Annotated in this window: 50 protein-coding genes and 1 pseudogene (2 of these 51 running past the window's edge); 29 read left to right on the top strand and 22 right to left on the bottom strand. The window is 72.6% G+C overall.

Annotated elements, in window-relative coordinates:
• The 3 genes from ACFZA0_RS23715 to ACFZA0_RS23725 form a co-directional block, all read left to right on the top strand.
• Positions 1–794: the 3' portion of an ABC transporter permease subunit gene (locus ACFZA0_RS23715; protein WP_391020385.1), read on the top strand. The gene continues 211 nt to the left of window position 1, outside the view; 794 of the gene's 1,005 nt are visible here — the last part of the coding sequence; its start codon lies off the left edge, out of view; the stop codon is at positions 792–794.
• The gene (locus ACFZA0_RS23720) at positions 787–1,659 is read left to right on the top strand and encodes an ABC transporter permease subunit (protein WP_391020387.1); all 873 of its coding nucleotides are present in this window, start codon (positions 787–789) and stop codon (positions 1,657–1,659) included. The genes ACFZA0_RS23715 and ACFZA0_RS23720 overlap by 8 nt, the downstream gene beginning before the upstream one ends.
• 101 nt (positions 1,660–1,760) lie before the next feature.
• Positions 1,761–3,125 carry a GH1 family beta-glucosidase gene (locus tag ACFZA0_RS23725; protein WP_391020389.1) on the top strand — a complete coding sequence of 455 codons (1,365 nt, stop codon included), beginning with the start codon at positions 1,761–1,763 and terminating at the stop codon, positions 3,123–3,125.
• 292 nt (positions 3,126–3,417) lie between these two features.
• On the opposite strand, the gene ACFZA0_RS23730 is transcribed toward ACFZA0_RS23725, so the two are convergent.
• Both ACFZA0_RS23730 and ACFZA0_RS23735 read right to left on the bottom strand, forming a co-directional pair.
• The gene (locus ACFZA0_RS23730; protein ID WP_391020391.1) at positions 3,418–3,810 is read right to left on the bottom strand and encodes an SCO5389 family protein; all 393 of its coding nucleotides are present in this window, start codon (positions 3,808–3,810) and stop codon (positions 3,418–3,420) included.
• 41 nt (positions 3,811–3,851) lie between these two features.
• Positions 3,852–4,808, bottom strand: a complete 957-nt coding sequence (locus ACFZA0_RS23735) for an ATP-binding protein (protein WP_391020393.1) — start codon at positions 4,806–4,808, stop codon at positions 3,852–3,854.
• 329 nt (positions 4,809–5,137) lie between these two features.
• Between ACFZA0_RS23735 and ACFZA0_RS23740 the strand changes: the two genes are divergently transcribed.
• Positions 5,138–5,821: a TetR family transcriptional regulator gene (locus ACFZA0_RS23740; RefSeq protein WP_391020394.1), complete on the top strand. Its 684-nt coding sequence runs from the start codon at positions 5,138–5,140 to the stop codon at positions 5,819–5,821.
• A 56-nt stretch (positions 5,822–5,877) separates the two neighbouring features.
• Here the strand turns inward: ACFZA0_RS23740 and ACFZA0_RS23745 are convergent, their stop codons facing one another.
• Entirely contained in the window at positions 5,878–6,654 is a 777-nt protein-coding gene (locus tag ACFZA0_RS23745) for a CDP-alcohol phosphatidyltransferase family protein (RefSeq protein ID WP_391020396.1), read from the bottom strand.
• A gap of 331 nt (positions 6,655–6,985) precedes the next feature.
• On the opposite strand from ACFZA0_RS23745, the gene ACFZA0_RS23750 reads away from it, so the two are divergent.
• The 4 genes and pseudogenes from ACFZA0_RS23750 to ACFZA0_RS23765 form a co-directional block, all read left to right on the top strand.
• Positions 6,986–7,384 (top strand): 6-carboxytetrahydropterin synthase, encoded by a 399-nt coding sequence (locus ACFZA0_RS23750; protein ID WP_391020398.1) that lies wholly within the window; start codon positions 6,986–6,988, stop codon positions 7,382–7,384.
• A gap of 71 nt (positions 7,385–7,455) precedes the next feature.
• On the top strand, positions 7,456–8,619 hold the full coding sequence (locus ACFZA0_RS23755; protein ID WP_391020829.1) for a glycosyltransferase: 1,164 nt from the start codon (positions 7,456–7,458) through the stop codon (positions 8,617–8,619).
• Entirely contained in the window at positions 8,616–9,701 is a 1,086-nt protein-coding gene (locus ACFZA0_RS23760) for a class I SAM-dependent methyltransferase (protein WP_391020400.1), read from the top strand. The genes ACFZA0_RS23755 and ACFZA0_RS23760 overlap by 4 nt, the downstream gene beginning before the upstream one ends.
• Positions 9,702–9,943: 242 nt before the next feature.
• Positions 9,944–10,672 (top strand): annotated as a pseudogene (locus ACFZA0_RS23765) (YbhN family protein); the annotation flags it as partial.
• 173 nt (positions 10,673–10,845) lie between these two features.
• On the opposite strand, the gene ACFZA0_RS23770 reads toward ACFZA0_RS23765, so the two are convergent.
• On the bottom strand, positions 10,846–11,673 hold the full coding sequence (locus ACFZA0_RS23770) for a creatininase family protein (protein WP_391020402.1): 828 nt from the start codon (positions 11,671–11,673) through the stop codon (positions 10,846–10,848).
• A gap of 37 nt (positions 11,674–11,710) precedes the next feature.
• On the opposite strand from ACFZA0_RS23770, the gene ribA reads away from it, so the two are divergent.
• Complete coding sequence (ribA, locus tag ACFZA0_RS23775; protein WP_391020404.1) at positions 11,711–12,370, top strand: GTP cyclohydrolase II; 660 nt, start codon at positions 11,711–11,713, stop codon at positions 12,368–12,370.
• An 18-nt stretch (positions 12,371–12,388) separates the two neighbouring features.
• On the opposite strand, the gene ACFZA0_RS23780 is transcribed toward ribA, so the two are convergent.
• Positions 12,389–13,615, bottom strand: coding sequence for a serine hydrolase (locus tag ACFZA0_RS23780; protein ID WP_391020406.1), 1,227 nt, complete (start codon positions 13,613–13,615; stop codon positions 12,389–12,391).
• 269 nt (positions 13,616–13,884) lie between these two features.
• Here ACFZA0_RS23780 and ACFZA0_RS23785 point away from each other — a divergent pair, with 269 nt between their 5' ends.
• Positions 13,885–14,352 carry a TIGR03618 family F420-dependent PPOX class oxidoreductase gene (locus ACFZA0_RS23785; RefSeq protein ID WP_391020408.1) on the top strand — a complete coding sequence of 156 codons (468 nt, stop codon included), beginning with the start codon at positions 13,885–13,887 and terminating at the stop codon, positions 14,350–14,352.
• A 41-nt stretch (positions 14,353–14,393) separates the two neighbouring features.
• Here ACFZA0_RS23785 and ACFZA0_RS23790 read toward each other — a convergent pair whose 3' ends face one another.
• Positions 14,394–14,759 (bottom strand): DoxX family protein, encoded by a 366-nt coding sequence (locus tag ACFZA0_RS23790; protein WP_391020410.1) that lies wholly within the window; start codon positions 14,757–14,759, stop codon positions 14,394–14,396.
• Between the two features lie 111 nt (positions 14,760–14,870).
• Between ACFZA0_RS23790 and ACFZA0_RS23795 the strand changes: the two genes are divergently transcribed.
• Positions 14,871–15,248, top strand: coding sequence for a winged helix-turn-helix transcriptional regulator (locus ACFZA0_RS23795; protein ID WP_391020411.1), 378 nt, complete (start codon positions 14,871–14,873; stop codon positions 15,246–15,248).
• 101 nt (positions 15,249–15,349) lie between these two features.
• Here ACFZA0_RS23795 and ACFZA0_RS23800 read toward each other — a convergent pair whose 3' ends face one another.
• Genes ACFZA0_RS23800 through tkt form a run of 7 tightly spaced genes read right to left on the bottom strand, consistent with a single transcriptional unit; the run spans position 15,350 to position 24,341 of the window.
• Positions 15,350–15,943: a histidine phosphatase family protein gene (locus ACFZA0_RS23800; RefSeq protein WP_391020413.1), complete on the bottom strand. Its 594-nt coding sequence runs from the start codon at positions 15,941–15,943 to the stop codon at positions 15,350–15,352.
• 7 nt (positions 15,944–15,950) lie between these two features.
• Positions 15,951–16,826 carry a phosphogluconate dehydrogenase (NAD(+)-dependent, decarboxylating) gene (gene gnd, locus ACFZA0_RS23805; protein WP_391020831.1) on the bottom strand — a complete coding sequence of 292 codons (876 nt, stop codon included), beginning with the start codon at positions 16,824–16,826 and terminating at the stop codon, positions 15,951–15,953.
• A gap of 15 nt (positions 16,827–16,841) precedes the next feature.
• Positions 16,842–18,488 carry a glucose-6-phosphate isomerase gene (gene pgi / locus ACFZA0_RS23810; RefSeq protein ID WP_391020415.1) on the bottom strand — a complete coding sequence of 549 codons (1,647 nt, stop codon included), beginning with the start codon at positions 18,486–18,488 and terminating at the stop codon, positions 16,842–16,844.
• A complete protein-coding gene (gene opcA / locus ACFZA0_RS23815; RefSeq protein ID WP_391020417.1) occupies positions 18,481–19,413 on the bottom strand; it encodes a glucose-6-phosphate dehydrogenase assembly protein OpcA in 933 nt (310 codons plus the stop codon). The genes pgi and opcA overlap by 8 nt, the downstream gene beginning before the upstream one ends.
• A complete protein-coding gene (zwf, locus tag ACFZA0_RS23820) occupies positions 19,410–21,104 on the bottom strand; it encodes a glucose-6-phosphate dehydrogenase (RefSeq protein ID WP_391020419.1) in 1,695 nt (564 codons plus the stop codon). Before zwf ends, opcA begins: the two co-directional genes overlap by 4 nt.
• Positions 21,101–22,246 (bottom strand): transaldolase, encoded by a 1,146-nt coding sequence (gene tal / locus ACFZA0_RS23825; RefSeq protein WP_391020421.1) that lies wholly within the window; start codon positions 22,244–22,246, stop codon positions 21,101–21,103. The genes zwf and tal overlap by 4 nt, the downstream gene beginning before the upstream one ends.
• A 19-nt stretch (positions 22,247–22,265) precedes the next feature.
• Complete coding sequence (gene tkt / locus ACFZA0_RS23830; RefSeq protein ID WP_391020423.1) at positions 22,266–24,341, bottom strand: transketolase; 2,076 nt, start codon at positions 24,339–24,341, stop codon at positions 22,266–22,268.
• A gap of 258 nt (positions 24,342–24,599) precedes the next feature.
• Between tkt and ACFZA0_RS23835 the strand changes: the two genes are divergently transcribed.
• Complete coding sequence (locus ACFZA0_RS23835; RefSeq protein WP_391020425.1) at positions 24,600–25,514, top strand: helix-turn-helix domain-containing protein; 915 nt, start codon at positions 24,600–24,602, stop codon at positions 25,512–25,514.
• Positions 25,515–25,573: 59 nt separating this feature from the next.
• Here ACFZA0_RS23835 and ACFZA0_RS23840 read toward each other — a convergent pair whose 3' ends face one another.
• Positions 25,574–26,812: an Ig-like domain-containing protein gene (locus ACFZA0_RS23840; protein ID WP_391020426.1), complete on the bottom strand. Its 1,239-nt coding sequence runs from the start codon at positions 26,810–26,812 to the stop codon at positions 25,574–25,576.
• A 410-nt stretch (positions 26,813–27,222) separates the two neighbouring features.
• Between ACFZA0_RS23840 and ACFZA0_RS23845 the strand changes: the two genes are divergently transcribed.
• From ACFZA0_RS23845 to ACFZA0_RS23855, 3 genes are all read left to right on the top strand, one after another.
• Positions 27,223–29,910 carry an FAD/NAD(P)-binding protein gene (locus tag ACFZA0_RS23845; protein ID WP_391020428.1) on the top strand — a complete coding sequence of 896 codons (2,688 nt, stop codon included), beginning with the start codon at positions 27,223–27,225 and terminating at the stop codon, positions 29,908–29,910.
• 316 nt (positions 29,911–30,226) lie between these two features.
• Positions 30,227–31,567, top strand: coding sequence for a 6-phospho-beta-glucosidase (locus ACFZA0_RS23850; protein WP_391020430.1), 1,341 nt, complete (start codon positions 30,227–30,229; stop codon positions 31,565–31,567).
• Between the two features lie 196 nt (positions 31,568–31,763).
• Positions 31,764–32,651 carry a sulfotransferase gene (locus ACFZA0_RS23855; RefSeq protein ID WP_391020432.1) on the top strand — a complete coding sequence of 296 codons (888 nt, stop codon included), beginning with the start codon at positions 31,764–31,766 and terminating at the stop codon, positions 32,649–32,651.
• Positions 32,652–32,717: 66 nt separating this feature from the next.
• Here ACFZA0_RS23855 and ACFZA0_RS23860 read toward each other — a convergent pair whose 3' ends face one another.
• Positions 32,718–34,406, bottom strand: a complete 1,689-nt coding sequence (locus ACFZA0_RS23860) for a carbohydrate binding domain-containing protein (protein ID WP_391020434.1) — start codon at positions 34,404–34,406, stop codon at positions 32,718–32,720.
• A 207-nt stretch (positions 34,407–34,613) separates the two neighbouring features.
• Complete coding sequence (locus ACFZA0_RS23865; protein WP_391020436.1) at positions 34,614–35,798, bottom strand: ATP-grasp domain-containing protein; 1,185 nt, start codon at positions 35,796–35,798, stop codon at positions 34,614–34,616.
• Between the two features lie 379 nt (positions 35,799–36,177).
• On the opposite strand from ACFZA0_RS23865, the gene ACFZA0_RS23870 reads away from it, so the two are divergent.
• Both ACFZA0_RS23870 and ACFZA0_RS23875 read left to right on the top strand, forming a co-directional pair.
• Positions 36,178–37,086 (top strand): metallophosphoesterase, encoded by a 909-nt coding sequence (locus ACFZA0_RS23870; protein ID WP_391020833.1) that lies wholly within the window; start codon positions 36,178–36,180, stop codon positions 37,084–37,086.
• Complete coding sequence (locus ACFZA0_RS23875) at positions 37,034–37,723, top strand: 4'-phosphopantetheinyl transferase superfamily protein (RefSeq protein ID WP_391020438.1); 690 nt, start codon at positions 37,034–37,036, stop codon at positions 37,721–37,723. Before ACFZA0_RS23870 ends, ACFZA0_RS23875 begins: the two co-directional genes overlap by 53 nt.
• Before the next feature lie 13 nt (positions 37,724–37,736).
• Here the strand turns inward: ACFZA0_RS23875 and ACFZA0_RS23880 are convergent, their stop codons facing one another.
• Entirely contained in the window at positions 37,737–37,967 is a 231-nt protein-coding gene (locus tag ACFZA0_RS23880; protein ID WP_391020440.1) for a hypothetical protein, read from the bottom strand.
• Between the two features lie 231 nt (positions 37,968–38,198).
• On the opposite strand from ACFZA0_RS23880, the gene ACFZA0_RS23885 reads away from it, so the two are divergent.
• Positions 38,199–39,242 (top strand): alpha/beta fold hydrolase, encoded by a 1,044-nt coding sequence (locus ACFZA0_RS23885; RefSeq protein ID WP_391020442.1) that lies wholly within the window; start codon positions 38,199–38,201, stop codon positions 39,240–39,242.
• 38 nt (positions 39,243–39,280) lie between these two features.
• Here ACFZA0_RS23885 and ACFZA0_RS23890 read toward each other — a convergent pair whose 3' ends face one another.
• Positions 39,281–39,940 (bottom strand): helix-turn-helix domain-containing protein, encoded by a 660-nt coding sequence (locus ACFZA0_RS23890; RefSeq protein ID WP_391020444.1) that lies wholly within the window; start codon positions 39,938–39,940, stop codon positions 39,281–39,283.
• Between the two features lie 225 nt (positions 39,941–40,165).
• On the opposite strand from ACFZA0_RS23890, the gene ACFZA0_RS23895 reads away from it, so the two are divergent.
• A complete protein-coding gene (locus ACFZA0_RS23895; protein WP_391020446.1) occupies positions 40,166–40,837 on the top strand; it encodes a hypothetical protein in 672 nt (223 codons plus the stop codon).
• 64 nt (positions 40,838–40,901) lie between these two features.
• Here the strand turns inward: ACFZA0_RS23895 and ACFZA0_RS23900 are convergent, their stop codons facing one another.
• Together ACFZA0_RS23900 and ACFZA0_RS23905 are read right to left on the bottom strand one after the other, a co-directional pair.
• A complete protein-coding gene (locus tag ACFZA0_RS23900; RefSeq protein WP_391020448.1) occupies positions 40,902–41,702 on the bottom strand; it encodes a cache domain-containing protein in 801 nt (266 codons plus the stop codon).
• 70 nt (positions 41,703–41,772) lie between these two features.
• Positions 41,773–42,513, bottom strand: coding sequence for a GntR family transcriptional regulator (locus ACFZA0_RS23905; protein ID WP_391020450.1), 741 nt, complete (start codon positions 42,511–42,513; stop codon positions 41,773–41,775).
• 117 nt (positions 42,514–42,630) lie between these two features.
• On the opposite strand from ACFZA0_RS23905, the gene ACFZA0_RS23910 reads away from it, so the two are divergent.
• From ACFZA0_RS23910 to ACFZA0_RS23955, 10 genes are all read left to right on the top strand, one after another.
• Entirely contained in the window at positions 42,631–43,668 is a 1,038-nt protein-coding gene (locus ACFZA0_RS23910; protein ID WP_391020452.1) for an ATP-binding cassette domain-containing protein, read from the top strand.
• Positions 43,669–43,691: 23 nt separating this feature from the next.
• The gene (locus ACFZA0_RS23915) at positions 43,692–44,894 is read left to right on the top strand and encodes an extracellular solute-binding protein (protein WP_391020453.1); all 1,203 of its coding nucleotides are present in this window, start codon (positions 43,692–43,694) and stop codon (positions 44,892–44,894) included.
• A gap of 3 nt (positions 44,895–44,897) precedes the next feature.
• Positions 44,898–45,788, top strand: a complete 891-nt coding sequence (locus ACFZA0_RS23920; protein ID WP_391020455.1) for an ABC transporter permease subunit — start codon at positions 44,898–44,900, stop codon at positions 45,786–45,788.
• Positions 45,789–45,798: 10 nt separating this feature from the next.
• The gene (locus tag ACFZA0_RS23925; protein WP_391020457.1) at positions 45,799–46,614 is read left to right on the top strand and encodes an ABC transporter permease subunit; all 816 of its coding nucleotides are present in this window, start codon (positions 45,799–45,801) and stop codon (positions 46,612–46,614) included.
• 110 nt (positions 46,615–46,724) lie between these two features.
• Positions 46,725–47,723 carry a substrate-binding domain-containing protein gene (locus tag ACFZA0_RS23930; RefSeq protein WP_391020459.1) on the top strand — a complete coding sequence of 333 codons (999 nt, stop codon included), beginning with the start codon at positions 46,725–46,727 and terminating at the stop codon, positions 47,721–47,723.
• Positions 47,724–47,873: 150 nt separating this feature from the next.
• A complete protein-coding gene (locus tag ACFZA0_RS23935) occupies positions 47,874–49,223 on the top strand; it encodes an extracellular solute-binding protein (RefSeq protein WP_391020461.1) in 1,350 nt (449 codons plus the stop codon).
• A gap of 26 nt (positions 49,224–49,249) precedes the next feature.
• Entirely contained in the window at positions 49,250–50,206 is a 957-nt protein-coding gene (locus ACFZA0_RS23940; protein ID WP_391020463.1) for an ABC transporter permease subunit, read from the top strand.
• Positions 50,203–51,078, top strand: coding sequence for an ABC transporter permease subunit (locus tag ACFZA0_RS23945; protein ID WP_391020465.1), 876 nt, complete (start codon positions 50,203–50,205; stop codon positions 51,076–51,078). The genes ACFZA0_RS23940 and ACFZA0_RS23945 overlap by 4 nt, the downstream gene beginning before the upstream one ends.
• An 86-nt stretch (positions 51,079–51,164) precedes the next feature.
• Positions 51,165–52,808, top strand: a complete 1,644-nt coding sequence (locus tag ACFZA0_RS23950) for an alpha-amylase family glycosyl hydrolase (RefSeq protein ID WP_391020467.1) — start codon at positions 51,165–51,167, stop codon at positions 52,806–52,808.
• A 214-nt stretch (positions 52,809–53,022) separates the two neighbouring features.
• A complete protein-coding gene (locus ACFZA0_RS23955; RefSeq protein ID WP_391020469.1) occupies positions 53,023–55,206 on the top strand; it encodes a discoidin domain-containing protein in 2,184 nt (727 codons plus the stop codon).
• Here ACFZA0_RS23955 and ACFZA0_RS23960 read toward each other — a convergent pair.
• Together ACFZA0_RS23960 and ACFZA0_RS23965 are read right to left on the bottom strand one after the other, a co-directional pair.
• Positions 55,178–56,074, bottom strand: coding sequence for an ATP-binding cassette domain-containing protein (locus tag ACFZA0_RS23960; RefSeq protein ID WP_391020471.1), 897 nt, complete (start codon positions 56,072–56,074; stop codon positions 55,178–55,180). The two genes, ACFZA0_RS23955 and ACFZA0_RS23960, sit on opposite strands and share 29 nt — an antisense overlap.
• 35 nt (positions 56,075–56,109) lie before the next feature.
• On the bottom strand, positions 56,110–56,871 hold the 3' portion of the coding sequence (locus tag ACFZA0_RS23965) for an ABC transporter permease subunit (protein WP_391020475.1). The gene runs 15 nt beyond the window's last position; only the last 762 of its 777 coding nucleotides appear in the window; its start codon lies beyond the right edge, outside the window; its stop codon occupies positions 56,110–56,112.

Below are 56,871 nucleotides of genomic sequence, written 5' to 3' on the forward strand. Positions count from 1 at the left end.
CCCAGTTCTACATCCGCGACTGGGGCACTGCCCCCTGGAGCGGGTTCGACAACTACCGCGTCTCCGTGGACTTCTCCGCGCCCGTCGGCGACGCGCTGCTCCACTCCTTCTTCGTCACCGTCGAGTTCACGCTGCTGTCGGTCGGCCTGTGCTGGCTGATCGGCACGGCCGCCGCCGTCTTCATGCAGGACGCCTTCCGCGGCCGCGGCCTGCTGCGCGCCCTGTTCCTGGTGCCGTACGCGCTGCCGGTCTACGCGGCCGTCATCACCTGGGTGTTCATGTTCCAGCACGACAACGGCCTGGTGAACCACGTCCTGCACGACCAGCTGCACCTCACCGACAAGCCCTCGTTCTGGCTCATCGGCGACAACAGCTTCTGGGCCCTGCTGATCGTCTCCGTGTGGAAGGGCTGGCCGTTCGCCTTCCTCATCGTGATGGCCGGCCTCCAGAACATCCCCGGCGAGCTGTACGAGGCCGCCGCCCTCGACGGCGCCGGCCGCTGGCAGCAGATCCGCCGGATCACCCTGCCGTCGCTGCGCCCCGTCAACCAGGTACTGGTCCTGGTGCTGTTCCTGTGGACGTTCAACGACTTCAACACGCCGTACGTGCTGTTCGGCAAGTCGGCGCCGGCGGCGGCCGACCTGATCTCGGTGCACATCTACCAGGCGTCCTTCGTCACCTGGAACTTCGGCACCGGCTCCGCCATGTCCGTCCTGCTGCTGCTCTTCCTGCTCGTCGTGACGGGCGTCTACCTCCTGATCACCACCCGAGGAAGGAAGACGTCCGATGTCTAGCACCGCGCGGGCGCCCCGCTCGCCGATGGCCCCGTCGCAGTCCTTCCTGTGGTCGCGCCGGGTCTTCCTGACCCTGCTCACCGGGTTCGTGCTCGTCCCGGTGTACGTCATGATCTCCAGCTCGCTGAAGCCGCTGGCGGACGTGACGGGCAAGTTCCGCTGGATTCCGAGCGGCCTGACGATCCGTCCGTACATCGACATCTGGTCGACCGTCCCGCTCGCCAAGTACTTCGGGAACTCCCTGATCGTGGCCGGCTCGGCGACCGTCCTGTCGGTCGTCATCGCGGTCTTCTCCGCGTACGCCGTCAGCCGCTACGAGTTCCGCGGCAAGCGCGTGTTCACGGTCACCGTCCTGTCCACCCAGATGTTCCCGGGCATCCTGTTCCTGCTCCCGCTGTTCCTGCTCTACGTCAACATCGGCAACGCCACCGGCATCGCCCTGTTCGGCTCCCGCGGCGGCCTGATCCTCACCTATCTGACGTTCTCGCTGCCGTTCTCCATCTGGATGCTCATCGGCTACTTCGACTCGGTGCCCCGCGAACTCGACGAGGCGGCACTGGTGGACGGCTGCGGCCCGCTCGGCGCGCTGTTCCGCGTCGTGGTGCCCGCCGCGATCCCCGGCATCGTCGCCGTCGCCGTCTACGCGTTCATGACGGCGTGGGGCGAGGTGCTGTTCGCCTCCGTGATGACCAACGACTCCACCCGCACACTCGCCGTCGGCCTCCAGGGCTACTCGACGCTCAACGACGTGTACTGGAACCAGATCATGGCCGCCTCGCTCGTGGTCAGCGTGCCCGTCGTCGCCGGGTTCCTGCTCCTCCAGCGCTACCTGGTCGCCGGTCTGACCGCCGGAGCGGTGAAGTGACCGCCTTCGGCCCCGCCTGGACCGGCCCCGGCGACGCCACGGGCGACGCCGGCCCGGTCACGGGCCCCGGTGCCCGACCCGCCCCCCTTGAAAGGACTTCCGTGTCCCACCCCATCGACCTGGCCGCACTGCCGCACGACTTCCTGTGGGGCACGGCCACATCGGCTTACCAGATCGAGGGAGCCGTGGCGGAGGACGGCCGCTCACCGTCGATCTGGGACACGTTCTCGCACACCCCCGGAAAGATCGACGGCGACGACCACGGCGACGTCGCGTGCGACCACTACCACCGCTGGCGCGAGGACGTCGCGCTCATGAAGCGGCTCGGCACCAACGCCTACCGGCTGTCGGTGGCCTGGCCGCGCGTCCTGCCCGGCGGCGACGGACCGGTCAACGCCAAGGGCCTCGCGTTCTACGACGAGTTGACCGACGCGCTCCTCGAAGCCGGCATCACCCCGTCCGTGACGCTGTACCACTGGGACCTGCCGCAGGTGCTCCAGGACCGCGGCGGCTGGCCCGAGCGGGCGACCGCCGAGCACTTCGCCTCGTACGCGGCCGTCGTGGCCGAGCGTCTCGGTGACCGCGTCACCCACTGGACGACCCTCAACGAGCCGCTGTGCTCGGCGTGGATCGGTCACCTGGAGGGCAAGATGGCCCCCGGCCTGACCGACCTGACGGCCGCCGTCCGCGCCTCCTACCACCTGCTCCTGGGCCACGGCCTGGCGTCCGAGGCGATCCGCGCCGCGGTGCCGGGCGCCCAGGTCGGCATCGTCAACAACCTCTCCACCGTGTACGCCGCCAGCGAGAGCCCCGAGGACGTGGCCGCCGCCCGGCGCATGGACGGACACACCAACCGCTGGTGGCTCGACCCGGTGCACGGCCGCGGCTTCCCCGAGGACATGCGCGAGCTGTACGGCGTCGAACTCCCCGAGCGCGACGGCGACCTGAAGAAGATCGGCGCCCCGCTGGACTGGCTGGGCCTGAACTACTACTTCCCGCAGACCGTCGCCGACGACCCCGCGGGACCCGCGCCCCACGTGCGTGACGTGGCCCGTTCCGGCGTCCCGCGCACCGGCATGGACTGGGAGGTCGACGCCAGCGGCATCGAGACCCTGCTGCTGCGCCTGACCGAGGAGTACGGCGCCCGCCGCCTGTACGTCACCGAGAACGGCTCCTCCTACCCGGACGTGGTCCGGGCCGACGGCACCGTGGACGACCCGGAGCGCCAGGACTACCTGGAGCGCCACCTCGCCGCGTGCGCCTCGGCCGCCCGCAAGGGCGCCCCGCTGGCCGGGTACTTCGCCTGGTCGCTGCTCGACAACTTCGAGTGGGCGTACGGCTACGACAAGCGCTTCGGCCTCGTCCACGTCGACTACGCGACGCAGGCCCGCACCATCAAGGGCAGCGGGCACCGCTACGCGGACATCGTCCGGGCCCACCGGGAGCAGCACCGCCGGGCCGCCTGAGCGACTGCGGCGGTTCCCCGAGTCCCGGGTGGGGCGCAGGACATGGCGGTGGGGGGGGGGGCCCGGGGGCCCCCCCCCCCCCCCGGGCCGGGGGGGGCCCCCCCGGCGGGGCCCCCCCCGCGCGGGGGGGGCGCCCCCCCCCCGGGGGGGGGCCCCCGGCCGGGGGGGGGGGGGGGCCCCCGGGCCCCCCCCCCCACCGCCATGTCCGGTCGCGCGCCCGGATGTTCGGCACCGCGCCGGCGGGGGTGGTCAGGGGCGCGGTGCCCCGGCCGCCCGCCCGCTCGTCCCCGGCTCAGCAGTCCCGCAGCTCCGCCGACTGGTTCAGCACCTGGGCGCGCGTGGACGTGAAGCGCGCGTACCGCTCGCCGCCCCGGTCCTGCGGGCGGAACGCCGCCACCCGGTGGCAGTTCTGGAAGGCGAGGGCCACCCCGAAGTGCCGTTCGAGACTGCCCCGGACGGCGTCGCTCGCGAGCGCGCGCAGCAACTGCCCGCGCTCGGCCTCCGACGCCGGAGGGGTCTGGTTGTCGGTGAACTCCGCGGTGCCGGAGTTGAGTTCGGCCGTGAGCGAGGAGACGAGGTTCCAGGCGTACGGGAGCGAGTCGCGGACCGTGGCGACGAAGTCCGCCTCGCGGATGTCGCCCCGCTCGGCCTCGGCGAGGAGCTGGGGAGAGACGTCGAGAGACATGAAGTGCCCTTCTGCGGTGGGGTTTCGTGGGTCCGTCCGGATCAGGACGGAGAGGGGCCCGGCACGAAGTCCGGGTCGATCTGGAGCGCCAGGTCGAGGCCGGTCGCCTCGTCGCCCCAGGCGCGGGCGTTGCGCAGGTGGAACTCGACGGCGTGGCGGTGCAGCGCCGCCCAGTCCTTGGGCCGGGCGTCGACGGCGTCGCGCAGCACGGTGAGCGCGTGCCGGTTGTGCGGCTCCAGGCCGTCGAACCCGGCGGCGGCGCGGCCCTGTTCGGCGGACCGGACCCAGGGGGAGTGGACCAGGTGGGTCAGCAGGTCGTCGCCCACCTCCTCCTTGAGGAAGAGCAGGTCGTCCTCGCCGGACACCTTGTTGCCGACCACGGCCAGCGGGATGCCGAACTCCCGTGCGTGGTCGCGGTACTGGCGGTAGACGGAGACGCCCTTGCGGGTCGGTTCCGCGACCAGGAACGTCATGTCGAACCGGGCGAACAGCCCGGAGGCGAACGCGTCCGCGCCGGCCGTCATGTCGACGACCGCGTACTCGCCCTCGCCGTCGAGCAGATGGCCGAGGTACAGCTCCACCGCGCCGAGCTTGGAGTGGTAGCAGGACACCCCGAGGTCGCTCTCGTCGAACTCCCCGGTGACCATCAGCGGCACGTCGCCCGCCCGGCCGACGTGCCGCGCGTGCAGTTCGTCGTCCCCGAGCAGGCGGACCAGCCGTGATCCGGTGCCGGGCGGGGTGGTCTTCACCATCGCGGAGGCGGAGGGGACGCGCGGGTTCGTGCCGCGCAGGAAGTCCTTGATCCCGGCAAGGTCCGGGGCCAGGGGAGGTGCGGCGTTGGTGCCCGTGTGCGCGGGGTCGAGTGCCTCGGCGAGGTGCTGGTTGATGTCACCGTCGATCGCGAGCACGGGAGCGCCGCTGTGCGCGAGCCACCGGGAGAAGAGGGCGGACAGGGTGGTCTTGCCACTCCCGCCCTTGCCGACGAACGCGACGCGCACTAGCGGACACCCCTCTTGTTGAAAATGAATGTCATGTGGCTACATTCGGGGGTGGCCGGTGGGGCTGTCAAGTTCGGCGCGGCCCGGGGGTGTCGCGGCCCGCTCGGCCCGGGGTGGTGTCAACGTGCCTGCTGAGAAGGGGAGTTGGGGGAGGTGCCGGGTCGGGGTCGTGATGGTGCGGTGCGAGGGGGTGTGCGAGGTGCGGTGGTTGTCGCGGGGCGGCTGTCGCGCCGTCGGGGAAGTTCTGGCACGCTTCGGTGCGGCGCGGGGCCGGGCGTGGACGGCTCACAAATGTCCCGTTGGGACAATTGCGGGTGTAGTCTGAAGGGATGAACGGCAACGAGGCCACCCCCGTCACCGGCGCGGTGGAGGACCGCAGGCGGCGCAGGTCGCGGATGACCCGGCAGGCGCTCGCGCAGGCCGCGGTCGAACTGATCCTGGAGCACGGCCTCGCGGCGGTCGGGGTGGACGCCATCGCCGACCGCGCGGACGTCACCCGGCGCACCTTCAGCCGCCACTTCTCCGGCAAGGAGGACGCGGCCCTCGACTTCACCCGGGCCGACGGCGACCGCATCAACGCGGCCCTGCGCGAACGCCCCGCCGACGAACCGCTCCTGGTCAGCTACCGCGCCGCCGTGAGGTCCTGGCTCACCGACGCCGAACGGCCCGCGTGGCACGGCAGGCCCGAACCGCGCGCGCTGCTCGCCCTCGTGGACGAGGAACCCGCGCTGTTCGCCGCCTACGAGCGGATCAAGGCGGACGCCCAGGCGGAGTCCGTCCGCATCCTGGCCGAACGGCTGGGCACCGACCCGGCGAAGGACCCCCGGCCGGGCATCGTCGTCGAGGCGGGGGCGGGTGCCCTCAGCACCGTGCTGCGGCTGTGGGCGCGCGGTGCGGACGGCGGGCCGGAGGACCTGGCTGCGAAGGTGGACCGCGCCTTCGACGTGCTGCTGGAGGAGGCGGTCCTGGGCAGCCGCCGCGGAACACACCCGCCGGCGCCGGGAAAACCGTGAACCCGGCGGCGGCCGACGCCACTTGACCGCACCCCCGGCGCCGGGCCGGGGCCGGGTCAGCCCACCGGTTCGTACTCCGGCACCGGGAGCGGGACCGCCGTCCGCGCGGACGCGACGTGTGCGCGCGACCTCAGCCACAACCACCGCACGTCCCGCCCGAAGGACCACACCAGCAGTGTCAACGCGACGGCGGCCACCGGGGAGTTGAGCGGTCCTGGCAGCAACTGCGAACCCGCCAGCAGCAACAGCACACCCTGGAGCGCCGCGACCGTCTTGCGGGCGGTGCTGGGCGGCAGCGGGGCGTTGAGCCAGGGGAACACCCGCGCGGCGGCGACGAACAGGTACCGCATGGCCCCGATCAGCACCACCCACGCCCCCTGCTGGGCCGCGACGTACACACTCAGGACCAGGATGAGGAACGCGTCGACCTCCATGTCGAACCGCGCCCCCACCGCCGACGCCGTGCCCGTGCGCCGCGCCACCTTGCCGTCCACCCCGTCCAGGACCAGCGCCACCGCCGTCAGGCCCACCAGCAGGGAGACCGGCGGCGCGCTCTCGAAGGAGTCCGCCACCAGCGCCGTGACCCCGCCCACCAGCGTCGCCCGGCCGAGCGTGACCCGGTTGGCGGGCCCGAACGACCGCAGCGGCGAGCGGTCCAGCGCCCGCGAGAGCACCGCCCAGCCGCCCACCGTGAAGACCAGTCCGGTCAGCCAGCCCGCGGGGCCGAGGCCGTACGCCGATCCGAGCAGGGCGAGCAGCAGCATCTGCGCCCCCGCCCCCACCGCGGTCTCGTGGCGGACCGGCCTCACGCCGTGAGTGTTGTTCAGGGCCACCGTGCATCCTCCGGCCGTGTGACTGAGTCGATCACCGCCGCGGACTGTGCGCGGCCTGTGCACACCTCGGTACGTGGACAACCGGTCAACCGTTCAGGCCCGTTGAACACGTGGTGGCCGGGGGGTGGACACGGGGCCGGCGAACGGGCCGCCTCGAACGGGGTGTTGCGGGGGAGGGGCGGACAGGGGGTCGGCGGCTGTCCCCAAGTAGGCCGAACACGCCCCTGCACAAGGGCCGATGAACGCGGCAGGGTGAGCAGCCGTACTACTCGGCACCCCCCGGCGGTCGTCCGCCGGGGCCTCGGACGTACCGCACCTGGAGGGTCATCCGTTGTTCAGCATCACCGTCCGCGACCACATCATGATCGCCCACAGTTTCCGCGGCGACGTCTTCGGCCCGGCCCAGCGGCTGCACGGAGCCACGTTCCTGGTGGACGCCACGTTCCGGCGCGAGGAGCTCGACGAGGACGGAATCGTCGTCGACATCGGCCTCGCGACACGTGAACTCGGCGCAGTGGTCAGCGAATTGAACTACCGCAACCTGGACAACGAGCCCGACTTCGCGGGCGTCAACACCTCCACCGAGTACCTCGCCCGCGTCGTCGCCGACCGGCTCGCCGCACGGATCGGGCAGGGCGCCCTCGGGGAGGGCGCCCGTGAACTCGCGGGACTCACGGTCACCCTGCACGAGTCGCACGTCGCCTGGGCGAGTTACGAGCGTTCCCTGTGACGGGCGGCGCGACCGTGGACCGCGCGCCGGGCGCGGGCCCCGGACAGGCCGGCGGGCACGGCGGCGACCGCATTCCCTCCCAGGGCGGCCGGCCCACCGCGCGGCAGGGCCCCGCGGGCGACGGCGGCATCGTCCCGATGTCGCTGCGCTCGGTCCACTTCGTCGTCCCCGGCGGCGTCGACGACCCCGCGGCGCCGAGCGGCGGCAACGCCTACGACCGCCGCGTCACCCTCGACCTGCCCGGCTTCGGCTGGCGGGTCCGGCGGCACGCGGTCCCCGGCGACTGGCCCCGCCCCTCCGCCGCCGACCGGGCAGAACTCGCGCGCACACTGCGGGAGTTGCCGGACGGAACCGTCGTCCTGCTCGACGGCCTCGTCGCCTGCGGCGTGCCCGAGGCCGTCGTCCCCGAGGCGCGCCGGCTGCGTCTCGCGGTCCTCGTCCATCTGCCGCTCGGCGACGAGACGGGCCTGGAGCCCTCCGTGGCCGCCGCGCTGGACGCCGCCGAACGCGCCGTGCTGCGCGCGGTCCCCGCGGTGATCGCCACCAGCGACTGGGCCGTGCGCCGGCTGGTCTCCCACCACGGCCTCGCCCCGGACCGCGTCCACGTCGCCAAGCCCGGCGCCGACATCGCCCCTCTCGCGTCCGGCACCGACGGGGTCTCGCGGCTGCTGTGCGTGGCGGCGGTCACCCCCCGCAAGGGCCAGCACCGGCTGGTGGAGGCCCTGGCCGCCGTCACCGACCTGCCGTGGAGCTGCGTGTGCGTCGGCGGCCTCCAGCAGGACCCCGGGTACGTCGAACGGCTGCGCGCCCGGATCCGCGCCCACGGCCTCCAGGACCGGCTGCACCTCGCCGGTCCGCGGGCCGGCGCCGATCTGGACGCCAGTTACGCCACCGCCGACCTGATGGTCCTCACCTCCTACGCGGAGACCTACGGCATGGCGGTCACCGAGGCGCTCGCGCGCGGCATCCCGGTCCTCGCCACCGACGTCGGCGGAGTGCCGGAGGCGGTGGGCAGGGCACCGGACGGCGGAGTGCCCGGCATCCTCGTGCCGCCGGAGGACCCCGCCGCGCTCGCCGCCGAACTGCGCGGCTGGTTCGGCGAGGCGGACGTACGGCGCCGCCTCAAGTCGGCGGCGCGCGGCCGCCGTTCCGCACTCGACGGCTGGGCGACGACCGCCCGGAGCCTGGCCCACGTGCTGGGCCGGCTGGCGAGCGACCCCGGGAGGACGCCATGAGCGACACGGAGACCGCGGCGGACGCCCCCGCGGCGCGGCAGGTGATCCCCGGCGCGGGACCCACCGGTGGGCCCGAGGGCGGCGCCGGCGGAGTGGGGGCGCCCGACGCGGACCCGCACGCCCCGGCCGCCGGCGACGCGTCACCCGGTCACGACGACACCGACCGGACGGCCGCCCGGGACCGCTACCGCGCCGCCGCCCGGGACCGGGACACTCTCCGGCTGCGCGAGGACGACCCGGCGGCGGCCGACGACGTGCCCCGCTACGCACCGGAGTGGCTGGAACTGCGCGAGGGCGCCGACGCCGCCGCGCGGTCGGCCGAACTCCCGCGCGCCGCCCTGCCCCCGGGCGGCCGGGACGTGCTCGTCGTGCACGACCTGGGCTGCGGCACCGGCTCGATGGGCCGCTGGCTCGCGCCCCTGCTGCCCGGACCGCAGCACTGGATCCTGCACGACCGCGATCCCTACCTGCTGCACTTCGCGGCGGCCGGCTCGCCGCGCACCGCCGCCGACGGCAGCCGGGTCACCGTCGAGACGCGGCGCGCCGACGTCGCGCGACTGACCCCGGACGCCTTCGCCGGCGCGACGCTGGTGACGGCGTCGGCACTGCTGGACGTCCTGACCCGGGACGAGGTCGACCGGCTCGCCGCCGCGTGCGCCGAGGCGGCCTGCCCGGCCCTGCTGACCCTCACGGTCGCCGGGCGCGTGGAACTCGGCCCCGCCGACCCGCTCGACGCCGAGATCGAGGACGCCTTCAACGCCCACCAGCGCCGCACCGGGCTGCTCGGTCCGGACGCCGTCACCGCGGCGTGCGAGGCGTTCGACCGGCACGGCGCGACCGTACGGGTGCGGCCGAGCCCCTGGCGCCTCGGCCCGGGGGAACGGCGGCTGACCCGGGCCTGGCTCGGCGGCCGCGTCGCGGCCGCGGTGGAGCAGCGGCCGGACCTCGCCGACCGCGCGGAGGCGTACCTGGCCCGGCGCCTCGAAGCCTGCGACGCGGGCGGGCTGACGGCCGTCGTGCACCACGCCGACCTGCTGGCGGTGCCCGGCGCGACGGGGCCCGGCGTGGGGGACGGGACGTGAGCGGGCCCGTGACCGGACGCCCCGGCCTCCTGCCCGCCGCGCCGTCCGCGACCGCACCGCCGCCGGACGCGGCACCGACCCCGGGGACGGACGGCGGCCACCGTCCGTCCCCGGACCCCGCCGCCGGTCCGCGCGGAGTCGTCCGGCGGCTCAACTCGCCCGCCGTGCGCTCCCGTTGCGGCACCGTGGCGGGACTCGCGATCCTCGCCGCGCTGCTGTGGCGGCTCGGCACCGGCGTCTTCGTGGACGGGGTGCGCCGGATCGACGGCCCCTCCCTGGCCGTCGCGCTCGTCGTCGGTCTCGCCACCACGGTGCTCAGCGCGTGGCGCTGGTCGACGGTCGCCCGGGGCCTGCGCGTCCGGCTCCCGCTCGGCGCCGCCGTCGCCGACTACTACCGCGCCCTGTTCCTGAACGCCGCGCTGCCCGGCGGTGTGCTCGGCGACGTGCACCGCGCGGTGCGGCACGGGAAGGACGCCGGGAACCTGGGCGGTGCCGTGCGCGCCGTGGTCCTCGAACGGGCCGCCGGGCAGGCCGTGCTGGCGGTCGTCGGGGGCGCGGTGCTGGTGGGCCTGCCGTCCCCCGTGGCGCACGAGGTCCGGCACGTCGCCGTCCCCGCGGTGTGCCTCGCGGCGCTGGCGGCCGCGGTCGTCCTCGCCCGGCGCGGGAGCCGCCCTCCCGTCACGCGGCGCGGCCGGGCCCTGCGGTCGGCCCTGGCGGAGGCCCGCGCGGGGCTGCTGTCACGCGGGGCGTGGCCGGCCGTGCTGCTCTCGTCGGTGCTCGTGCTCGCCGGGCACCTCGCCGTGTTCGTGGTCGCCGCCCGTGCGGCCGGCTGCTCCGCGTCCACGGCCGTCCTGCTGCCGCTTGCCGTGCTCGCCCTGGTCGCGATGGGCCTGCCGCTGAACGTGGGCGGCTGGGGCCCCCGGGAGGGCGTCACCGCCTGGGCGTTCGGCGCCGCCGGTCTCGGCGCCGAGACCGGGCTCGCGGTCGCGGTCGCGTACGGGGTGCTGAGCCTGGTGGCGAGCCTGCCCGGTGCCGCGGTGCTGGTGGTCCGCGGGCGCCGGCGCCGGGACGCCGGCACGCCGACCGCCGTGTCCTGTACGGGTGTTGTGGCCGGACGGGCGGCCGGCGGGGGGCGCCGCGGGCGCTACGGCCGGCGCCCGCTGCCGTCGGTGGGTACGGGCGCGCGGCCGGCCGTCGCCTCCCGCGCGTGCGGCACCGCCGGGTCCGCGGTCACCAGGGCGAAGTACGCGCCGAACGAGTCGACGAGGCTCGCCAGCAGCGCCCGCCCCTTCTCGGCGGTGCCCAGGGACGGGCGCCCCACCACTCCCGACCCGGTGTAGCCGGCCATCCCCACCGTGAGCAGATGGCGCCGGTCGTCCGCGACGAGGTCCGCGGCGGCGTGGCCGGGTCGCACCGCCTCGGGACGGGCGTGCAGCAGAATGGAGGTCTCTATTTCCCCGGCGTGCATGTCCGTCAGCAGTGAGGTCTCCACACCCGCCCGCGTCCGCGCCGTCTCCCAGTCCTCCGGGGCCGGGAAGAGCGCGATGCGCCCGCCGCGCGAGGAGGACTCCTGAACGACGTTGCCCAGTACGTAGTTTCCGCCGTGGCCGTTGACCAGGATCAGCGCCTCGACACCGGAGCGGCGGAGCGAGTCCGCGATGTCAGAGACCACCGAGTGAAGGGTGACGGAGGAGATGCTGACGGTCCCCGGCCAGCCAGCGTGCTCGTGCGAGCAGGAGATCGTCACCGGGGGGAGGAGGTGCACCGGGTACGCGGCCGCTATCTCGGCCGCCAGCGCGCACGCCACCAGTGTGTCCGTCGTCAACGGCAGGAAGGGGCCGTGCTGTTCGAAGCTGCCCACGGGAAGCACCGCCACCTGTCGCGGCACCCCCTGCGCGCGGGCGCGGACGTCCTCGGTGGTGTCCGCCGGCAGCAGGCCGTCCGCGGCCGGCCGCTTCTGTGAACCGCTCATCGTTTCCCGGCCTTCCGTCTCTGCTTAGGACCAGATCATGACAGAAAACCTTGGCATGTCCGGAGAGAAGTCAGCACGGCCGCTCGGCGTGGAACGCCTCGCGGAATCCCCGCTGCCCACGGTGTACGGCCAGTTCCGCGCCGTCGGTTACCTGGACCACGAGCGGGGCGACGAGCAAGTGGCCCTGGTGCACGGGGACATCGGCACCCACGGCGTGCTGACGCGGCTGCACTCCGAGTGCCTGACCGGGGACGCGTTCGGCTCGCGGCACTGCGAGTGCGGCGACCAGCTCGCCTCCTCGCTGCGCGCCGTGGTCGCCGAGGGGCGCGGCGTGGTCGTGTACCTGCGAGGCCACGAGGGCCGGGGGATCGGTCTGGTGGCGAAGCTGCGGGCCATGGCGCTCCAGGCGGAGGGCCTGGACACCGTGGAGGCGAACCTGGCCCTCGGGCTGCCGGTCGACGCCCGCGACTACGGGGCCGCGGCCGGCATCCTCCGGGACCTCGGGGTGGTGTCCGTGCGGCTGATGTCCAACAACCCGCGAAAGCGCGAGGCGTTGATCCGGCACGGGATAGAAGTGGCCGAGCAGGTACCGCTGTTGATAGCGCCGAGCGAGAACAACATCACGTACCTGCGCACCAAGCGGGAGCGCATGGACCACTACCTGCCCCACCTGGACGCGATCGCCCACCCCTCCTGACGGGCCGCCGCGGCGGCGTCAGCCGGTGACCGCCTCGTGCACCAGCCGCTTCAGCTCGGGATACACGGTGTGCGAACTCCTCGGCCGCACCTGGGTCATGAACTGCACGGTCAGGTCGCGGGACGGGTCCACCCAGAACGTGGTGGTGGCCACCCCGCTCCAGCCGTACGTGCCCAGGCCGGCCGGGGCACCGGTGCGGGCGGGGTCGACGACGACGGAGAGCCCGAGCCCGAAGCCGACGCCCGCCTTGCCCGGCTCGTCGTGCGCGGGGGTGCCGAACGCGCGCATGTCGGCGCCGCCGGGCAGCTGGTTGGTGGTCATCCGGTCGACGGTGGCCGCCGACAGCAGCCGGACACCGTCGAGTTCGCCGCCGCGGCGCAGCATCTCCATGAACCGGTGCACGTCGTGGGCGCTCGCCACCAGGCCGCCGCTGCCCGACAGGAACCGGGGGCGGCCCCGCAGCGGCAGCCCGGAGGTGGGGGCGATGCCGCCGTCGTCGGTCTCCGCGTACAACTCCGCGAGCCGTTCGGCCTGTTCGTCCGTGACGTGGAAGCAGGTGTCGGTCATGCCGAGGGGTTCGAAGATCCGGCGCGCGTAGAACTCGTCGAGGGGCTGCCCGGACACCACCTCGACGAGGTGGCCCAGGACGTTGCTGGCGACCGAGTAGTTCCAGCGCGTGCCCGGCTCGAACTGGAGCGGCATCTTCCCGTACACGTCCATCGTCGCGGCCAGGTCCGCGCCGGGCAGCACCGAGGACTCGATGCCCGCCTCCCGGTACAGGGCGTCGACCGGATGGGCCCGGTAGAAGCCGAAGGTCAGGCCCGCGGTGTGGGTCAGCAGGTGCCGGACCAGGACGGGGCCGTCGGCCGGGCGGGTCCTGGTGTCCGAGCCCGAACCGCCCACGTACACCTGCGGATCGGCGAACGCCGGGACGTACCGGGCGACCGGGTCGTCGAGCGAGAGCGAGCCCTCCTCGACCAGCATCATCACCGCGACCGCGGTGACCGGCTTGGTCATGGAGTAGATCCGCCACAGGGTGTCGGACTCCACCGGCAGTCCCGCCGCGACGTCCCGCCGCCCCGAGGCCGTGACGTGGACGACGCTGCCACCGCGGGCCACGGCCACGAGGAAGCCGGGCAGCCGTCCCTCCTCGACCTGACGGGCGAAGTGCCGGTCCAGCCGAGCCAGCGCCTCCGGGTCCAGCCCGGCGGCGTCCGGGTCGGCCTCTTGCCGCAGTAGTGCCATCGGTCTTCTCCGGTTCGGTTGCACGAGATCACTCCGGCATACCCCCGACCGGGGCGTCTAAGACCCCCGGGACGGCGTCCGGTCGGTCACGGCGCACGAGTGCCCCCGTGGCCCACAACCGGCGTACGCCGTACGGCAGTCGGCCCCGGCGGCGAACCGCGAGGTCCGGGGCGCGAGGGCCGGGCGGTGGGGGTGCGCGGGGTGGGCCGTACGGGTGGGGGCGCCGTTCGCGGGGAATGCGCCTTCGGTCACGGGCCGTTGACCGCAGCATGACCAACGAAGCTCAGGACACCCGTCAGGACACCCCTCGCGACGCGCTGCTCGCTCTCCTCGCGGAGGGCGACTCGGCGGTTCTCGTCACCCTCAAGCGGGACGGCCGGCCCCAGCTGTCCAACGTCAACTACGCCTTCGACGCCGCGGAGGGCGTCGTGCGGGTGTCGATCACGGACGACCGCGCGAAGACCCGCAACCTGCGACGCGACCCGCGCGCCTCGTTCCACGTCACCACGCCCGACCGCTGGGCCTACACGGTCGTGGAGGGCACCGCCGACCTCACCCCGGTGGCGGCGGACCCGCACGACGGGACCGTGGAGGAACTCGTGCGTCTGTACCGCGACGTCCAGGGCGAACACCCCGACTGGGACGACTACCGCGCGGCCATGGTCCGCGACCGGCGCCTCGTGCTGCGGCTGCCGGTCGAGCACGTCTACGGCATCCCGCGGGCCGACCGGAGCTGACCGCCCGGGGCCGGCGGGCACGGGCCGTCGCGGCGGGGGACTCAGAGCCAGGACGTGGCCAGCCACACCGCCGCCGCGGCGGCCGCCAGCAGCGCGACGTTGAGACCGATCAGCCGCGCCTCGCCCCGGGACAGGTGCAGTGCGATCCCGCCGACCTGCACGAGCACCAGGCCCGCGGCCGCCGCGAGGGCGAGACCCACCGCGATGCCCGTCAGCGGCGGCAGGACGAGGCCGAGCGCGCCGAGCACCTCCAGCGCGCCGACGGCCCTGACCAGCGGCAGCGGAACCTGGTCGACCCAGCCCATCATGGGCCGGAGCCGGTCCGGGCCGCGCAGGAGCTTGAGACCGCCGGAGTAGACGTAGAGCAGGGCGAGAAGCGCTGCGACGATCCAGTACGCGACATGCATGGGAGTGCCCCCGGGGCGGTTTCGGAAAGTGAGTGCGCTCATCATGGGGGAGGGCCGAGGGGCCCGCAAAAGGCACACGGATGTGCGTGAGGCACAGGAAGCGGGGTCGCCATGGCGCGGTTCGGACGCGGCTGCGTGGTCCGCGGGGACGGCGGACGCGCCGTCCGCCCGGTGCTGGACCGGATCTGCGACAAGTGGACGCTGCTCGTCGTGGCCACGCTCGACGAGGGGCGGCTGCGCTTCACCGAGCTGCACAGGAGCGTCCCCGGCATCTCGCAGCGCATGCTGACCCTGACCCTGCGGAACCTGGAGAAGGACGGCCTGGTGTCCAGGACCGCCCACGCCGAGGTCCCGCCACGCGTCGAGTACGCGCTCACCGACCTGGGCCGGAGCCTGCTGCCGCCGGCCCTCGCCCTGGCGGAGTGGGCCGCCGAGCACGGCGAGCGGATCCGGCAGAGCAGGACCGCGTACGCCGACCGCTCCACGTGAGGCGGTCCAACGGCCCGGCCGCACGGGGGAATTGACGCGACCGGCCGGTGCCGCCGCCGGCAAGCGGCGGCACCGGCCGGTCTGTCCTGCGTGGACGGCTGTTACGGCCGCGCGTTCCACTCGGCGATCACCGGGCGGTCGTGCTCCGTCGACAGGCGGCTGACCGTGCCGGTGGAGAGCTGGAACAGCCGGCCCTCCGCGGGCGCCAGGCCCAGCCTGCGGGCCGTGAGGACTCGCAGGAAGTGCGCGTGCGCCACCAGGACCACGTCGCCGGGCCAGCAGGCGAGTGCCGCGTCGGCCCGGGACAGCACCCGGTCGGCACGCTCCCCGATCTGCTCCGGCGACTCGCCGGGGTGACCGTCGGGGCCGGGCGGCACGCCGTCCGTCCACAGGTCCCAGTCGGGGCGGGTGCGGTGGATCTCACGGGTGGTGACGCCCTCGTAGGCGCCGTAGTCCCACTCGTGGAGGTCGGGATCGGTCACGACCCCGGCCAGGCCCGCGAGTTCGGCCGTGCGGACGGCCCGGTCCAGCGGGCTGGCGAGCACCCGGGCATAGGTGTGCCCGGACAGGAGGGGAGCAAGCGACTTCGCCTGCTCCTCCCCGTGCGTGGTGAGGGGCAGGTCGGTCCAGCTGGTGTGCTGTCCCGACAGGCTCCACTCCGTCTCGCCGTGGCGGACCAGCAGAAGATCCCCCACGGCGCGCCTACTTCGACTCGACGGCGTGGCCGCCGAACTGGTTGCGCAGCGCCGCGATCATCTTCATCTGCGGCGAGTCGTCCTGGCGGGACGCGAACCGCGCGAACAGCGAGGCGGTGATCGCCGGCAGCGGCACCGCGTTGTCGATGGCGGCCTCGACGGTCCAGCGGCCCTCGCCGGAGTCCTGCGCGAAGCCCTTGAGCTTCTCCAGGTGCTCGTCGTCGTCGAGGGCGTTGACCGCGAGGTCGAGCAGCCAGGAACGGATGACCGTGCCCTCCTGCCAGGAGCGGAAGACCTCGCGCACGTCGGTGACCGAGTCGACCTTCTCCAGCAGCTCCCAGCCCTCGGCGTAGGCCTGCATCATGGCGTACTCGATGCCGTTGTGGACCATCTTGGAGAAATGGCCGGCGCCGACCTTGCCGGCGTGCACGAAGCCGAAGTCGCCCTCGGGCTTGAGCGCGTCGAAGACGGGCTGCACCTTCGCGACGTCCTCGGTCTCGCCGCCGACCATCAGCGCGTAGCCGTTCTTCAGGCCGTGGACACCGCCGGAGACACCGGCGTCGACGAAGCCGATGCCCTTGGCCTTCAGCTCCTCGGCGTGCTTCTCGTCGTCCGTCCAGCGGGAGTTGCCGCCGTCGACGACCGTGTCGCCCTCCTCCAGGAGGTCGCCCAGCTCGTCGATGACGGACTGCGTGGGCTTGCCGGCGGGGACCATCACCCACACCGTGCGCGGGGCGTCGAGGGCCTGCACGAGTTCGGCCAGGCTGCCGACGTCGGTGACGTCCGCGTTGCGGTCGTACCCGACGACGGTGTGGCCGGCGCGGCGGATGCGCTCGCGCATGTTGCCGCCCATCTTGCCGAGGCCGATGAGACCAAGTTGCACTGCGGTCATGTCAGTTCACTTCCCGAGCTTGCGGTAGGCGGCCACCAGGGCCGCGGTGGAGGCGTCGAGGCCGGGCACGTCGGCGCCCTCGGTGAGGGCGGGTTCGACGCGCCTCGCGAGGACCTTGCCGAGTTCGACGCCCCACTGGTCGAAGGAGTCGATGTTCCACACGGCGCCCTGGACGAACACCTTGTGCTCGTAGAGCGCGATGAGCTGGCCGAGGACGGACGGCGTCAGCTCCTTCGCCAGGATCGTCGTGGTGGGGTGGTTGCCGTGGAAGGTGCGGTGCGCGACCTGCTCCTCGGCGACGCCCTCCGCCCGTACCTCCTCGGCGGTCTTGCCGAAGGCCAGCGCCTGCCCCTGCGCGAACAGGTTCGCCATCAACAGGTCGTGCTGGGCCTTGAGTTCGTCGCTCAGCTCGGCGACCGGACGGGCGAACCCGATCAGGTCGGCGGGGATGAGCTTCGTGCCCTGGTGGATCAACTGGTAGTACGCGTGCTGCCCGTTGGTGCCGGGCGTGCCCCAGACCACCGGTCCCGTCTGCCAGTTGACCGGGTTGCCCTCGCGGTCCACCGACTTGCCGTTGGACTCCATGTCCAGCTGCTGGAGATAGGCGGTGAACTTGGACAGGTAGTGCGAGTACGGCAGCACCGCGTGCGACTGCGCGTCGAAGAAGTTGCCGTACCAGACGCCCAGCAGGCCCATCAGAAGAGGGGCGTTGGCCTCGGCGGGAGCGGTGCGGAAGTGCTCGTCGACGAGGTGGAAGCCGTCGAGCAGTTCGCGGAAGCGGTCCGGGCCGATCGCGATCATCAGCGACAGGCCGATCGCCGAGTCGAACGAGTAGCGCCCGCCGACCCAGTCCCAGAACTCGAACATGTTGTCCGGGTCGATGCCGAAGTCGGTGACCTTCTCGCCGTTCGTCGACAGCGCCACGAAGTGCTTGGCGACAGCCTCCTGGCCCGACTTGAGGCCGGAGAGCAGCCACTCGCGCGCCGAGGTGGCGTTGGTGATCGTCTCGATCGTGGTGAACGTCTTGGACGCCACGATGAACAGCGTCTCCGCCGGGTCCAGGTCGCGCGTCGCCTCGTGCAGGTCGGCGCCGTCGACGTTGGACACGAACCGCACGGTCAGCCCGCGGTCGGTGAAGCTGCGCAGCGCCTCGTAGGCCATCGCGGGACCGAGGTCGGAGCCGCCGATGCCGATGTTGACGACGTTGCGGATGCGGCTGCCGGTGTGGCCGGTCCACTCGCCGGAGCGGACCCGACCGGCGAAGTCGGCCATCTTGTCGAGGACGGCGTGCACGCCCGGCACGACGTTCTCGCCGTCGACCTCGACCACGGAGCCGGCCGGCGCGCGCAGCGCCGTGTGCAGCACCGCGCGGTTCTCGGTCACGTTGATCCGGTCACCGCGGAACATGGCGTCCCGCAGCCCGAACACGTCGGTGGCGGCGGCCAGTTCCTGGAGCAGCGCCAGCGTCTCGTCGGTGACGAGGTGCTTGGAGTAGTCGATCAGGAGGTCGCCGACCTGGACGGTGTACCGCCGCGCGCGGTCCTCGTCCGCGGCGAACAGCTCGCGCAGGTTCGGGTTGAGCAGGGCGCCGGCGCGGTGGTCCTTGAGCGCCGTCCATTCGGGACGGCGGTCCGGCCGGGGGGTGTCAGACACTGGTGTTCTCCTTGGTGCCCTCGCCCCGCAGGGCGACGGCGTACATCTCGTCGGCGTCGAGGCGGCGCAGCTCCTCGGCGATCAGCTCGGACGTCGGGCGCACCTTCAGCGCGAGGGTGCGCGGCGGCTGGCCGGGCAGGGACAGCGTGGCGAGCGGCCCGTCGGGACGGTCGATGACGATCTCGCCGTTGCCGGTGCCGAGCCGCACCGCGGTGACCACCGGGCCGTTGCTGACGACGCGGTCGACCTGGACGGCGAGGCGGGCCTCCAGCCAGCGCGCGAGCAGCTCGGCGCTCGGGTTGTCGGCCTCGCTCTCGACGGCGGCGGAGACCACCTTGGCGCGGGCCTGGTCCAGGGCCGCGGCCAGCATGGAGCGCCACGGCGTCAGCCGCGTCCACGCGAGGTCGGTGTCGCCGGGCGCGTAGTGGTGCGCCCGGGTCTCCAGCGCGGAGAGCGACGTCTCGACCGCGTACATGTCGGTGATCCTGCGCTGCGCGAGGGCGCCCAGCGGGTCCTTGGACGGGTTGTCCGGCGCGTCCACCGGCCACCACACGACGACGGGGGCGTCGGGCAGCAGCAGCGGCAGGACCACGGAGTCGGCGTGGTCGGTGACCTCGCCGTACATGCGCAGGATGACGGTCTCGCCGGTGCCGGCCTCCGAGCCCACCCGCACCTCGGCGTCGAGCCGGGAGTGCGTGCGGTCGCGGACCGTGCGGGCGTGCCGCTTGATGACGACCAGGGTGCGCGAGGGGTGCTCGTGCGAGGCCTCCTCGGCCGCCTTGATCGAGTCGTAGGCGTTCTCCTCGTCCGTGACGATCACCATCGTCAGGACCATGCCCACCGCAGGGGTTCCGATCGCTCGGCGCCCCTGCACGAGCGCCTTGTTGACCTTGCTTGCCGTGGTGTCGGTCAGGTCGATCTTCATGGCCTGCGCCAGCTCCGTCCGTCTCGTGCGAGCATCTCGTCGGCTTCCTCGGGTCCCCAACTGCCCGAGGCGTACTGGGCGGGCTTGCCGTGCGTGGCCCAGTACTCCTCGATCGGGTCCAGGATCTTCCAGGACTCTTCCACTTCCTGGTGACGGGGGAACAGGTTGGCGTCGCCCAGCAGCACGTCGAGGATGAGCCGCTCGTACGCCTCGGGGCTCGACTCGGTGAAGGACTCGCCGTAGGCGAAGTCCATCGACACGTCGCGGATCTCCATCGACGTGCCGGGCACCTTCGAGCCGAACCGGACCGTCATGCCCTCGTCGGGCTGGACGCGGATGACGATCGCGTTCTGGCCCAGCTCCTCCGTCGCCGTGCTGTCGAACGGCGAGTGCGGGGCGCGCTGGAAGACGACCGCGATCTCCGTGACCCGGCGGCCGAGCCGCTTGCCGGTGCGCAGGTAGAACGGGACGCCCGCCCAGCGGCGGTTGTCGACGTTCAGCGCCACCGCGGCGTAGGTGTCGGTGGTCGAGGACGGGTCGATGCCGTCCTCCTGGAGGTAGCCGCTGACCTTCTCGCCGCCCTGCCAGCCGGACGCGTACTGGCCGCGCACGGTGTGCTCGCCCAGGTTCGCCGGCAGCCGCACCGACTTCAGCACCTTCAGCTTCTCGGTGAGCAGCGACTCCGCGTCGAACGCGGCGGGCTCCTCCATCGCGGTCAGCGCCATGAGCTGGAGCAGGTGGTTCTGGATGACGTCGCGGGCGGCGCCGATGCCGTCGTAGTAGCCGGCCCGGCCGCCGATGCCGATGTCCTCGGCCATCGTGATCTGCACGTGGTCGACGAACGACCGGTTCCAGATCGGCTCGTACATCTGGTTGGCGAAACGGAGCGCCAGCAGGTTCTGGACGGTCTCCTTGCCGAGGTAGTGGTCGATGCGGAAGACCTGGTCCGGCTCGAACACGTCGTGCACCAGGGCGTTCAGCTCCCGGGCACTGGCGAGGTCGTGGCCGAACGGCTTCTCGATGACCGCGCGCCGCCAGGACCCCTCGGGCGCGTCCGCGAGGCCGTGCTTCTTGAGCTGCTGGACGACCTTGGGGAAGAACTTCGGCGGCACCGACAGGTAGAAGGCGTAGTTGCCGCTGGTGCCGCGGGAGCTGTCCAGCTCGTCGACGGCCTCGCGGAGCTGCTTGAACGCGGTGTCGTCGTCGAAGTCACCGGGGATGAAGCGCATGCCCTCGGCGAGCTGCTGCCAGACCTCCTCGCGGAACGGCGTACGGGAGTGCTCGCGCACCGCGTCGTGCACCGTCTGCGCGAAGTCCTGGTCCTCCCAGTCGCGGCGGGCGAAGCCCACCAGGGAGAAGCCCGGCGGCAGCAGACCGCGGTTGGCGAGGTCGTAGACCGCCGGCATCAGCTTCTTGCGCGACAGGTCACCGGTCACGCCGAAGATCACCAGGCCGGAGGGGCCCGCGATGCGGGGCAGCCGCCGGTCGCGCGCGTCGCGCAGCGGGTTCTCCCAGTCGGCGGGCGTGTCCACGGCGGCGGGGGTACCGCCGACGGGGCCGTCCGCCGGGTCCGCGCCCGGCGCGGTCGCCGGTTCGGCGGCGCGCGAGGTCCCCTCGGCCGACGCGGCCGCGGTGCCCTCCTTGCCGCCGGGTACCCCGGCGGGTTCCGTCTCGGGAAGCTCCTTGCTCATTCCCCGTCAACTCCCTTGCTGTCGAGGGACTTGGTGACGGCGTCCAGCAGCTCCTGCCAGGCCGCCTCGAACTTGGCGACGCCCTCGTCCTCCAGCTTGCCCACGACCTCGTCGTAGGAGATGCCGAGCCGCTCGACCGCTTCGAGGTCGGCGCGGGCCTGCGGGTAGCCGCCGGTGACCGAGTCGCCGTGGATGTCGCCGTGGTCCGCGGTGGCGTCGAGGGTGCCTTCCGGCATGGTGTTGACCGTGCCCGGCGCGACCAGCTCGTCCACGTACAGGGTGTCCTTGTAGGCGGGGTCCTTCACACCGGTCGACGCCCACAGCGGACGCTGCTTGTTGGCGCCGGCACCGGCCAGGGCGAGCCAGCGCTCACCGGCGAAGACCTTCTCGTACGCCTCGTAGGCGAGCCGCGCGTTGGCGAGCGCGGCGCGGCCCTTGAGGGCGAGGGCCTCGTCGGTGCCCAGCAGGGTCAGGCGCTTGTCGATCTCGCTGTCGACGCGGGAGACGAAGAACGACGCCACCGAGTGGATCGTCGACAGGTCCAGGCCCCGCTCCCGGGCCTTCTCCAGGCCCGCGAGGTAGGCGTCCATGACCTCGCCGTAGCGCTCCAGGGAGAAGATCAGCGTCACGTTGACGCTGATGCCCAGGCCGATGACCTCGGTGATGGCGGGCAGGCCGGCCCTGGTCGCCGGGATCTTGATCATGACGTTGGGACGGTCGACCAGCCAGGAGAGCTGCTTGGCCTCGGCGATCGTCGCCCGCGTCTCGTTGGCGAGGCGCGGGTCGACCTCGATCGAGACCCGGCCGTCGCGGCCGCCGGTCGCGTCGTGCACGGGGCGCAGGATGTCGGCCGCGGAGCGTACGTCGGCCGTCGTCATCATGCGCACGGCCTCCTCGACCGTGACGCCGCGCGCCGCGAGGTCCGCGAGCTGCTCCTCGTAACCCTCGCCCGAGCCGATCGCGGCCTGGAAGATGGAGGGGTTGGTGGTCACGCCGACCACGTTCTTGTTCGCGATCAGCCCGGCGAGGTTGCCGGAGGTGATCCGCTTGCGCGACAGGTCGTCCAGCCAGATGGAGACGCCCTCGTCGGACAGGCGCTTGAGTGCTCCCGCGGTGGCGGATGCTTCGGTCACAGTGATCATCTTCTTTCTGGCGGTTCGATCAACCGCGCGCGGCGGCCAGGGATTCCCGGGCGGCGGCGGCGACGTTCTCGGGGGTGAAGCCGAACTCGGTGAACAGGGTCTTGGCGTCGGCGGAGGCGCCGAAGTGTTCGAGGGAGACCACGCGCCCGGCGTCGCCCACGTACCGGTACCAGGTAAGACCGATACCGGCCTCCACCGCCACACGGGCCTTCACGGACGGCGGCAGGACACGCTCGCGGTACTCGCGCGGCTGCTCCTGGAACCACTCGACGGACGGCATCGACACCACGCGGGTGGCGGTGCCCTCGGCCTCCAGCAGCTCCCGGGCGGCCACGGCGAGCCGCACCTCGGAGCCGGTGGCGATCAGGACGACCTCGGGGGTGCCGGTGGACGCCTCGTGCAGCACGTACCCGCCCTTGGCGGCGTCGGCGTTGACCGGCAGGGTCGGCAGGCCCTGGCGGGACAGCGCGAGGCCGTGCGGGGCCGGGTTCGTGGCGTGCCGCTTGAGGATCTCGGCCCAGGCCACGGCGGTCTCGTTGGCGTCCGCGGGGCGGACGACGTTGAGGCCGGGGATGGCGCGCAGCGAGGCCAGGTGCTCGACCGGCTGGTGCGTCGGGCCGTCCTCGCCGAGGCCGATCGAGTCGTGCGTCCAGACGTAGGTGACGGGGAGCTGCATCAGCGCGGACAGCCGCACGGCGTTGCGCATGTAGTCGGAGAACACCAGGAAGGTGCCGCCGTAGACACGGGTGTTGCCGTGCAGGGCGATGCCGTTCATCTCGGCGGCCATCGAGTGCTCGCGGATGCCGAAGTGCACGGTGCGCCCGTACGGGGACGCCTCGGGCAGCGGGTTACCGACCGGCAGGAACGAGCTGGTCTTGTCGATGGTGGTGTTGTTGGAGCCGGCGAGGTCGGCGGAGCCGCCCCACAGCTCGGGCAGCACCGGGCCGAGCGCCTGGAGCACCTTGCCGGAGGCCGCGCGGGTGGCGACCGAGGTGCCCTCCTCGAAGACGGGCAGGGCGTCCTGCCAGCCGTCGGGGAGCTGCCCGGCGACGATCCGGTCGAACAGCGCGGCGCGGTCGGTGTTCACCCCGCGCCAGCGCTCGATCTCCTTGTCCCAGGCCGCGTGCGCCTCGGCGCCGCGGTCGAGGGCGGCGCGGGTGTGGGCGAGGACGTCGTCGGCGACCTCGAAGGTCTTCTCCGGGTCGAAGCCGAGGACGCGCTTGGTGGCGGCCACCTCGTCCGCGCCGAGGGCCGAGCCGTGGGCGGCCTCGGTGTTCTGCGCGGTGGGGGCGGGCCAGGCGATGATCGTGCGCATCGCGATGATCGAGGGCCGGTCCGTCTCGTCCCTGGCCGCGCGCAGCGCCGCGTGCAGGGCGTGCACGTCGACGTCGCCGTTCTCGGCGGGCTCGATGCGCTGGGTGTGCCAGCCGTACGCGGCGTACCGGCCCAGGACGTCCTCGGAGAACGCGGTCGCGGTGTCGCCCTCGATGGAGATGTGGTTGTCGTCGTAGACGAAGACGAGGTTGCCGAGCCTCTGGTGGCCGGCCAGCGACGACGCCTCGGCGGAGATGCCCTCCTCCAGGTCGCCGTCGGAGACGATCGCCCAGATCGTGTGGTCGAACGGCGACTCGCCCTCGGGGGCCTCCGGGTCGAACAGGCCGCGCTCGTAGCGGGCGGCCATCGCCATGCCCACGGCGTTGGCGACACCCTGGCCGAGCGGACCGGTGGTCGTCTCGACGCCCGCGGTGTGCCCGTACTCGGGGTGGCCGGGGGTCTTCGAGCCGTGGGTGCGGAACGCCTTCAGGTCGTCCAGCTCCAGCTCGTACCCGGCGAGGTAGAGCTGCGTGTACAGCGTCAGGGAGGTGTGCCCGGGGGACAGGACGAAGCGGTCACGGCCCGTCCACTCGGGGTCGGCGGGGTCGTGCCGCATCACCTTCTGAAAGATCGTGTAGGCGGCCGGGGCCAGGCTCATGGCCGTGCCGGGGTGGCCGTTGCCGACCTGCTGCACGGCATCGGCCGCCAGGAGGCGGGCGGTGTCGACGGCACGCCGGTCCAGTTCGGTCCACTCGAAGCTGTCGGAGGTCTGCGTGCTCATCTTCAAGAAGTCCTCGATCGAGACGTAGTGGCTGGTCGGACGGCTTCAAGTCTAAAAGTCTGACTTTTCGCGGGGAAGGTGCGGGTGTGCCAGCCTGTGGTGAAAGTGGGACACCGGCGTCATGATCGAACCGGCGCGAGAACGACATGGCGGGACACAACCACCACCCCGCGGCAGGGATCATTGCCGTGCGGCCCGCGCGGGCCGGGGCGCCGCACGGCGCCGGTGACGGTCGAGGACAGGGGCACGGGCAAAGGCATGGGCAGGGGTACGGACACGCGGGGGGCCGCGGAGCGGCCCGGCGGCACGGGCGACGGCATCAGGACCTTCCCCTTCCCGGCGGACCTGAGCGTGGGCGGGGTCGGCATCCAGGTGGGACCGCTGGGCGCCGGGCGCACCTGGCACACCGACGCGCCCCTCTACCGCGTCCACCGCATCGACTACCACGTCGTCCTGCTCCTCGACGAGGGCCCGGTGCGGCACATGGTCGACTTCGCCGAGTACGAGGCGAAGGCCGGCGACCTGCTGTGGATCCGACCCGGACAGGTCCACCGTTTCTCACGCACCACCGGGTACCACGGGACGGCCCTGACCATGCAGCCCGGCTTCCTGCCGCGCGCGACGGTCGAGGCGGCAGGGCTCTACCGGTACGACCTGCCGCCCCTGCTGCACCCCGACGAGGCCCAGCTCGCCGGCCTGCGCGCGGCCCTCGCGCAGCTGCGCCGGGAGTACGAGGACGCCACCACCCTGCCGCTGAGCCTGCACACGGCGGTGCTGCGGCACTGCCTGACCGCGTTCCTGCTGCGCCTCGCGCATCTCGCGGCCAGCTCCGAGGAGGCCGCGCGGCAGCGCGCGGACACGACGTTCACCCGCTTCCGGGACGCCGTCGAGCGGGGCTTCGCCGCCAACCACAGCGTCAGCGCTTACGCCGACGGCCTCGGCGTCTCGCGGCGCACGCTGGTGCGGGCGGTCCGGTCCGCGACCGGGGAGACGCCGAAGGGATTCATCGACAAACGGGTCGTCCTGGAGGCCAAGCGGCTGCTCGCCCACACCGACCTGCCGATCGGCCGGGTCGGCGCGGCGGTCGGCTTCCCGGACGCGGCGAACTTCTCCAAGTACTTCCAGCAGCACACGGATGCGACCCCCGCGGTGTTCCGCTCGGAGCTGCGCTGAAAGGAACCTGACGGTACGTCAACAGGAGTCCGGCACGGCCCTGTTGGCGGCGTCGGGCGTCAGAGGGCGCTGCCCGCCCGCCAGTCGGACCACGAGAGGTTCCAGCCGTTGAGGCCGTTGTCCGGCTCCACGGTCTTCTCGCCCGAGTTCTTCACGATCACCACGTCGCCGAGCATCGAGCTCTCGTAGAACTTGTAGCCGTCCACGGACTTGTCGTCCGCGCCCTTCGCGTCGTGCAGGCCGACGCAGCCGTGGCTGGTGTTCTGGCTGCCGAACACCGCGGTCGACGCCCAGTAGTTGCCGTGCACGAAGGTGCCCGAGGTGGTCAGCCGCTGGGCGTGCGGGACGTCCGCGATGTCGTACTCGTCGCCGAGCCCGACCGTCGAGGACTCCATCCGCGTCTGCTTGAACCGCTCGCTGATCACCATGATCCCGGACCAGGTGGCGTGGTCCGGCTCGCCGCCGCTGACCGGGTAGCTGGCCAGCGTCGCGCCGTCCCGCTGGACGGTCATCTTCTTCGCGGAGAGGTCGACCGTGCTGATCTGCTCGCGCCCGATGTGGAAGGTCACGTCCTTGGACTGCACGCCGTACACGCCGTCCGCGCCCTCGACGTCCTTCAGCCGCAGGCTCAGCGTGATCGTCGTCCCGGACGCCCAGTACGTCTCCGGACGGAAGTCGAGACGGGTGTCGCTGAACCAGTGGCCCACCACGTCGACCGCGGGGGACGCCGTCACGGTGATGGCCTTCTCCACGGCGGCCCGGTCGGACACCGCCTTCGTGAAGTTGATCGAGACGGGCATGCCGACGCCGGACGTCGAGTTCGCCTCCGGGGTGAAGTACCCGACGAAGGTCTCGCCCGGGGACTTCGTGGTGAACGTCGCGCTCAGCGCGGTCCCGCCCTCGGGGGTCGCCGCGACCGTGTACTTCGTGCCCGAGTAGGGGTTCTTGGCGGACGTCCACGTGGTGCGGGCGGCGTCGAGCGTCCCCGCGAGGGTCGAGCCGTCGTTGCCCGTGACCTTGACCGAGGCGAGGGTGCCGTCCGTCACGGTGACCTTCACGGGGGCGGAGAAGTCCGCCTTCCTGGTGCCGTTGGCCGGCGTGACCGTGATGGCGGGCTTCTTCGCCGCCGCCCGCGCCGGGGCGGTGGTGGCCGCCCCGCCCTCCGACGCGTCCGCGGAACTGCCGCAGCCGGTCAGGACGGCGGCGGCCGGGACCGCCCCGATGACACCGAGGATCCCGCGCCGGGACCACCCCCGCGCCTTCGGCTCGGACCCGTTCGATATGTGCGACACGCCCACGGCAGGCCTTCCTCCGCATGGTCGCGTCCGGTGGGACTGGGCGCGACGAAATCACCAGTGCCCGTGCATCCTGCGACATTTCCCTGGGTTGATTCTTTGAATGGGACGGGTGCCGTCTGAGATTCCCGTGAGGACTCGGGGCGCCCGCGGACGGTCCCGCCCTGCCCGGCCGGAGGCGCCGCGCGCACTCCGCGAGCCGCCGCGAACGCCCGGCCCGGCCGGATCGTCGCAGGTCGAGACGTTTTGTGAACAGATCATGAACAGCGCGGCGCGGGACTGAGTATCCGCTGAGATCTTCTCCGCGGGCTGGCTTTCCGATCATCTCGATAGGAATAGTGAGGAAGGAAAAGGAGGGCGGAGCTCCGTTTCACCGTTCGTGGCCCCGCCGCCGAGAACCGCCGGAGGTATTCGTGACCGAAGTCCGCAAGCGGCACACCGTGGCCATCGTCGGGGCGGGCGCAGCCGGTGCGCTCACCGCGGTCCAGCTCTGCGAGACGGCGGCCCGCCGCCGGACACCGCTCGACATCGTCCTGGTCGATCCCGCGCCCGAGGCCGGCCGTGGCACCGCCTACGCGACCCGCGACCCGCGCCACCGCCTCAACGTCCCCGCCGGCGGCATGAGCGCCTACCCCGACGACCCGGGCCACTTCACCCGCTGGCTGTGCCGGCACGGCGAACCCACCGTCACCGCCGCCGACTTCGCCACCCGCTACCGCTACGGCGCCTACCTCGCCGACACCCTCGCGCAGGCCGTCGTCCGCGCCCACGGCACCGTCGCGGTACGCCGCCTGCGCACCCGCGCCGAGAGCTGTACCGGCACCCCCGACGGCCGAGTTGAGCTCCAACTCGCCGACGGGGGACACCTGTTCGCCGACAGTGCCGTGCTCGCCACCGGCCCGGCGGCCGGCCCCTCCGGCTGGGCGCCGCCCGCACTGCGCGCGGCGGACCGCTTCGTCGCCTCGCCCTGGACACCCGGCGCGCTCGACGGCCCGCTCTCCGACGCCGACGACGTGCTCCTCGTCGGCACCGGACTGACCTCCGTCGACCTCGCCCTCACCCTCGACCGGCCCGGCCGCACCGTGCACGCCGTCTCCCGCAACGGCCTGCTCCCGCAGCCCCACGCGCTGCGCCCCGCCGCCACCATGTCCGCCCCGGCCGGCCTCGCCGACGCCTCCCTCGGGGGACTGCGCCGCGCGGTCTACGGGCACATCAGCCGGGCCGTGCGCACCCGCGGCGACTGGCGCCCCGCCCTCGACAGCCTGCGCCCGCACACCGCCCGCCTGTGGCGCAGCCTCACCCCCGACGAGCGCGCCGACTTCCTCGCGCACGAGGGCGCCCTGTGGAACTCCCACCGTCACCGCATGGCCCCCGCCACCGCCGAGACGCTGTCCCGCGCCCGCACCGCCCGCCGGCTGCGCGTGCACACCGGCAGCGTCGCCGACGCCTCCGCCGGCGCCGACGCGCTGACCGTCACGCTCACCAACGGCCGTACGCTGCGCGTCGGTTGGGTGCTGGACTGCACCGGGCCCGGACGGCTCTCCGACGACCCGCTGTGGCGTTCGCTGCTCGACTCCGGCGCCGCCGCCCCCGGCCCCCTCGGCATGGGCGTCGCCACCCGCGACGGCCGGCTCGTCGCCGCCGACGGGACCTCCCCGCTGCCCCTGCACACGCTCGGCTCCCCGCGCCGCGGCGAACTGTGGGAGAGCACCGCGATCCCCGAGATACGCGGCCAGGCCGCCCGCCTCGCCCTCGACCTGCTCGATTCCCTGTCCACCTCGGCGCACCGCGCCCGTGCCACCCGCCGCGCCCGCCGCCGCCCCCTCGACGCCCAGGGCCTCGCGCTGTCCACCCACGCCGAGGCCGCCGCCGCGTTCCGCTCCGGCGTCGACCGCGTCCTGAAGGTCCGCGGCGGCGCCGAGGACGCCCTCGCCCGCGCGGTCTCGCTCGACCCGGGCTTCGCCCTCGGCCACGCCGCCCTCGCCCTGCTCGGCCACGAGTGCGGCGCCGACGTCGACGTGCCCCGTGCCCTCGCCGACGCCCAGCGCAGCGCCCGCGAACGCGGCGACGAACGCGAACGCTCCTTCGTCGAGGTCGTCACCCGCCGCGTGCACGGCGACGACGGCGACGCCGCCCTCGTACGGCACGTCGAGACGCACCCCGCAGACGCCCTCGCGCTCGCCGCCGCCGTGCCCACCATCGCCTTCTCCGGGCTCAACGACCTCGACGACGACTTCGCGCTGCGCCTGGTCGAGCACACCTCGCCCGCCTACGACGGCCACTGGTTCCACACCTCGCTCCTCGCCTTCCTGCGCCAGGAGCAGGGCAGGCTGCACGAGGCCGGTGAACTCGCGCACCGCGCGCTCGCCGCCGAGCCCGCCTCCGGGCACGCCGTGCACGCCCTCGCCCACGTCCACTACGAGTCCGGCGCGCACGAGGCCGGCCGCGACTGGCTCGACGGCTGGGTCGCCGGGCAGGGCCGCGGCGCCGTGCACCGCGCCCACTTCTCCTGGCACGTGGCGCTGCACGAACTCGCCCTCGACGACCCGGCGGCCGTGCGCAGGCGCTGGTTCGCGCAGCTCGCCCCCGGCCGGGTCACCGGCGTGCGCGCGCTCGTCGACTCGGGGTCGATGCTCTGGCGGGCCCGCATCAGCGACAGCTGGCAGGGCGACCTCCCCGCCGCCGACGTCCTGGACTCCGTCGCCCGCGACGTCGTCGAACGGCCGGCCACCGCGTTCACCGCGATGCACTCCGCGGTCGCCCTCGCCGCCGTCGGCGACCTGCCCGCGCTGCGCCGGCTGCGCGACCACGCGGCGGGCGCCGACGAGACGCAGCGCGAGATCATCGTCCCGCTGTGCGAGGCGTTCGCCGCCCTCGTCGAACAGCGCTTCCACGACGCGGCACGCGGCCTCGACGCCCTGCTGCCCGTCCTGCGCCGGGTCGGCGGCAGCGCCGCGCAGCGCGAGGTCGTCGAGGAGACCCTGCTGTACGCCCTGGTGTCGGCCGGCCGCTGCGAGGCGGCCCGGCGGCTGCTCGACGCGCGCCTGGACCGCAGGCAGGCCCCCCGGGACCGGCGCATCCGGGCGGCGCTCCCGGCGTAGGCGCCGCCGCGACGACCTGCCCCGCCGCCGCCGGATCGGCGTCGGCGGGGTTGGGGCGGCCTCCGGCCGGGAAGTCCCCTACGGGCGGCCGGGACCGCGTTCTTCCACCTGACAGGGAGGGTCGCGTTCCGCTCCGCCCGCCGTGGCGGCCACCGGCAGCCGTCCGAGGTACGAACACCCGAGGCCCGTCCTCCCGTCGCGGAGGGCGGGCCTCCCGTGCGTCGCCCGCCCGCCGTCGCCCGGGGCGTGCGGCACGGGCCGCGCGATCCCGGGTACGGTCGGGGCCGAAAGACCGGTCGCGTGTGGAGGTACGGGCGTGAAGCTGACGATTCTGGGCGGCGGCGGGTTCCGCGTCCCCCTCGTGTACGGGGCGCTGCTCGCCGACCGCGGCGAGGGCCGGGTCACCCGTGTCGTGCTGCACGACCTCGACGCCGGCCGGATGTCCGCGGTCGCCCGCGTTCTCGCCGAACAGGCCGCGGACGTGCCCGACGCGCCCGAGGTGAGCGTCACCACCGACCTCGACGAGGCCGTGCGGGGCGCCGACTTCGTGTTCTCCGCGATCCGGGTCGGCGGCCTCGCCGGACGCGCCGCCGACGAGCGCGTCGCCCTGGCGGAGGGCGTCCTGGGCCAGGAGACGGTGGGCGCGGGCGGCATCGCCTACGGCCTGCGCACCGTGCCCGTGGCCGTCGACATCGCCCGCCGCGTCGCCCGGCTCGCCCCGGACGCCTGGGTCATCAACTTCACCAACCCCGCGGGCCTGGTCACCGAGGCCATGTCGCGCACGCTCGGCGACCGCGTCATCGGGATCTGCGACTCGCCGGTGGGCCTGGGGCGCCGGGTGGCCCGAGCGCTCGGTGCGGACGCGGGCGCCGACACGTTCGTCGACTACGTCGGCCTCAACCACCTCGGCTGGGTGCGCGGCCTGCGCGTCGACGGCCGCGACGAACTGCCCCGGCTGCTCGCCGACCGGGCGCTGCTCGGCTCCTTCGAGGAGGGCCGGCTGTTCGGCGCCGACTGGCTCCAGTCGCTCGGCGCGATCCCCAACGAGTACCTGCACTACTACTACTTCAACCGCGAGACGGTCCGCGCCTACCAGGACGCCGAGCTGACCCGGGGCGCCTTCCTGCACCGGCAGCAGGACCGCTTCTACGCCCGCGCCGGGAACCCCGGCGTCTCCGCGCTCAAGGCGTGGGACGAGACCCGGGCCGAGCGCGAGGCGACGTACATGTCGGAGAACCGGGACACCGCGGGCGCCGGGGAGCGCGAGGAGGAGGACCTGTCGGGCGGCTACGAGAAGGTCGCCCTCGCGCTGATGCGGGCCGTCGCGCGCGACGAGCGCACCACCCTGATCCTCAACGTCCCCAACCGCGGCACCGTCGCGGCACTGGACGCGGACGCCGTCGTCGAGGTGCCGTGCACGGTCGACGCGCACGGCGCGCGCCCCGTCGCGGTCGGCCCGCTGCCCGCGCACGCCACCGGGCTGGTCGTCTCGGTCAAGGCGGTGGAGCGCGAGGTGCTCGCCGCCGCGGCGTCCGGCTCCCGCGCCACCGCCGTCAAGGCCTTCGCCCTGCACCCCCTGGTCGACTCGGTGAACGTCGCCCGGCGGCTCGTGGACGGTTACCGGGCGGCCCACCCGCAGCTCGCCTACCTCGGATGACGGCCGCCTCCATGAGAAACGGCGCCCGAGAATTAAGAGAAGGGTAAACGCGCTGGTCGGAGCACTCGACCTCGCCGTGGGACAGCCCCGCTTCGCCTGCCGGACACCTTCGGTTCGCCTGCCGCCCCTGAGATGCGCGGAGGGGGGAGCGAGGTCACGAGTGAGGCGCGCGAACAGCGCCGGAGAAGAGTGCGACGTGAGGGATCCGCGTATGTCGGCGGTCGGCCGGGGTCTGAAGCGCCGGGGACGGCTGATGATCCGGGCGGTGAGCCCGCCCCGCCGGGACCGCACCGTGTCCGCCGCGCCGGCCGGGGACGCCGCGGGGTTCACCGCGCCGCCCGCTCCCCGTCTGGTGGACTCGCCCGTCTTCGTGCTCTCGTCGGTGCGCTCCGGCTCCACGCTGCTGCGGGTCCTGCTCAACAGCCACAGCCGGGTCCGCGCACCCCACGAGATGCATCTGCGCACCGTGCACGTGCGGTTGTCGCGCAGCTTCACCCCCGACGCGATGCGTGCGCTGGACCTCGACCGGGCGGAACTCGAACACGTCCTCTGGGACCGCATCCTGCACGTCGAGCTCCAGCGCAGCGGCAAGGACGTCATCGTCGACAAGACACCGCCGAACACCCTCATCTGGCCGCGCCTGCAACGATGTTGGCCCAACGCCCGCTACATCGTCCTGCTGCGCCACCCCGGCGCGGTGATCGAGTCCCTGACCAGCCGGCGCACCGACCCCGACCACGAGGCGATCCGCGCGGAGGTCCTCGCGTACAGCGAGAAGTTGGAGGAGGCCCGGCTCGGCCTCCCCGGCGCCCACGTGGTGAGGTACGAGGACCTGACGGCCGAACCGGAGCTGCGCACAAGGGAGTTGTGCGCCTACCTCGGGGTGCCCTGGGAGAGCGGCATGCTCGACTACGGCGACCGCGACCACGGTGTGTTCCGTCCGCAGCTCGGCGACTGGAGCAGCACGATCAAGTCGGGCCGCGTCCAGCGCGCCCGCATCGCCGACCCGGCCGCCGAACTGCCGCCCCGCCTCGCCGCGATCGCGCGGGCGTGGGGGTACCCGGTAGCGGCACCCCCACGCTGAACCCGCCTGCCGGGCGGACCCGGTGGGCCTTCGTACGGCCGGCCCGCCGGGTCCTCCGGTGTCGCGCTAGCCGGTGAACCCGGCCGTGATGGACGTGAACTGCCAGTCGCTCTGGGCGATTCCGGAGCAGTTCTCCACCACGCCGCCGCCGGCGCACCCGCGGTCGCGGTTGACCGACCAGAAGGCCAGGCGCGCGATGTGGTGGCTGTTGCTCCAGTCGCGGATCTGCGTCCAGATGGCCGGCGTCGTCGTCTCCTGCTGGTCGCTGACACCGTTCATGCCGGAGATCCCGATGTGCGCGTACGCCGTGGCGTCGTCCCAGCCGAAGGTCGACTTGAGCTTCGCCTTCAGGCCCTCGGCCGCGTTCACGGTGTTGCCGTACATGTCGGAGCCGCCGCCGAAGTCGAACGGCATGATCGTGAAGACGTCGATGTCGGCGCCCAGCGACTGCGCCTGCTCGATGAGGCGGTTGCCGTAGTAGGTCGGGCCGGTGGTCGAGGTGCCGAAGGTGACGATGGTCTTGAGACCGGGGTTGTTCGCCTTGACGGTCTTGAGGGCCGTCAGGATCCGGGCCTGCACGGCCTCGTTCTCGAACTCGTCCGTGTTCTCGATGTCCATGTCGATCGCCTTGAGCGAGTAGGCGGAGATCACCTTCTGCAGTGCGCCCGCCAGCGCGCTCGCCGTGGAGCAGTTGGCACCGAGCTTGCTGCCCTGCCAGCCGCCGAAGGACGGTACGACGTCACCGCCCGCCGCGCGGATCTGGTTGATGACCGTCTGGTCCGTGCCGCCGGTCAGCGGCCTGCTGCCGTCCCAGGCGGGGTTGCAGCCGCCCTGGTCGAGCATGAACGCCATGGTGTACCACTTGACGCCGGTCGCGTTCATCACCGTGGTCGCGCTCGGCGGGCTGCCCCAGCCGAGGTAGAGGTAGGGCGCGGCCTGCTTGAACGAGGTGGTCCCGCCGCTGCCCGCACTGGTGGTGACGGCAAGGGAGTTGGAGGCCGCCGAGACGTTGCCGGCCGCGTCGCGCGCCTTCACGGTGAACGTGTAGGCGGTGCCGGCCGACAGCCCGCTGACCGTGGCGCTCGTCCCGGACACGCTGAGCACCTTCGAGGAACCGCTGTAGACGTCGTACGCGGCGACGCCCACGTTGTCGCTCGACGCGCCCCACGACAGCGAGACGCTGGAGGAGGTCTTGGCGGTGGAGGTCAGACCGGTGGGGGCGGTGGGCGCCTGGGTGTCCGTGGTGCCGCCGCCACCGGGCCCGTCGAGGCTGATGTCGTCGGCGTAGTAGGTGCCCTGCGCGTACCAGCCGTGCACGTAGATCGTCGCGCTGGTCTGCGTGGCGCCGGTGGTGAAGGACACGCTGAGCTGGCTGTACGCGGACGGCGACGAAGTCCACGTCGACGCACCGCCGTTGACGCCGAGGTACACGTAGGTCCCGCGCACCCAGCCGGTGAGGGCGTACGTGGTGTTCGGCTGGACGGCCACGGTCTGGGTGCACTGGGCGTTGTCGCTCGCGCTCACCGCGCCGGCGAGGGCCTTGCCGCCGCCGTGCACGGGGGTGGAGACGATCGAGCCCAGGTTGCCGGAGCACGACCAGGGGGAGAGGCCGCCGGTCTCGAACCCGGGGTTGGTGAGCACGTTGGCGGCCTGGGCGGTGCCGGGCAGCGCGACCGCGCCGCCCAGGGCGAGGGCGGCCGTGGCGAGCAGGCCGAGAAGACGACGTCTGGAACGTCCGAACAGTGTGTGGCGCACGCGGGCTCCCTGGAGAATGGGGGGCGGGAGGACAGAGGTGCAGTGCAGTACGGTGCGCCACCAAGTTGGTATGGACCAATCGCGCTGTCAAGATGCCCCGCACGGATTGGTCCAGACCGGTGCGGGGGAGCGGGGCGGCGGGCGCCCGCGCCAAAGCCCCTCGCGATCAGGTGAGTTGGCCCCCGCCGCAGCGGCAGGGGCCGGGTGTCAGTACGCCGGAGTGGACGCCCCCGCGCCGCTGTCCGCGGCGGCGAGCCCCGAACGGTGGGCCTGCGCCTGCGGCGTCATGCCCTCGGCCGGTGCCTCCACCGGGGCGGGAACCGCCGGCAGCAACGGCTCCGGCTCCTCCGTGCGCTGCTGCGGCACCGAGACCGGCCGCAGCGGACGCGGTCCCGACACGACTGCGTAGTCCTGCCCGAGGAACGGCGGCACGATCTCGCCCGTCTCCTCGCCCAGCGCCAACTGCACGGCCGCCCAAGGGGCGTTGATCCCGCACTGGGAGAGCTGGTGGAGTCCGCCGGCCGGCCGGGTGTTGACGTCGAGGAGCACCGGCCGCTCCCCGTACATCCGGAACTGGATGTTCGACAGGTAGTGCAGGCCGAATCCCTCGGCGATCCGCCGGGCCGGTTCCAGCCACTGCTCGTGCAGCGTGAAGCCGCGGCGGCGGCCGTTCTTGGTGCGGCCCACCGCGAGCCGGACCAGGTTGTCGGGTCCGGTGAGGCAGTCCACCGACACCTCGGGCTCGGTCAGCCGCGGCATCACCAGCAGGTCGACGGGCTCCTCCGCCCGGTCCAACGCGTCCACGACGAGGTCGAGTTGCACGTACGGCGTCGGGAAACCGGCGAGCTGCGCCACCGAGAAGGGCGTGCGGGTCACCACCCGGAACCCCACCCCGCCGGCCCCGGACGCGGGCTTGAAGCACGCCCTGTGCCCGTCCGCCTCCAACTCCTCGACGGCGGCCACGAGTTCACCGGACGTGCGGGCCCGGAACCACGGCGGCACGGGCACACCTATCGCCCGGACCGCCTCGTACGCGGTCGCCTTGTCCTCGAAGACCGCGACGGCCTCCGGCGTCGGCGCGAGCAGCGCGGTCCCGGCCGCCCGGAAGTCGGCGCGGTGCGCGACGATCGCCGCCTGGTGCAGCCGGGGCACGAACACGTCGATGCCGCGCCGCACGCACTGGTCGAGCGCGTACTCGACGTACGCGGCGGGGGAGAGGCCCTCGGGCTCCAGGTCCGCGGTGTCGGCCGCGGCGAGCACGGGCGAGTCGGGGTCGGCGTGCGTGGCATGGATCTCGACGGCACGGTCGCTGGGATTTCTCCGCAGCTGGTCCATGAAGAACACGTTCTCCGCGTACGTGCGGTTGAGCCAGACGCGTACGCGAGAGACCATGCAGGCCGCCTTCCGGGTTCGCGGGCACGACGGATCGGGCCGTGCCCGGCCAGGGGGAATGGAGGGACACCGAACCGCCCCTGCGCTACGGCGGGTTGAGCGGTGGTGTTGCGGCGATCATACGGCCGCCGAAGCCCGCGGCGTGCAACGCGCGTGTTACGGAATTCCGGACCCGGCGCGCTCCCCGCGCGGGCCCGTCGCGGGCGCCCGCGCAGGTGCGGCACCGGTCGCGCGCCCCCCGCCCGCCCCCGCGCGCACCTCCGGTACCGGAGCGTGCCACCGGGAAGCACTTGTCCGCCGGCCGCGGTCTGTGCTGTCGTGGTCACGATCTCGGACGCGCCGGGCGGCCGGGGGCCGACGGGGAAAGGGGAACGCGGTGGTGGAGCCGTCGGGCGACGGGGCGGCACAACTGCTCGCCATCAGCGACCTGCACGTCGGCCACGACGAGAACCGGGCCCTCGTGGAGGCGATGCGCCCCTCCTCCGAGGGGGACTGGCTGATCGTCGCCGGGGACGTCGCCGAGACCGTCGAGGACGTCCGCTGGGCGCTCGCCACCCTCACCGACCGCTTCCGCCGGGTGATCTGGACACCGGGCAACCACGAACTGTGGGCCCACCCGAGCGACCCGGTCACGCTGCGCGGCGTCGCCCGCTACGAGCACATGGTCGCGCTGTGCCGCGCGCTCGGCGTCACCACGCCCGAGGACCCGTACCCGGTGTGGACCGGCCCCGGCGGACCCGTCGCGGTGGCACCGCTGTTCCTCGGCTACGACTACTCGTTCCTGCCGCCCGGCTGCGCCACGAAGGAGCAGGGCCTGGCCTACGCCCGCGGCACCGGCGTCGTCTGCACCGACGAGTACGTGCTGCACCCCGACCCCTACCCGACCCGCGAGGCGTGGTGCCGGGCGCGGGTCGCCGCCACCGAGCGCCGGCTCGGCGAACTGCCCGACGACATGCCCGTGGTGCTCGCCAACCACTACCCGCTGCACCGGCACCCCACCGACGTGCTGTGGTACCCGGAGTTCGCCATGTGGTGCGGCACCACGCTCACCGACGACTGGCACCGCCGCTTTCCCGTGGCGGCCGTGGTCTACGGACACCTGCACATCCCGCGGACCACCCACCACGAGGGCGTCCGCTTCGAGGAGGTGTCGGTGGGCTACCCCCGAGAGTGGCGCAAGCGTTCGGAACCCCCGGGCCGGCCGCGCCGCATTCTGCCGATGGAGGTCGGACCAGGTGATCGAGGAGCTGCTCCCGGGCTCGGTGGTGGCCGTGGAGGCACACGGTGACGAAGAGGCCGAGCAGGTCCCGCTCTATCCGGAGGAGGCCGCCGTCGTCGCGCGGGCGGTCGACAAGCGCCGCCGGGAGTTCACCGCCGTCCGCGCCTGCGCGCGGCGCGCGATGGAGAAGCTCGGCATCGCGCCGAGGCCGGTGGTGCCCGGCGACCGCGGCGCCCCCACCTGGCCCGCCGGGATCGTCGGGAGCATGACCCACTGCGACGGCTACCGCGCCGCCGCGCTCGCCCGCGCCACCGACCTGGTGAGCCTCGGCATCGACGCGGAGCCCCACGGCCCGCTCCCCGAGGGGGTGCTCGCCACCGTCACGGTGCCGGACGAGATCGGCAGGCTGCGGGCCCTGGCCGACGCCCGGCCCGACCTGCACGGCGACCGCGTGCTGTTCAGCGCCAAGGAGTCCGTCTACAAGGCGTGGTTCCCGCTCACCGGCGCCTGGCTCGACTTCACGGAGGCCGACATCGAGATCCGGGTCGCCGAGGGCGCGGCGGAGGCACCGGCGCACGGCTCCTTCCGGGCCGAGCTCCTCGTCCCCGGACCGTGGGTGAACGGCCGCCGCCTCGGGCACTTCGACGGCCGGTGGGCGGTCCGGCGCGGGCTGGTGATCACGACGGTGACGGTGCCGCACGCATAGGGGGCCCCGACGCTCAGCTGTCCGGGCACCACTGCCGTACGAGGCCGAAGAACTCCTCCTCGTTGCCCGTCAGGCCCGCCTCCGCCAGGGCCTGTTCGGCCTCCGCGAGGACACCGGGCGGTACGACGGGCGGTAGGCCGCCGCGGGCGGACGGCCCGTCGAACGCGGCGCGCACCGTGTGCAGGAGCCGCAGATAGGCCTGGACGGCGGTGCGTTCACGGTCGGTCAGTACGGCGGTGGGCATCGGTCGGCTCTCCCCGGTCGGCTGCGCACGGCCACCCGGTTCGGTGGCGCGGGGCGTCCCGCACGGCCGGGACACCCCACCAGCTTGCCGCCCGGCACTGACAATGCCCGCCGACCGCACGACGGTTCGCCCGCTTAGCGGAGGCGAAACCTTCCCGAAACGCCCCGGACGACAGCGGTCCTACGCTGGAACCGGGTCCGGCCGGTCCGGGCCCCGAAGGGGAGGCGAACGGTGGCCGACGGTCCGGGCAGGCACGCCACCGGTTCCGGACGGCTGCGTTCGGTGCGGGCAGGGGAGTGCGAACCGCGCTACCGGACGGTGCACGGCTATCGCCGGGCCTACCGCATGGCGGGCGAGGGTCCCGTGCTCGTCCTCGTGCACGGCATCGGCGACTCCTCCGCCACCTGGGCCGACCTGATCCCCGACCTCGCGCGCACCCACACGGTCATCGCACCCGACCTGCTCGGGCACGGCGCCTCCGACAAGCCGCGCGCGGACTACTCCGTCGCCGCGTACGCGAACGGACTGCGCGACCTGCTCACCGCGCTCGGCGTCGACTCGGCGACCCTCGTGGGGCACTCGCTGGGCGGGGGAGTGGCGATGCAGTTCGCCTACCAGTTCCCCGAGCGCACCGAGCGGCTCGTGCTGGTCAGCGCGGGCGGCGTGGGCGGCGAGGTGAACCCGGTGCTGCGGCTGGTCTCCCTGCCCGGGGCCCACTTCCTGCTCTCCGGGCTGCGCCTGCCGGGCATGCGGTTCAACGTGGGCCTCGCCCTGGGGCTGTTGCGGCTCCTGGACACCGATCTCGGCCGGGACGCACCGGAGTTGCTCGACCTGGTGGACGCCCTGCCCGACGAGACCTCCCGCAACGCCTTCGTGCGGACCCTGCGGGCCGTCGTCGACTGGCGCGGCCAGGTCGTCACGATGCTCGACCGCTGCTACCTGACCGCGGGCATGCCGACCATGCTGCTGTGGGGCGACCGCGACAGTGTGGTCCCCGTCCGGCACGCGTACGGGGCCCACGAGGCGATGCCGGGCAGCCGGCTGGAGATCTTCGAGGGTGCCGGGCACTTCCCCTTCCACGCCGACCCCGCCCGATTCGTCGCCCTGGTCGAGGAGTTCACCCGCACCACCGCCCCCGCCGACTGGAGCCGCGACCACTGGCGCGAGCTGCTGCGCGCGGGCAGGCCGGACACCCCCGCCGGGCGGTCGGGCACCGAGGGGGGACGGGCCGCGGAACGGGACCCGCGCGGGGCGGGCGAGCGCGGCGCCACCTGACCGGTGGCCCGAAACGGCGACAACCGGCCGGCAGGGGTTCAGGGTTCGGTGCGCCGGACGTTCTCCAGGAGCATGTCCAGCCATTCGGCGACCTTGTCGCGGTGCTGGTCGGTGGGCAGTTGCGCGGCCCGCCACGCGATGCCCCGCACACCGTGGTCCTGGAGCAGCCGGCCGAGCGGGTCCTCGGCCGCCTCGGCGGCGGACTCCCGTTCACGGTCGGCCAGTTGCTGGAGCAGCTCCTGCTCGGTGTGCTGGAGGGCGCCCGCGAGCGCCTCGGGGTCCTCGGCGGTGAGGAAGCCGGCGTGCACGCGGAAGAACCGCTGGAGGGCGTCGCAGTGCTCCATCGTGGGCCGCCGGTCGCCGTTGATGAGGGCGCCCGCCTGCTGGCGGGACATGCCCGCGCCGTCGGCGATCTCCTGCTGGGTGTAGCGGCGTCCGTCGGGCCTGAGCCGCGTGCGCCGCAGCAGGCCGAGGCGTTGCAGGAACCGGGACTGCACGTCGGGCTCGCCCGCGGGCCGGCCGCTCAGCAGGGCGCGCACCACGGTCTCCGGCACGCCCGACGCCGCCGAGAGGCGGGCATGGTCGAACACCTCGGAGTGCGGGACGCCCAGCCGGTCGGCGAGGGTGCGGACGCGGGCGGCCAGGCTCGGCAGCGCTTCCGTCGCCGTGGCGCCCGGAGTACCGAAACCGTCCGTCACCGACAGATCTCCTACGTCTCGCACGGAGTTCTCACCAGCCGATCGCTGTGAACGTCCCGGAGAGTAGCCCTTCGCCCGAACCCGCATCCAGGTCTCGCCACAACTGTGGCCAATTTCAGCCTTCAACAGGCATGAAATGCCACGATAGTTGACACCGCTCGCCTCCGGGCACGAGTATCGGTGCGCCGCGCGAAGGCCGCAGGGGCAAGAGGGGTGGACCTCCCGATGGCGTATCAGGCAGGAGGGCGGCGACCGGCAGCCGGACCCGCCCCGGAGAGTCTTGAGGCTCAGGCGTACGTGCAGGACTACGCCGTGCTGCTGGAGTCGGTTCCCTTTCCCTCCGTCGTGGTCGACCACCGCTGGGACGTCGTCCTGGCCAACAGCGCGTTCCAGTCGCTCTTCCGCGGGATCGGCCCGCACCCGACCGCCATGCCGTGGGACAACTTCCTGCGCTTCGTGCTGTTCCACCCCGACGCGGGCACGGTCCTCGGCGAACGCGAGGCCCGCTGGTGCCTGCCGATGCTGGCGCACTTCGCCTCCGCGGTCGAGCGCCACGCGCACGACCTGACCCTCCAGGCGATCCGCCGCGACATCGCGCAGGACCCCATCATGGAGGCCGCCTACCGGCAGGGGCTGCCGCACTGGATCCGCGCGGTCGGCGCGGAGGCCGTCGAGCACGACGGCGCGGTGCGCCCGCTGCTGCACCCGGACCCGCGATGGGCCGCGACCGAGTGCCGGATCATCGGTGAGACTCCCAAAACCCTTCAGGACATGGGCTGTTCACGTCTTACACTGGTGCCGCGCGAGGAGCGCAGGCCGACTCCCGCCACCCGCGGGACGCGTCGCGCGCCGCGCGGCGCGGGACACCTCAGCGTGGTGCCCGCACCCGAGGCCTGACCCGGCACCGTCGGCGTTCAGGTCGCCGACGGCGCCGGGTCCCCGCATCCCGCCACCGGGCAGCTCAGCCGTCGTCGCGGGCGACGACGAGGACCAGCGGCACACCGCGGCACGGCACCAGCCGCGCCCCCGCGCAGGCACCCGTGCCGGCCCGCGTCCCGGTCCCGTCGAGCACCGCCGCGAAGTCCGGCCCCCTGGTCAGGGAGCCCGCGAGCCGGCCGGGGTCGGCGGAGGCCGCGACCCGGCCGCGGGCGTTCACCAGGTGCGCCGGGCCCGGGAGCAGCCGCAGCAGCGGCAGCACCGCCGTCTCGAAGTGCCGCAGGTACACGTCGGCCGCCGCCACCCCCGCGAAGCGCCCGTCCACCTCCACGGGCGCCGACAGGGTGAGGCTGTACTCGTCGGAGCACAGGTAGTCCACGTAGGGGCCGGCGATCGCGCGCCGCCCCGTGTCGCGGGGCAGCGCGAACCAGTCCCAGTGGGTGTAGTCCGAGTAGGCCGACCGGCCGGGGTCCAGGTCCAGCAGCAGCGGCCGTACGTCGCCCCGGGCCGTGGTCTGCCACCACTCCAGCCAGGCCGGTACGTCCGACAGCAGTCCGGGTGCCGCGACGAAGCCCGCGCCGGACACCAACTCCTCGCGCATCAGCCGCAGATGGAGCCCGGGGCGCAGGGCGGCGAGGTCCGCGGTGGCCGGTCCGCGGCCCTCCGCGGCGACCCTGCCGAGCAGCGCGGCGGTGTCGGCCCGCGTCGCCTCCACGGCCTCGAAGACGGCTTCCAGGGCGCCGCCGACGCGGGCGGCGACGTGCTCCAGGACGGACGCGTCGCGCACCGCCGCCGCCCTGCCGGCGAGACCGGGACTGCTGCGCATGGGCGCTCTCCAGCGAAGGGGGCCGGACGCGGCACGGACCGGGAGCCGTGCGCCCGTCGCGGGGCGCGCCCTACAGGGCGAGCCGCAGGGCGACGAGCCGCGCGGCCGATTCCCGTACGCACCGCTCGGCCAGCGTGCGGGCCGAATCGTGGGCCCCATCCTGCACGGCCGAGATTACGGACCGGTGACGGAGCGCGACTTCTTCACGATATTCGTCGTCGCCGAGCACCAGGCAGAGCAGCGCCCCCATCTCGGTCTGGAGCGCGACCTGTTCGCGGGTGAGCCGGGCCGACTGCGCCGCCGCCGCGAGCTCCACGTGGAAGCGTCCGTACACCCGGCTGCGGGCCGCCGCGTCCTCGGCGAGCGACAACTCCTCGGCGCTGCGGCGCAGTTGTGCCAGATCGTCGGGTTCGGTGCGCTGCGCCGCGAGCAGTGCGGCGGTGCCGGACAGGGCCGCCCAGTGGTCGCCCAGATCGCGCAGCTCCTCGCTGCTCCAGCCGCGCAGCCGGTCCTTCAGCCGTTCCTCGCCCGGGAGTTCGGGGAGCGCGACGAAGCTGCCGCCGCCGCGTCCGCGCCGGGTGGTGACCAGGCCCTGCTGGCGGAGTGCCATCAGTGCTTCGCGCAACGTCACGGTGGAGACGCCGAGTTGCCCGGCGAGGTCGCTCTCGCCCGGCAACTGCTCGCCGTCGGCGAGCAGCCCCAGCTCGATGGCGTCGCCGATCCTGCGGACCACCGCGTCCACGCGGGCCCCGTTCTCCACGGGCGCGAAGACCGCTCTGCGGGCGCCGCCGTCCATGTGCTGCTGCCTCACGGGCCTTCACCACCTTGTGCGTTGACTCAACCTTTACCCTAAGGGGGTCTTGAGCTTTGAACTATGACTTCATATGTTTCCGTCCAACGTACGAGCGCACCAGAAAGGTTCCCGCCCATGGAGGGAATGGCGGTCCGCCTCACGGACCTGCGGAAGTCGTTCGGCGGGACGACGGCGGTGGCCGGCATCGACCTGGAGATCGCGGACGGCGAGTTCTTCTCCATGCTCGGGCCCTCCGGGTCCGGCAAGACCACCGTGCTGCGCCTGATCGCCGGCTTCGAGACCCCCACCGGCGGGCGGATCGAACTGGCCGGGCAGGAGGTCACCGGCCTCGCGCCCTTCGAGCGCGACGTGCACACCGTCTTCCAGGACTACGCCCTGTTCCCGCACATGACCGTCGAGCAGAACGTCGCCTACGGCCTCAAGGTGCGCCGGGTCCCCAAGGCCGAACGCCTCGCCCGCGCCCGCGAGGCGCTCGCCGGGGTACGCCTCGAAGGATTCGGCGCGCGCCGCCCCGCGCAGCTCTCCGGCGGCCAGCGTCAGCGTGTCGCCCTCGCCCGCGCCCTGGTCGGCCGTCCCCGCCTGCTGCTGCTCGACGAACCGCTCGGCGCCCTCGACCTCAAGCTGCGCGAACAGATGCAGGTCGAACTCAAGGCGATCCAGCGGGAGGTGGGCATCACCTTCGTCTTCGTCACCCACGACCAGCAGGAGGCCCTGACGATGAGCGACCGCATCGCCGTCTTCGACCGGGGCCGGATCGAGCAGGTCGGCACCCCGGCGGAGATCTACGAGCGGCCCGCGACACCGTTCGTCGCGTCGTTCGTCGGCACCTCCAACCTGCTCGACGGAGAGAGCGCCGAACGCGTGGTCGGCGCCGCGGGCACCTACAGCGTCCGGCCGGAGAAGATCCGCGTCCTCGCCGAGACCGCCCCGCCCGACGAGGCGGACCACACCTCGGCCGTGGGCACCGTCGCCGAGGCGGTCTACCTGGGCGACTCGACCCGCCTCCTCGTCGACCTGGACGCCGGCGGACGCCTCACCGCCCTCCGGCAGAACCTGGAGACCTCCGCCGAGGACGTCGCCGCCCTGCGCGGCAGCCGGGTCCGCCTCCGCTGGCACGACCGCCACAGCGTCCGCGTCCCGGACGCCGACTGAGCACCACGCCACGCCCCTCACCGATGGAGATCGACGTGCGCCTCACCCGAACCATCAAGGCAGCGGCGGCACTTGCCGCCCTCACCCTGGCCGCGGCCTGCGGCTCCTCCGACGCGGGCGGCGGCTCCGCCCTGCACCCCCCGAACCTCAAGGCCCCGTCGAAGCTCGGCAAGAGCGAGGGCGAGGTCAACCTCATCGCCTGGGCCGGCTACGTCGAGGACGGCTCGGACGACCCCGCGGTCGACTGGGTCGGCGACTTCGAGCAGCAGACCGGCTGCCAGGTCAACTCCAAGGTCGCCGCCAGCTCCGACGAGATGGTCAAGCTGATGAAGACCGGCCAGTACGACGCGGTCTCCGCCTCCGGCGACGCGTCCCTGCGCCTGATCGCCTCGGGCGACGCGGCCCCCGTCAACACCGCCCTGGTGCCCAACTACAAGGACATCTACGGCGACCTGAAGTCGCAGGCCTGGAACTCCGTGGACGGCAAGGCGTACGGCATACCGCACGGCCGCGGCGCCAACCTGCTGATGTACAACACCGACAAGGTCACCCCCGCCCCCACCTCCTGGTCCGCGGTCTTCGACGACGCGGCGACGTACAAGGGCCACGTCACCGCGTACGACTCGCCGATCTACATCGCCGACGCCGCCCTCTACCTGAAGGCGACCCGGCCGGAGCTGAGGATCAAGGACCCGTACGCGCTCGACCAGAAGCAGTTCGACGCCGCCGTCGCGCTGCTGAAGAAGCAGAACGCGGACATCGGCGAGTACTGGAGCGACTACCTCAAGGAGGTGTCCTCCTTCAAGAGCGGCGACTCCGTGGTCGGCACCACCTGGCAGGTGATCGCCAACCTCACCGCCGACGAGGGCGCCAGGGTCAAGGCGTTCGTACCGAAGGAGGGTTCGACCGGCTGGTCCGACACCTGGATGATCTCGGCCAGGGCGAAGCACCCCAACTGCGCCTACAAATGGCTGAACTGGATCGTGTCGCCGAAGGTCAACGCCGAGGTCGCCGAGTACTTCGGCGAGGCCCCCGCCAACGCGAAGGCCTGCGGGGAGACCAGCGACAAGACCTTCTGCGACACCTACCACGCCGCCGACACGGCGTACTGGAAGAAGATCGCGTTCTGGAACACCCCCATCGAGCAGTGCCTCGACGGGCGCACCGACGTCCGTTGCGTGCCCTACGCGAAATGGGTCCGGGCCTGGACCGAGATCAAGGGCTGAGCCGTGACCGCCACCACGCCCGCCGCCGGACGGGGCACCGTCCGGCGGCTCGCCGGGGCACTGCACCGCCGGCCCCGGCTGTCCCTGTCCCTGCTGCTGACCGCCCCGCTGCTGTGGCTCGCCGTGCTCTACCTCGGCTCGCTGGCCGTGCTGTTCGCCTCCGCGTTCTGGACCACCGACTCCTTCACCTCCGAGGTCGTGAAGGTCTGGACGACGGACAACTTCCACGAGCTGTTCACGACCCCCGTCTACCGCCAGGTGGTGCTGCGCAGCGTCGGCGTCGCACTGTCCGTCACGGTGCTGTGCGCGCTGATCGCCTGCCCCGTCGCGTTCTACACCGCCCGCGTGGCCGCACCGCGCCGCCGACCGCTCCTGGTGGTCGCCGTGCTCACCCCGCTCTGGGCGAGCTACCTGGTCAAGGTGTACGCCTGGCGGCTGATCCTGGCCGAGGGCGGTCCGGCCGACTGGATGCTGCGGCCGTTCGGCCTGGACGGACCCGGCTTCGGCCTGCCGGCGGCCGTCATCACCCTCACCTACCTGTGGCTGCCGTACATGATCCTGCCCGTCCACACCGCGTTGGAGCAGCTCCCCGGCAACCTGCTGGACGCCTCCGCCGACCTCGGCGCGCGGACGTGGCGCACCCTCCGCTCGGTCGTCGTGCCGATGGTGCTGCCCTCGCTGGCGGCCGGGTCGGTCTTCACGTTCTCGCTCAGCCTCGGCGACTACATCACCGTCCAGATCGTCGGCGGCAAGACCCAGCTCGTCGGCAACCTCGTCTACTCCAACATCGAGCTCAACCTGCCCATGGCCGCCGCGCTCGGCACGGTCCCGGTCGTCGTGATCGTGGTCTACCTGCTCGCGATGCGCCGCACGGGCGCGCTGAGCAGTCTCTGAGGAGCCCGTCGTGCGACTCTCCCGTTCCGCGCGCGTCGCCCTGCGCGCCGCCGCCGGGCTCGGCTTCGCGGTGATCTACGTGCCGCTGCTGCTCGTCCTCGTCAACTCCTTCAGCCCCGACCGCAGCGCGAGCTGGCCGCCGTCCGGCCTCACCACGCACTGGTGGTCGGTCGCCCGGCACAACTCCGGTGCCCGCGAGGCGCTGTGGACGTCTGTGCGCGCCGGGCTCGGCGCGACGGCGATCGCGCTGGTGCTCGGCACCCTCGTCGCGTTCGCCGTCGCGAGGTTCCGTTTCTTCGGGCGCGACGCCCTGTCCTTCGTGGTGGTGCTGCCGATCGCGTTGCCCGGCATCGTCACGGGCATCGCGCTCAACTCCGCCTTCAGCACGGTACTTGAGCCGCTCGGAGTGGGTCTCGGGCTGTTCACCGTGGTCGTCGGACACGCCACGTTCTGCATCGTCGTCGTCTTCAACAACGTCGTCGCGCGGCTGCGCCGAACTTCCGGTTCCTACCAGGAAGCGGCGATGGACCTCGGTGCGCACACCTTCCGGGCCTTCCTCGACGTCACCTTCCCGCTGGTGCGTTCCGCGCTCGTGGCCGGTGCCCTGCTCGCCTTCGCGCTGTCCTTCGACGAGGTCGTGGTGACCACCTTCACCGCCGGCCCCGGAGTGCAGACGCTGCCCCTGTGGATCTTCGCCAACATGACCCGGCCCCAACAGGCGCCCGTGGTCAACGTGGTGGCCGCGGTGCTCGTGCTGCTGTCCGTCGTGCCGATCTACGTGGCCCAGCGGCTGTCGGCCGACACCGCGGGCGCGAGCCGCGTCTGAGCCGGCCCGGAGCCGACCCGGAGCCGTGCGGAAGGGGCGGATTCCGGCCACCCAGAATCGACCAGTCCGCAGCGCAAGTAGCTTGCATTTCTTGCGCTATTCTTGCGCGCATGACGCGACGACTTGCTGAAGTGGCGAAAAAGGTCGGGGTCAGCGAGGCCACGGTCAGCCGGGTGCTCAACGGCAAGTCCGGGGTCTCCGAGGCCACCCGGCAGGCGGTGCTCTCCGCGCTGGACGTGCTCGGCTACGAGCGGCCCACCCAACTGCGCGGCGAACGGGCCCGGTTGGTCGGCCTGGTGCTGCCCGAGCTGCAGAACCCGATCTTCCCCGCGTTCGCGGAGGTGATCGGCGGCGCACTGGCCCAGCTCGGCCTCACACCCGTGCTCTGCACCCAGACCCGCGGCGGTGTCTCCGAGGCGGACTACGTGACCCTGCTGCTCCAGCAGCAGGTCTCCGGAGTGGTGTTCGCGGGCGGACTCTACGCCCAGGCGGACGCCCCGCACGACCACTACCGCCAGCTCGCCGACCGCAACATCCCCGTCGTGCTGGTCAACGCGTCCATCGAGCGCCTCGGCTTCCCCGGCGTCTCCTGCGACGACACGGTGGCCGTGGAGCAGGCCTGGCGGCACCTGGTCTCGCTGGGGCACGAGCGCATCGGCCTCGTCCTCGGCCCCTCGGACCACCTGCCGTCCCAGCGCAAGCTCGCGGCCCTGCGGGCGCTGACCGACAACCTGCCCGACAGCCGGGTGGCGCGGGCCATGTTCTCGATCGAGGGCGGCCACGCGGCCGGCACGAAACTCATCGACCGGGGTGTCACCGGTTTCATCTGCGCAAGCGACCCGCTCGCCCTCGGCGTGGTGAGGGCCGCGCGCCGCAAGGGACTTGACGTCCCGTCACGGATCTCCGTCGTGGGCTACGACGACTCCGCGCTGATGAACTGCACCGAGCCGCCGCTGACCACGGTGCGCCAGCCCATCGAGGCGATGGGCAAGGCCGTGGTGGAGTTGCTCAACGCCCAGATCGGCCGCACCTCGGTCCCCGCCGAAGAGCTTCTGTTCGAGCCGGAGTTGGTCGTGCGCGGCTCGACCGCGCAAGCTCCGCGCGACTGAGATCCATTCTGCTGTCGAATAATTACAAATCCTGCGCGATATCTTGCGGACAGATGTCGGCGGTGCTTGAGTGTGCGGCGCCAGCACGGCGGTGTGCGGCCTCGCTCACCGTCGTGGGCCTTCCCTGCGCCTGCCCAGAGGGGTTCACCGATGAGAAGCACCAGGGTCCGCCGTACCTGCATCACACTCGTGGCGTCCGCCCTCACACTGAGCGCCGCCGCGGCCTGCGGGTCGAGTGACGAGTCGTCGAGCGGAAAGACCCGTATCACGGTCAACTGCGAGCCGCCCAAGAGCGCCAAGGTCGACCGCAGTTTCTTCGACCAGGACACGGCCGCCTTCGAGAAGAAGAACAGCGACATCGACGTCGTCATGCACGACGCGTTCCCGTGTCAGGACCCGAAGACGTTCGACGCCAAGCTCGCCGGCGGCCAGATGGAGGACGTGTTCTACACGTACTTCACCGACGCCAAGCACGTCGTCGACATCAACCAGGCCGCCGACCTGACGCCCTACGTCAAGGAGTTGAAGAGCTACGACACCATCCAGAAGCAGCTGCGCGACATCTACACCGTCGACGGGAAGATCTACGGCATCCCGCGCACCGGCTACTCGATGGGCCTGATCTACAACCGCGCGCTCTTCGCCAAGGCCGGCCTCGACCCCGACAAGCCGCCCGCCACCTGGGAGGAGGTGCGCGCCGACGCCAAGAAGATCGCGGCCCTCGGCAACGGCACCGTCGGCTACGCCGACTACAGCGCCCAGAACCAGGGCGGCTGGCACTTCACCGCCGAGATGTACTCGCAGGGCGGCGACGTCGTCAGCGCCGACGGCAAGAAGGCGAGCATCGACACCCCCCAGGGCAAGGCCGTGCTGCAGAACCTGCACGACATGCGCTGGGACGACAACTCCATGGGCAGCAAGCAGTTGCTGGTCATCAACGACGTCCAGCAGATGATGGGCTCCGGCAAGCTCGGCATGTACCTCTCCGCCCCGGACAACATCCCGATCCTGGTGAAGGAGAAGGGCGGCAACTACAAGGACCTCGCCCTCGCCCCGATGCCCGGCGGACAGGGCACGCTCATCGGCGGCGACGGCTACATGTTCAACAAGAAGGACTCGCCCGCCCAGATCCGCGCCGGCCTGAAGTGGCTGGACAGCATGTTCCTCACCCCCGGTGACGGCTTCCTCGGCGACTACGCGCGCGCCAAGAAGTCGGACGCGCCCGTCGGCCTGCCCGAGCCGCGGCTGTTCACCGGCGCCGCCGACGCCAAGGACCAGGCGGTCAAGAAGGCCAACGCCAACGTGCCGGTGGAGAACTACCAGTCGTTCCTCGACGGCAACCAGAGCCTCCAGATGAAGATCGAGCCGCCCAACGCGCAGCAGATCTACTCGATCCTCGACGGAGTCGTCTCCGCCGTCCTCACCAAGAAGGACGCCGACATCGACAAGCTGCTGTCGGACGCGTCGGGCAAGATCGACGCGATGCTGGCCCGGAGCTGACACCGATGACCTCAGGGGTGACACCGATGGCGAAGACCGCATCGCGGCAGCCCGCCGAGGCGATCGCCGAACCACCCGTGCGCAAGCCCTCCCCGGCCGCCGGCCGGGGAGGGCGGCGCCGCCTGGCCGATCAGGGGCGCGCCTGGGCGTTCCTGATCGGCGGGGTGCTCTGCTTCGCGCTGTTCTCCTGGTACCCGGCGATCCGCGCGGTCGTGATCTCGTTCCAGAAGTACACGCCCGGCTCGTCGCCGGAGTGGGTCGGCACCGACAACTTCACTCAGGTGTGGCACGACCCGGAGTTCGCCGACGCGTGGCGCAACACGTTCACCTTCACCGGCATCGCCCTGCTGATCGGCTTCGCCGTTCCGTTCCTGCTGGCGCTGGTGCTGAACGAGATGCGGCACGCGAAGGCGTTCTTCCGGGTCGTGGTCTACCTGCCGGTGATGATCCCGCCGGTGGTCAGTGCCCTGCTGTGGAAGTGGTTCTACGACCCGGGCACCGGCCTCGCCAACGAAACGCTGCGCTTTCTGCACCTGCCGACCTCGAACTGGTCCAACGGCACCGACACCGCGCTCATCTCCCTGGTGATCGTGGCCACGTGGGCCAACCTGGGCGGCACCGTCCTGATCTACCTGGCAGCCCTCCAGTCCATCCCCGGCGAGCTGTACGAGGCCGCCGAACTGGACGGGGCGAACCTGCTCCAGCGCATCCGGCACGTCACGGTCCCGCAGACCCGGTTCGTGATCCTGATGCTGATGCTCCTTCAGATCATCGCCACCATGCAGGTGTTCACCGAGCCGTTCGTCATCACCGGCGGCGGACCGGAGGACGCCACGGTGACCGTGCTCTACCTGATCTACAAGTACGCCTTCCTCTACAACGACTTCGGCGGCGCCTGCGCCCTCAGCGTGATGCTGCTGGTGTTCCTCGGCGTCTTCTCCGCCGTCTACCTGCGCCTGACCCGCAACGAGGAGGACGCGTGAGCACCCGGACACTCGTCTCTCCGGCGTCCCTGGCCCGGCCCCGCGGCCGGGCGGTCTACTGGTCCGTCTTCACCGGCGTGGTGCTGCTGTTCGTCGTCGCCTTCCTGTTCCCCGTGTACTGGATGGTGACGGGCGCCCTGAAGTCGCCGGACGAGGTGGCGCAGACACCGCCCACCCTCGTCCCGCACCACTGGCACATCGGCGGCTACACCGACGCCTGGGACCTCATGCAGCTTCCGCTGCACCTGTGGAACACCGTGGTCCAGGCGGCCGGGGCCTGGTTCTTCCAGCTCGTGCTGTGCACGGCGGCCGCCTACGCGCTGTCCAAGCTGAAGCCCGCCTTCGGCAAGGTCGTCCTCGGCGGCATCCTGGCCACCCTGATGGTGCCGGCGCAGGCACTGGTCGTGCCGAAGTACCTGACGGTCGCCGACCTGCCGCTGATCCACACCAGCCTGCTCAACGACCCGCTGGGCATCTGGCTGCCGGCCGTCGCCAACGCCTTCAACCTCTATCTGCTCAAGCGCTTCTTCGACCAGATACCGCGCGACGTCCTGGAGGCCGCCGAGATCGACGGCGCCGGCAAGCTGCGCATCCTGTGGTCGATCGTGCTGCCCATGTCGCGGCCGGTGCTCGGCGTCGTGTCGATCTTCGCGCTGGTCGCCGTGTGGCAGGACTTCCTGTGGCCGCTGATGGTGTTCTCCGACACCGACAAGCAGCCGATCAGTGTCGCCCTCGTCCAGTTGTCGCAGAACATCCAGCTGACCGTGCTGATCGCCGCCATGGTGATCGCGAGCATCCCCATGGTCGCCATGTTCCTGGTGTTCCAGCGGCACATCATCGCCGGGATCAGCGCGGGCAGCACGAAGGGCTGAGAGCACCGCGGAAGGGGGCGCCCGGCCGTGGGCGCCCCTCCCGCCGGACTGCCGACGCCGCACCCCCCGACAGAAAGGCAAGCACCGTGGGACAGCCCACCCCTGCCCGCACCAGGGTCACCGGCTCCGCCGCGGCCGAGGGCACCGGCACCGACTGGTGGCGCTCCGCCGTCATCTACCAGGTGTACGTCCGCAGCTTCGCCGACGGCGACGGCGACGGCACCGGAGACCTCGCCGGTGTCCGCGCCCGGCTGCCGTACCTCGCCCAACTCGGCGTGAACGCCCTGTGGTTCAACCCCTGGTACCGGTCCCCGATGAAGGACGGCGGCTACGACGTCGCCGACTACCGTGCCGTCGACCCGGCCTTCGGCACCCTCGCCGAGGCCGAGAAACTGATCGCGGAGGCCCGGCAGCTCGGCATCCGCACCATCATCGACATCGTGCCCAACCACGTCTCCGACCAGCACACCTGGTTCCGGGCGGCGCTGGCCGGGGGCCCCGAGCGGGAGCTGTTCCACTTCCGGCCGGGACGCGGCGAGCACGGCGAACTCCCGCCCAACTCCTGGGTGTCGCAGTTCGGCGGCCCGGCCTGGACCCGGGTCGGCGAGGGGGAGTGGTACCTCCACCTGTTCGCCCCCGAGCAGCCCGACCTCAACTGGGCGCACCCCGCCGTGCGCGAGGAGCACGAGGAGGTGCTGCGGTTCTGGTTCGAGCGCGGTGTCGCCGGCGTGCGCATCGACTCGGCCGCCATGGCCGCGAAGGACCCGGTGCTGCCCGACTTCGTCGAGGACCGCGACCCGCACCCCTACGTCGACCGGGACGAACTGCACGACATCTACCGCTCCTGGCGCCGGGTCGCCGACGAGTACGGCGGTGTCTTCGTCGGCGAGGTCTGGCTGCCCGACACCGAGCGCTTCGTCCGCTACCTGCGCCCCGACGAGCTGCACACCGCCTTCAACTTCTCCTTCCTGTCGTGCCCCTGGGACCCGGTACGGCTGCGCGAGTCCATCGACGTCACACTCGCCGAGCACGCCCCGGTGGGCGCCCCCGCCACCTGGGTGCTGTGCAACCACGACGTGACCCGTACGGTCACCCGCTACGGCCGCGCCGACACCGGCTTCGACTTCGCGACCAAGGCCTTCGGCACACCCACCGACCTCGCCCTCGGCACCCGGCGGGCACGGGCCGCGGCCCTGCTGTCCCTCGCGCTGCCCGGCGCGGTCTACCTCTACCAGGGCGAGGAACTGGGCCTGCCCGAGGCCGACATCCCCCGCGACCGCATCCAGGACCCGATGTACTTCCGCTCCGGCGGGACCGACCCGGGCCGCGACGGCTGCCGCGTCCCGCTGCCGTGGGCCGCCGCCGAACCGTACGCGGGCTTCGGGCCGGGCGGGGAGCCGGGCGGCGAGCCGTGGCTGCCGCAGCCGGCCGGATGGGCGGCGTACGCGGCCGACCTCCAGGCGGACGACCCCGGCTCGATGCTCTCCCTGTACCGGACCGCGGTCCGACTGCGGTCCACCGAACCGGGGTTCGGCGACGGGCCGCTCAGCTGGCTGGCGGCGCCCGCGAGCGTGCTGTCCTTCGCCCGCGCGGACGGTCTGATCTGCGTCGTGAACCTCGGACCCGAAGCCGCCGACCTGCCCGCACACTCCCGACTGCTCCTCGCCAGCGGCCCGTTGGACGACGACGGCCGGCTGCCCGAGGACACGGCGGCCTGGCTGCGCGCCTGAGCCGTCCGCACCACCGCTGTCCCGGCAGGACGTCCCACCCGCCCCGGCCCGGCCCCGTACGCGGCACCGGGCCGGGGCGGGCCGCCGCGCCCGGCCGCGTCGCGCGTCCCCCACGGACGCGCGCCGCGTCCGGAGCGCGCCGCACCGGACGTCCCGGTCCGGGTCCGGCCCGATCCGGTCGGAACGCCCCCGCCCCCACCCGAAGGGATCAGCCATGCACCGCAGCACCCGCGGAGACCGAACTGTCAGGAGCATGTCAGCAGTTGGCGCGGCGGTCGCGCTCGCCGCCGGCACGCTCGTGATCCTGGCGCCGGCCGGCGCCCAGGCCGCCACCGGCGCCACCCTCCCGTTCACCTCCGTCGAGGCCGAGTCCGCCACCTCCACCGGCACGCGCGTCGGGCCCGACTACACGCAGGGCACCGTCGCCTCCGAGGCGTCCGGCCGGCAGGCCGTGCGGCTCGCCGCGGGCCAGCGCGTCGAGTTCACGGTGCCGTCCGCCGCGAACGCCGTGAACGTCTCCTACAACGTCCCCGACGGCCAGTCCGGCACCCTCGACGTCTACGTCAACGGCACGAAGATCGCCAAGACCCTGGCGGTGACCTCCAAGTACTCGTACGTGGACACCAGTTGGATCGCCGGGGCGAAGACCCACCACTTCTTCGACAACGCCCGGCTGCTGCTGGGCCAGAACCTGAAGGCCGGCGACAAGGTCGCCTTCCAGGCCACGAACGTCCAGACCACCGTCGACGTCGCGGACTTCGAACAGGTCGCCGCCGCGGCCACCAAGCCCGCGGGCGCCGTCTCCGTCACCGACAAGGGCGCCGACGCCACGGGCCAGGGCGACTCCACCCAGGCCTTCCGCGACGCCATCGCCGCCGCCCAGGGCGGCACGGTGTGGATACCGCCGGGCGACTACCGGCTCACGTCCTCGCTCAGCGGGGTCCAGAACGTCACCCTCCAGGGCGCGGGCAGTTGGTACTCCGTCGTGCACTCCTCCAGCTTCGTCAACCAGAGCAGCTCGTCCGGCTCGGTCAGGCTGAAGGACTTCGCGGTGATCGGCGAGGTCACCGAGCGCAACGACTCCTCGCCCGACAACTTCGTCAACGGCTCGCTCGGCCCCAACTCCAGCGTGTCCGGCATGTGGATCCAGCACCTCAAGGTCGGGCTCTGGCTCACCGGGAACAACGACAACCTCGTCGTGGAGAACAACCGCATCCTCGACACCACCGCCGACGGCCTCAACCTCAACGGCAACGCCCACGGTGTGATCGTCCGCAACAACTTCCTGCGCAACCAGGGCGACGACTCCCTCGCCATGTGGTCGCTCAACTCGCCCGACACCAACAGCACCTTCGCCAACAACACGATCTCGCAGCCCAACCTCGCCAACGGCATCGCGATCTACGGCGGCACGAACATCGCCGTGCGCAACAACCTGGTCTCCGACACCAACGCCCTCGGCAGCGGCATCGCGATCTCCAACCAGAAGTTCCTCGACCCGTTCTCCCCGCTGTCCGGCACCATCACCGTCGACGGCAACACCGTGGTCCGCGCGGGCGCGATCAACCCCAACTGGGGGCACCCGATGGGCGCGTTGCGCGTCGACTCCTACGACAGCGCGATCAACGCGACGGTCAACATCACCAACACCACCGTCAAGGACAGCCCGTACAGCGCCTTCGAGTTCGTCTCCGGCGGTGGCACCGGCAACCCGACCGCCAACATCAACGTCAGCGGTGCCACCGTCACCAACACCGGCACCGTCGTCGTCCAGGCCGAGACGCCCGGCTCCGCGAAGTTCACCAACGTCCAGGCCACCGGCGTCGGTTCGGCCGGGGTCTACAACTGCCCCTACCCGGCGAACTCCGGCACCTTCACGGTCAACGACGGCGGCGGCAACTCCGGCTGGAGCAGCGTCTGGGCGGACTGCTCCACCTGGCCGCAGCCCGGCCAGAGCAACCCGGCACCCGACCCCATCCGCAACCTCGCCAAGGGCCGGCCCGCCACCGCGACCGGCTCCCAGGACGTCTACACCCCGGCCAAGGCCGTCGACGGCGACGCCACCACGTACTGGGAGTCGGCCAACAACGCCTTCCCGCAGTCACTGACCGTCGACCTCGGCTCCTCCCAGGCGGTACGCCGCGTCGTGCTCAAGCTGCCGCCGGCCACCGCCTGGGCCGCCCGCACCGAGACCCTGTCGGTGCTGGGCAGCACGGACGGCTCGGCCTACTCGACAGCCGTCGCGTCGAAGGGCTACCGCTTCGACCCGGCCACCGGGAACACGGTCACCGTCACCGTCCCCGCGGGCACGAACCTGCGCTACCTGCGCCTCGCGGTGACCGGCAACACCGGCTGGCCGGCGGCACAGTTCAGCGAAGTGGAGGCGTATCTGTCCTAGTCAGGTCCGTCCCGGCCGGGCCGGACCGCGGCCCCGGAACGGCGTCCTCTTCCGGGGCACCCTCCGGCTCCGGGTCCGGCCGGTCCTCCCGACGGGCCGCCGCGCCGCGCTTCGCCGCCTGGATCTGCTCGTAGACATGGGTCCGCAGTTCGGCGAAGCGCGGCGCGACCCGCGTGTGCAACTGGTCGCGCTCCACGGGCAGATCGACCTTCAGCTGCTCCTGCACGACGGTGGGGGAGGCGGACAGCACCACCACCCGCTCGCCCAGGTAGACCGCCTCGTCGATGTCGTGCGTGACGAACAGGATCGTGATCCCGCGCTCACGCCACAACCCCCGTACCAGGTCCTCCAGATCGGCCCGCGTCTGCGCGTCGACCGCCGCGAACGGCTCGTCCATCAGCAGCACCTCGGGCTCGTACGCCAACGCCCGCGCGATCGCCACGCGTTGCTGCATGCCGCCGGACAACTGCCACGGATACGCCCCGGCGGCGTCCGACAGCCCCACCGAGCGCAGCGCGTCGTCGACCAGCTCACGGCGCCGCTCGCGGCTCAGGTTCTTCTGCTTCAGGGGGAGTTCGACGTTGGCGCCGACCCGCATCCACGGGAACAGGCTGCGCCCGTACTCCTGGAACACGAACGCCATGCCGGGCGGCGGGCCGTCCACCTTCCGCCCGTCCAGCAGGACCTCACCGCCGGACGGGGTGAGCAGACCGCTCATGCACTTCAGCAGGGTGGTCTTGCCGCACCCCGACGGGCCGACCAGACAGACCAGTTCGCCGGCGTCGACGGTGAAGGTCAGGTCCCGCACCGCCTCCACACGGCGCCCGGACCCCTCGTAGACCTTGCGCAGACCGCGTACGTCGAGCATGGACCGCTCCTTTTCCGGCGTCCGGTCGGCCCTCATCAGGAGCGCCGGTCGGCCGCGCGCAGACCGTGGTACCAGTCGAGCATCCGCCGCTCGACCACCTGGAAGACGACCGACAGCAGGAAGCCCAGCAGACCGAGCACCAGGATGCCGGTCCACATGTCGGGTATGGCGAAACCGCGCTGGAACTGCACGACGGTGAAGCCGAGTCCGTCGCTCGCCGCGAACATCTCGCTGATCACCATCAGGATGATGCCGATCGACAGCGCCTGGCGCAGCCCCGCGAAGATCTGCGGACTCGCCGAGCGCAGCACCACGGTGCGCAGCCGCGCCGCCCCCGTGATGCCGTACGACCGCGCGGTCTCCGCCATCACGGAGTCCACCGCCCGTACGCCCTCGACCGTGTTGAGCAGGACGGGCCACACGCAGCCGCTCGCGATCACCACGATCTTCATCGTGTCGCCGATTCCGGCGAACAGCATGATGACCGGCACCAGGACGGGCGGCGGCACCGCCCGCAGGAACTCCAGGACCGGCTCGCACACCGCCCGCACCCGTCGGTACGAGCCGATCACCGTGCCGAGCGCGACGCCCGCGACGCCGGCCGTCGCGTACCCGGCCAGCAGCCTGAGCACGCTCGGCAGGGCGTCGGTGCGCAGCCGGTCGGCCGTCCACACGTCCGGGAAGGTCTTCACGATCGTCCTGAGCGGCGGCCAGTACACATTGGTGCTGCCGTCCGAGGCCAGCCACCAGCAGGCGACGAGCACCGCCGGAAGCGCCAGCACGAACAGCAGCCGCAG

The sequence above is a fragment of the Streptomyces sp. NPDC008150 genome, from assembly GCF_042956945.1.
GTDB lineage: Bacteria > Actinomycetota > Actinomycetes > Streptomycetales > Streptomycetaceae > Streptomyces.

Excerpts from the sequence above, each read along its gene's own strand:
- ACFZA0_RS23720 (WP_391020387.1), top strand. The coding sequence starts at position 787 with ATGTCTAGCACCGCGCGGGCGCCCCGCTCGCCGATGGCCCCGTCGCAG.
- ACFZA0_RS23730 (WP_391020391.1), bottom strand. The coding sequence starts at position 3,810 with ATGTCTCTCGACGTCTCTCCCCAGCTCCTCGCCGAGGCCGAGCGGGGC.
- ACFZA0_RS23740 (WP_391020394.1), top strand. The coding sequence starts at position 5,138 with ATGAACGGCAACGAGGCCACCCCCGTCACCGGCGCGGTGGAGGACCGC.
- ACFZA0_RS23760 (WP_391020400.1), top strand. The coding sequence starts at position 8,616 with ATGAGCGACACGGAGACCGCGGCGGACGCCCCCGCGGCGCGGCAGGTG.
- ACFZA0_RS23770 (WP_391020402.1), bottom strand. The coding sequence starts at position 11,673 with ATGAGCGGTTCACAGAAGCGGCCGGCCGCGGACGGCCTGCTGCCGGCG.
- ribA (WP_391020404.1), top strand. The coding sequence starts at position 11,711 with ATGACAGAAAACCTTGGCATGTCCGGAGAGAAGTCAGCACGGCCGCTC.
- ACFZA0_RS23780 (WP_391020406.1), bottom strand. The coding sequence starts at position 13,615 with ATGGCACTACTGCGGCAAGAGGCCGACCCGGACGCCGCCGGGCTGGAC.
- ACFZA0_RS23785 (WP_391020408.1), top strand. The coding sequence starts at position 13,885 with ATGACCAACGAAGCTCAGGACACCCGTCAGGACACCCCTCGCGACGCG.
- ACFZA0_RS23790 (WP_391020410.1), bottom strand. The coding sequence starts at position 14,759 with ATGCATGTCGCGTACTGGATCGTCGCAGCGCTTCTCGCCCTGCTCTAC.
- ACFZA0_RS23795 (WP_391020411.1), top strand. The coding sequence starts at position 14,871 with ATGGCGCGGTTCGGACGCGGCTGCGTGGTCCGCGGGGACGGCGGACGC.
- opcA (WP_391020417.1), bottom strand. The coding sequence starts at position 19,413 with ATGAAGATCGACCTGACCGACACCACGGCAAGCAAGGTCAACAAGGCG.
- zwf (WP_391020419.1), bottom strand. The coding sequence starts at position 21,104 with ATGAGCAAGGAGCTTCCCGAGACGGAACCCGCCGGGGTACCCGGCGGC.
- tal (WP_391020421.1), bottom strand. The coding sequence starts at position 22,246 with ATGATCACTGTGACCGAAGCATCCGCCACCGCGGGAGCACTCAAGCGC.
- tkt (WP_391020423.1), bottom strand. The coding sequence starts at position 24,341 with ATGAGCACGCAGACCTCCGACAGCTTCGAGTGGACCGAACTGGACCGG.
- ACFZA0_RS23835 (WP_391020425.1), top strand. The coding sequence starts at position 24,600 with ATGGGCAGGGGTACGGACACGCGGGGGGCCGCGGAGCGGCCCGGCGGC.
- ACFZA0_RS23865 (WP_391020436.1), bottom strand. The coding sequence starts at position 35,798 with ATGGTCTCTCGCGTACGCGTCTGGCTCAACCGCACGTACGCGGAGAAC.
- ACFZA0_RS23880 (WP_391020440.1), bottom strand. The coding sequence starts at position 37,967 with ATGCCCACCGCCGTACTGACCGACCGTGAACGCACCGCCGTCCAGGCC.
- ACFZA0_RS23895 (WP_391020446.1), top strand. The coding sequence starts at position 40,166 with ATGGCGTATCAGGCAGGAGGGCGGCGACCGGCAGCCGGACCCGCCCCG.
- ACFZA0_RS23900 (WP_391020448.1), bottom strand. The coding sequence starts at position 41,702 with ATGCGCAGCAGTCCCGGTCTCGCCGGCAGGGCGGCGGCGGTGCGCGAC.
- ACFZA0_RS23910 (WP_391020452.1), top strand. The coding sequence starts at position 42,631 with ATGGAGGGAATGGCGGTCCGCCTCACGGACCTGCGGAAGTCGTTCGGC.
- ACFZA0_RS23915 (WP_391020453.1), top strand. The coding sequence starts at position 43,692 with ATGGAGATCGACGTGCGCCTCACCCGAACCATCAAGGCAGCGGCGGCA.
- ACFZA0_RS23930 (WP_391020459.1), top strand. The coding sequence starts at position 46,725 with ATGACGCGACGACTTGCTGAAGTGGCGAAAAAGGTCGGGGTCAGCGAG.
- ACFZA0_RS23935 (WP_391020461.1), top strand. The coding sequence starts at position 47,874 with ATGAGAAGCACCAGGGTCCGCCGTACCTGCATCACACTCGTGGCGTCC.
- ACFZA0_RS23940 (WP_391020463.1), top strand. The coding sequence starts at position 49,250 with ATGGCGAAGACCGCATCGCGGCAGCCCGCCGAGGCGATCGCCGAACCA.
- ACFZA0_RS23955 (WP_391020469.1), top strand. The coding sequence starts at position 53,023 with ATGCACCGCAGCACCCGCGGAGACCGAACTGTCAGGAGCATGTCAGCA.
- ACFZA0_RS23960 (WP_391020471.1), bottom strand. The coding sequence starts at position 56,074 with ATGCTCGACGTACGCGGTCTGCGCAAGGTCTACGAGGGGTCCGGGCGC.